Origin of the sequence: Arsukibacterium sp. MJ3 (assembly GCF_000987765.1) — a bacterium.
Taxonomy (GTDB): domain Bacteria; phylum Pseudomonadota; class Gammaproteobacteria; order Enterobacterales; family Alteromonadaceae; genus Alishewanella.
Genome location: NZ_LAHP01000007.1, coordinates 115,343 through 171,976 on the forward strand (window position 1 = coordinate 115,343; position 56,634 = coordinate 171,976).

The window sequence follows — 56,634 nt, forward strand, 5'->3', positions numbered from 1 at the left end:
CTTATGTCTGGTTTAGTTTTAGCCAAGCGGCAGTTTAAAAACAATAAAGCCGAGTTGAGTGAAAATAAAGATTAATGAAAAACCTGACCCAAGCTACTTTGTTAGATACCTCAAGTTCTGAAAAACCAAATATACAGCCATTTTTTATTAGAAAAAGCTGGTTTGATTATTTTGCGCAGCATATCAGCAAAGAAAATTCGGCGGTGTGGCTTGATGTAACAAAGCAAGAAAATGAAAAAATATTGCCATTAATAAACCAATTTAAAACCGGTGTTTTTGGTGTAAAGGGTTTGCGTGGTATGAGCAATTATTATTCTCTGGCATTTGGCATGATAGACCACACTTTAACAGAGACCTTATTAGCTGATGACTTTAATAGTGCAGCAATAAAATTTTTACAAGGCTATGACTGTATTAATATGTCTCCACTTTATCAACCACAAGCTGATTTCTGGCTTAAAGCGTTCAAAAAAATTGGCTTTTCAGGCCAACGCTATCAGCACTCTGTGAATTGGTATCATGACAAGATAATCGATATAAACCAGTACTGGTCTCTGCGCCCTCCACGACTATTAAATACCATTAAACGTAAACGTGAACAAATGCACAAAAATGGTGAGTTCAGCACCAAAATATACAGTAATGGCACACTAGCTCAATTAATACAGGCATTAATTGACTATCATCAAGTGTATTACCATAGCTGGAAACAGACTGAAGCTTACCCGGCTTTTATTGACGCAATTGCCGAAGATGCATGGCAGCAGGATGAACTTAGGATTGGTGTTATTTACCATCAACAAAAACCTGTTGCAGCCCAAATTTGGTTTATTTCCCAAACGTCAGCCTATATTTTTAAATTAGCGCATGTAGAAAGCTACACTAAGTTCAGCCCGGGAACAGTACTAATGGCAGCAATGCTGGAGCACGTTGTCATTCAGGATAAAGTTAACCGCATTGATTTTCTAACTGGCAACGACAGTTACAAGCAAGACTGGATGTCAGATAAACAGCCACTATATGGAATATATATGTGTAATAAACACTCGCTTAAAGGCTTATGTTTAGCAACAGTAAATACTTTAGGGCAACTGTGGAAGAAACTATTTTTCTAACGTTGCGTTTTTTATTACTCACAAAAGTCTACTATTACGTTAATACTTCAGCAATCTTATCAAGTTCTGCTGTGCTTAAACCTTGATGACAAGGTAACTGGATCAGTAGCTGCCTTAAACTCTCACCAGACGGTATTTCTGTTTCAGCTAATTCTTCCCAGCGCAGTACCTGAACTGCTTGCTCTCGCAGTTTGGCGAACCACTTAATATCATACAGTAAAAAAGGTACTACATAAGGCACATCGTCTTTACCCAACGAAGGGTAGACTAACTTTCCAGCACAACTATGCTGTAGTTTATTTGCAAGATAGTTATAGTTTTCTCGACGCTTAGCATTTACTGCCTCGTAGTTACTGTGCAACATTAACCAGCGGCTAACGCGCAAACAGTCTGCTGTTTGCATATGCCCTCGAAAATACCGCAGGTCGTCCATAGCCAAAGCCGAACACTTAATTGACCTGCTGCCAGATATAAAGGCTTTTAGTTCGGTAGCAATGTCAGGCAACTGGTTAACAGCTTTAAAACCAGGCAGATATAATAATCCACCATCAACAGAGCCTAATGTTTTGGCAATACTACTAACACTGGCACTAACTGCTATTGGTTTATTAACACAGGTTTGCCAAAACTGTGTCAGGCTGTGTGCGTTGTCTTCTATAACGGCTTTTCCAGCTAAAGAAGCAACTTGCAGAAGCGCATCTGCATTTTGTGAAAAGCCAAAATAACGCACTACCACTACATGACTAACTTGCGGTGTGAGTAAATTGCTAAAAAGAGTTATATCTGAACTGAGATCAGCGGATTGCGGATAAAACACCAAATTATAACCGGCATAAATAAATGGCTCTACCAAAGCTGGACAATGGTAAGCAGGCAATAACACGGTATTTTGTTGATTTGTATTTTTTAAGTATAGCGCTGCTGCTGCCAAGGCATAACGAGCTCGACTAAAACTACTTATATTGTTTAAGGGTAATGCATTCTGCCTAAAACTAGTTCCGCTTAACGTAAATACAGGCTGTACTTTTATCTGTGCAGATGGAAAGTTTTTTGCATCCATTAACGGTTTAGAAAATTTTACCGACATTCACTCAATCCCTGAATTTAAAGCTACTTAATGCTAACGCAGTACAACATAACAAACAACAACACAAAAAATTGTGCATATATTAGGATCCAACCTTGGTCGTAATCTTTGTAGCAGTTATGATGTAGCTCATTAAGGTTTAACCCATGGAAGGTACAGTGCAACAACACTTTTTAAGCACCGGCTTTATTCAGCTACAAAAGCGACACTTGTTTTTGCGCGCTGAACACTGTAACAACCCCAAGCGCCAAGCCATCATAGTACTACCGCCGTTTGCTGAAGAGATGAACAAAAGCCGCCACCTAATCAGTGCACTGATGCGCCAACTGTCTGATGCCGGTTCTAGTAGCTTTATGCTGGATAACTATGGTACCGGCGACAGTGAAGGTGATTTAGACCAGGCCACAATTAGCCTGTGGCGCGATGATTTATACCATCTTATACAGCTTTTAAAGCAGCAGGGTTACCGAAGTATTAGCTTTATTGCTGTGCGTTTTGGCACCCTGCAGTTATTTGATCTGTTAAATACTCATTTACTACCCTTACCGTTGCAACACATAATATTATGGCAACCGGTATTTGATGTTGCTAAATTTTGGCAACAATTTTTACGAATTAAAGTGGCCGAAGCAATGGCTAGTGGCAGCAAGATAAGCCAAAAAGAACTTGAGCAGCAACTACAGCAGGGTGACACTATTGAAATTGCTGGTTACCCGATAAGCCCAGCCTTTTATCAAAGCCTGCTTGGTATAAATAGTGTTTTACCGGCGCAATTACAACATAGCAACCTAAGTTGGTTTGAGACCTCGCAACTGGACACTATTGCCTTACCGGTGCAAAAAATGCTAAGCCAGCTACAACAGCACCAATTACTGGAAAACAGTAAAGTAAACTTTGTGCAGCTAAAAGCAGAACCCTACTGGCAAACGGCTGAATTGGCAACGGCAGACCAGCTTATTGCGTTAACCGTGCAGCAATTAACCCAAGGCCACATGCATGACTGAACACTATATTAGCCTGCAAGCCGCTGATGCGCAGCTAAGCGCTATATTACATCAGGCGTCGGCCAAAACCGGCGTGCTGCTAATTGTTGGCGGGCCACAATATCGGGTGGGTAGCCATCGGCAATTTGTTAAGGTAAGCCGTGCTTTGGCAGCTAGCGACATACCCACTATGCGCTTAGATAGTACCGGCATGGGCGACAGCAGCGGTAATAAAGCAGAATTTTATCTACAAAATAATGATATCTCGCTGGCAATTGATGGCTTTTTTCAGCACTGCCCGCAGTTAACCCAAGTAGTATTATGGGGGCTATGTGATGCCGCCAGTGCGGCGCTACTGTATTGTTATAAGCAAGACGACAACCGGGTGGCAGGATTAGTATTATTAAACCCGTGGGTTCGGCAACAGCAAAGCCATGCGCAGGTAATGTTGAAGCATTATTATTGGCAACGCCTTGGCACTAAAGCGTTCTGGCAAAAGCTGTTAGGTGGTGGCCTTAACCCCTGGCAGAGCCTGAAAGAACTGGTTAACACCTACCAGCAAAGTAGACAAAATAAACCGCAGCCAAACAACACTGAAGCCGCTGAGCAACGACCGCAGACAACCGCTGATAACTATGTACAACATATGTTGGAAGGTTGGCAAAATTTCAGCGGCAAAAGCTTGGTGATTACTAGTGGTAATGATCACACTGCCCAGGAGTTTTTAACCCTATGCCAGAACGCAGACTGGCAGCAGCAACTTAGCGCCAGTAAGCATGTCAATTTGGCAGCAGCAAATCATACCTTTTCTAGCGCAAACTGGCGACAGCAAGTAGAAAACGCCAGCCTGCAGTTCATAAAAGCACTGATCAATGTTAACACCCGCTAAAACCACAGCAAACTCTGTTTACAATAAAATCTCGGCCACATTGGGGTGCCCCAGAAAGTCTTGCGGGCTGGCTGTGGGGCCGTAAGCGCCTGACTGATATACCACCACCCAGTCGCCAACATCTGCTGTTGGTAGTGTCATGCGATCGGCTAAAATATCTAGCGGAGTGCATAACGGGCCAACGATGGTAACCAGTTCTGTTGCTTCCTGACTAATGCGGTTAGCAATAGTTACCGGGTAGTTTTTGCGAATAACCTGGCCAAAATTACCTGAATTGGCCAGATGGTGGTGTAAGCCACCATTGCATACTAAGTAGGTTGTGCCGCGCGATTGCTTTTTATCGACCACCTGGCAAGCGTATAAGCCCGCTTCAGCCACCAGATAACGACCCAGTTCAATAACCAGCTCAATATTGGCCAGCTCGTTGTGGTATTGGGCTAATAACCCCTGCAAAGACTCGCCTACCGGCGCTAAGTTAAGCCGCCGCTCACCGGCAAAATACGGAATACCAAAGCCGCCGCCTAAATTGATCATTTCAGGCCGGTACGGGCAAGCTGCTACCAGCTTAGCCGCTAAGGCAAACGTATGCTGGTGCGCTTCAATTAACGACTCTGGCTTTAAGTTTTGTGAGCCACAATAAATATGAAAGCCGCGTAATTTAACCGGCATATCAGCAATGTTAGCCAGCGTTTGCAATACCAGCTCTTCGTCAATACCAAAGGGCTTGGCGCCGCCGGCCATTTTCATACCAGAAGATTTAAGCTCAAACCCCGGGTTTACCCGCAGCGCTACTTGTGGTGTCTTGCTGGTTTGGCTACCAAGCTGACAAACACGCTGTAATTCGCCCAATGATTCAACATTTAAGGTAACGCCGGTAATAATGGCCGACAGTAACTCAGCGTCGCCCTTGCCCGGGCCGGCAAAGCTAATGTCGGCAACTGGCATACCGCTTTGCAGCGCCAGTAACATTTCTTTTTGTGAGGCGACATCGAAGCCGTCAACCAATGGCTTTAAATGTTGCACTACCGGCCAGTAAGGATTTGCCTTTACTGCGTAGTGTAGTTTTATTCGCGCCGGAATATGCTGCCTAAAATTAGCTACCTGCCGATCAATAATAGCGCGCTCGTAAACATAAAACGCGGGCCGGGCTAACAGCTGGCTAATTTCGGTCATGTTAAGCCCGGCTGCCACCAGTTGGCCCTGCGCCGTTTTAAACTGGCTCATTTGTTCATGCTGCGGCGCACTGTTACTGCTCATGTTGACGCTCCTGTCAAAAAGTAATCTTCATATTGGCTGGCCAGGGTTTTACGGTCAATTTTGCCGTTAGCGTTTTTAGGTAAACTGTCTAACACTAAAATAGTTCGTGGCTGCATAAAATTAGGTAAGCTGCGTTTTAGCTGGGTTTGCCAGCTGGCGATATCTGGATCTGACCCCGTAGTAGCCACCACTACAAGTATGGCCTGATCGACGCCATCGTATATGCCCATGGCGGCCACATCAACTAAGGCTGGATCTAACCGGTATATGGCTTCTTCTACTTCGGTAGGGCTTACCCGATAGCCTGAAGTTTTTATCATTTCATCGCGCCGGCCAATAAAATATAAATAACCTTCGGCATCAGCTTTTACGGTATCACCCGACCATACGGCCGGGCTGGTTAGTTGAATACCCGCTGGGGTCATCGGGTCAAACTTAAAACGCTCGGCGGTTTTTTCCGGGGCATTCCAGTAACCTAAACTAACCAATGGCCCGCGATGCACTAACTCGCCTGGCTCATTCGGGCCACATAAACTGCCGTCTTCGCGCACTACCAAAATTTCGGCATTGAGAATGGCTTTACCCATTGAGCCAGGTTTACGAGCTAAATCGGCCGGTGGCAGATAAGTAGAACGAAAGGCTTCGGTTAAGCCGTACATTAAATAAGGCTCGGCCTGGCTAAAAATAGCCTGTAACTGGCTAAGCAGTGTTTGTGGCATGGCGCCACCAGAGTTGGTTAAATAGCGCACGCTAGCGGCACTGCCTGCTGGCCATTTAGCTTTTGCCAGCTGGGCCCAAAGTGGCGGCACTGCGGCAATGCCGGTTACCTGGTGTTTGGTAACCGCGCGCACCACGTCTTGCACTAAAAAAAAGTCTAGTAGCACCACACTGGCGCCACTTAAAAAAGCGGTGGTAAGCTGGCTTAGGCCGTAATCGAAACTAAGTGGTAACAGCGCCAAAATAACGTCGTCGCTACTATTATTAAGATAACTGGCAACACTGCTGGCGCCTACCAACATATTGCGCTGGGATAAAACCACGCCCTTTGGCTTGCCAGTACTGCCCGACGTATACAAAATGGCGGCCATGTCGCTGTCGGTTACCGCGCCGGTTAGCCCACAGACAAAATCATGCTCAGGTTGGTTGGCAGCGGGCAATAACGGTTTAACAGCCAGATGAGCAGCTACCTGCTCTGAATTTTCGTCATCAGTTAATAAAACGGTGTGTAAATCTGGGCACTGTGCTAATACCTCGGTTAGGGTAGCCAGCCGGTCTTTACTGGTAACTAACACCCGCACATTACAATCTTGCAAAATATGCTGCACTTGCACTGGCTTAAGCGCCGGATTAACGGGCACAAACACGCCACCACAGGCACTGGTGCCCCAAATGGTGTAGATGGTTTCAAATTGTTTCGGCAAGTACACTGCCACTCGGTCAAAGCGTTGTACACCCTGCTGGCATAAGGTAGCGGCGACATTGTTAACCTGCTGCAACAACTCAGTGTAGCTTAAGCTGTCGGCTTTAAAGTGCAGTGCCGTATGCTGTGGATAGGCTTGCTGGGCTTGTATAAGCAGTTGATATAAATTTTTGGCCATCGTGTCCTTTAGACCTTTCACTTTTAATCCCTTTATGTGCAATAATAAAACAGTTTTAACAAAAAACCGATAGTAAATTGAGGTTGCGCTTAAAATTTAGTTTGTAAACAGCAAACTAGGCTTAACCTTAATTAGGATAAAGGTATAAAAAGGACGCATTACATGCCCAATCATCAATTGCTCGCCGATATTTTACGCACTGTACTACAAATAGATAAAGAATTCAGCGCCGACACCCCATTATTGGGTGCCATTGCGGAATTTGATTCTATGGCAATTATTGCCGTCATTACCGAACTGGAAGACCAGCTGGGCATCGAGTTTGATGACGATGAAATTTCAGCAGAAATATTCGAAACCTTTGGCGGTTTAGCCAACTTTGTAGCACAAAAACAAGCGGCGTAAGGCCTTTGCTATTTCATTTATTACAGGATTTTTTATGTCGCCATTTCGCCGGGTATCTGTTATTGGGTTAGGGTACATTGGGTTACCTACTGCTGCTGTTATTGCTTCGCGTGGTGTTGATGTATTGGGTGTTGATGTATCTGAGCACGCCGTTAACACTATTAACCAAGGCAAAGTGCATATTGTAGAACCCGACTTAGACATGTTGGTGCAAGCGGCGGTAACAACCGGCAAACTTAAAGCATCGCTTAGCCCGGAAGCAGCTGATGCTTTTATGATAGCGGTGCCTACGCCGTTTAAAGAAAATAAAAGCCCGGATTTAAGCTATATAAAAGCGGCATTAACTACCATAGCGCCGGTGCTGGTAAAAGGCAATTTGGTGGTGTTAGAGTCTACGTCGCCGGTGGGCACCACCGAGCAAATTTCAGAATGGTTGGCTGAACTGCGGCCTGATTTAAAAATGCCGCACACTGACGGCGAACACGCTGACATTTATATTGCGCATTGCCCAGAGCGGGTATTACCGGGCCGGGTGCTGCAAGAATTGGTAAGTAATGACCGGATTATTGGTGGCATAACCCCACGCTGCGCTGAGCGGGCTATAGAATTGTATCAGCTGTTTGTCCGCGGTGAATGTTTACGCACTTCGGCCCGCACTGCTGAAATGGCTAAACTTACCGAAAATGCCTTTCGGGATGTCAACATTGCTTTTGCCAACGAGTTATCCATTATTTGTGATACGCTGAAAATTAACGTGTGGGAATTAATTAAGCTGGCCAATCGCCACCCGCGGGTAAATATTTTAAGCCCCGGCCCTGGTGTTGGCGGCCATTGTATTGCTGTTGACCCTTGGTTTATTGTTGACTCTGCACCCGAGCAAGCGCAAATTATCCGTAAAGCACGGGAAATTAATGATAATAAACCGTTGTATGTGATTGAAAAAATTCGCCAGGCGGCAGATCAATTTAAAAAGCCGGTTATTGCCTGTTTAGGGTTAGCCTTTAAAGCAGACATTGACGATTTACGTGAAAGCCCGGCGCTGGATATTGCCAAAAAACTGTTAACCGAGAATATTGGTAAAGTGCTATTAGTAGAGCCCAATATTAAAAAGTTACCCGCTAAATTAGAACATTTAAATGCCGAACTGACCACGTTAAACCACGCGCTGGAGCAGGCAAATATTATAGTAGTGTTGGTTGACCATAAACAATTTAAAAGCATACAACCAACTGAAATAGCAACCAAAGTTGTAATAGATACCAGAGGGATTTTCGGGTAAACCGGTCCTGCATTATCATCACAAAGGAGTGTAGTTAGATGAAAAAAATATCATTAACCGCCGTATTGCTGCTGGCAGCCCTTAGTGGATGTAGCGGCAAAGATGCTGCCGAACACTACCAAGACGCCTTAAAATTTAGCCAAAACAACCAATATAATGCGGCTGTTATTGAGTTGAAATCGGCTATTTCTCAGGCACCGGAAAATATTGATTACCGTTTGTTACTGGCCAGAGTTTACTTAAACGTAGGCGATGTTGTTTCGGCAGAAAAAGAATACGAACGGGCGCTAAGCAATGGTGCGGATGCTGAAAGTATTGCCATTGAAACTATTCAAGCCAGTTACCTGGCAGAAAACTATCAAAAAGTTTTAAGTTTATTTACTGAAACTGCCGGCTTAAGCACTGCCACAGAGCATTATTTGCAGTTTTACCGGGCGTTAGCAGAAGTAGAGTTAGGGGCAGCTGACAACGCGGTAGATATTTTTGATAAATTAGTTAATAGTGAATATACCGATTTAGCCCGTTATTCAGAAGCGGCATTACTGCTAAATGCCCGTAATATTGATGAAGCACTAACTGCGGTTAACCAAATAGCTAAAGATAGCGTTATTGCTAAAGAAGCGCTGCTATTAACCGCCCAGTTACAGTTGCTGGCAACGCAAACAGACGATGCCATTGTTAATTTGCAAAATTACATTGCTAAGGTACCACGAGCCTTAAAAGTACGTTTACTGCTGGCGCAAACCTATGTGCAGCAGCAGCAGTTTCCTGCAGCCGATGAACAGTTGGTGTATATTTTACAACTGGCGCCAGAACATGGCCTAAGTAACTACTTAAAAGCGGTTATAGAATATCAAAAGCAAAACTACCCTGTTGCAAAAGAGCACATTGACAAAGCAATAAGTGCCCGCTTTAGCAATGCCCCCAGCCGGATTTTAGCCGGCATTACCAGCCATCAGCTTGGCCTGGAAGTGCAGGCGCTTAGCCATTTAAGTGCTGTTAAAGACAGCTTACATACTTACCCACCAGCGCAGCGACTGTACTCGTTATTACAATTGCGCGCCGGCGAAACGTCTGACGCAGCAGAAAACCTAAGTAAAGCAGATTTTAGTGAGCAAGATTTATCGCTAGTGGCCAGTACAGCGTTTCAGCTTATTAGCCAGGGCGACGATAGCATGGCGGCGAACATTATTAGCCGCTACGAGAATATGGTGGTGTCGCAGGATGGCCGCTCGCTTAGCACCTTGGGCAGCCTAAAGTTGGGCTTACCTGATCGCAACGCAGAGGGTATTCAAAACCTGGAGCAGGCACTGATGCTTGACCCGGCCATGCATGATACCCGCTTGGTATTGGCTGGCAGTTATATTCGACAAAAGCAGTTTGATAAAGCAGCGGCGCTGGCCGATGAATGGTTAAAAACCGCTGAAACCCGCAATGCTGGCTATAACCTGAAAGCCCTAACGTACTTGCTGCAAAAAGATTTAGACAACGGCAAGTTAATGTTGGCCGAAGCGCAAAAAGCTGACAGTGAAAATGTGTTTACCCTTTATATGTTGGCTGCTGTTGCCCGCGACGAAAATAACATTGAGCAAAGCGATAACTTGTTAAAGCAAGCCATAGCGCTGCGTTCAGATTATGTGCCGGCGTTAATTGCTATTTTTAGCTCGATGCAACAACAAGGTACGCCAGAAGTTGGCCTGGAAATAGTAGAGCGTGCACATAAAACCCATGTTGATAATAATCAGATAAGAATGTTGCTGGCTAATATATACCGTAGCCAAAACAACTTTGCTGAAGTAATTAGTATTATGCAGCCGGTAACCGATACCCAACAACAATTTACGCCGGCGTTTTACACGTTAATGGTAAATGCTTATGTTAGAACCGACCAGGCTGATAAGGCATTAGCCTTAGCCGAACGCTGGTTTAACAGCGACGATAAAAACATTCAAGCGGGTTTAGCCTATAGCAACTTACTGGCTAATGCGCGTCGCTTTAAAGATGCGATTGTAGTGCTAGATAAGCAACTTAAACTATTTCCAAAAGAGCCGGTTTTACTGCGAACTAAAATTGCCGCTCAATCTGAAAACGGTGACCATAAAGGTGCCCTAACCACTTATCAGCTGTTACCTGCTGCAGTGGCCAACAGTGCCGAAATGTTGTATCACAAAGGCCGCATTCAAATACTGAACAAGCAAGTTAGCCCGGGTTTGGAAACGCTGAATACCTCTTATAACATGACACCGCATCCGGTAACGGCCATTGCTATTGCCGGCGCTTATGCCAAAGATGTGTCGTATCGCCGGGCGGTTGGTTTTATTGAAGAGCATTTTGCAAAACACGGTAAAAACAATGCTGGTTTACGGGCTTTTTATGCCAATTTACTGATTGAGGATGATGTAAATAAAGCGGTTGTTGAGTACCGCGAATTGGTAAGTGAAACACCTGATAATTTAATTGCGCTAAACAACTATGCCTGGGTGTTATTGGAAGTTGGCCGGATTGATGATGCCAAAAGCTACGTTGAACAAGCCTTAAAAATTAATAACAGCCACCCAGATGTATTAGACACCTATGGCAGAGTATTACTTGAGCAAGGTGAACTCGCCAAAGCCAAAGCGCAGTTTGAACAATCGCTGGCGTTGCGCCCTGGCAATGCCGAAGTGCAGCTTAACTTAGCTCATGCTCTTATCCTTAACGGTGAGCAAGCACAAGCAACTAAAGTACTGGCGGCAGTGAATACTGACAATTCAAAATTTATTAGTCGTGCTAAAGCTTTGCAGCAGCAGTTAGAACAATAAACGATAGTAATATCCATACTGTAAAGCCGGGGTCTCCCGGCTTTTTTATTGCCGTTTAATTACACAATCTGTTATGGCTGATAACGGCCGGGGCTGATGATATTATGTGGGTCTAATGCTTGCTTAATTTTGGCACTAATCTGCCAAAATGGCAGGGTAGGATCTAATAAGCTGGCTTGTTGCGCCAGATTAAGCCGGTACGGCACCCAGCCCTGCTTTAAGCCCTCGCTGACTAACTCTTCCAGACAGGCTTTTGCCTGAGCAACGGCAGCTGCATCAGCCAGATTAAATACGATAGGAATGGTGCTATCGACGGTATCGTGTTTTAAGCTGGTAAAGGTGATCATGGGCTCTATGCCGTACTTTGGGCAAACGGCTCTTATATGGCCAATAAAACGGCGCATGTCGGCGCTATTCATGGTTATTAGCGGCGCATACCATAACAAACCACAGCCATCGGCCGCCGGATGCAGCGTTTGATCTTTAGTAACCGCTAGCCTTGGGTTACGCCAGTAAGCTAGTGGCAAGGCCACCTGATTAGGATGGCCACTCATAATGTTGATGCCGGCATCTAACGAATTTAACATTTTCCGTTGTGCACTTAGCATGGTTTTAGGTAACCACTGCAACACGGTGCGGGCGGTGTTGATTAACCAACTGTCTGAAAACACCATTTTGCTGCATTGTTTACCAGCAAAGCGTTTAACTTCATGTTTGGCTGCTTTTACCACCGCTTTTTGGCCATATAAGGTACCGGCGATGGTCCAGGCCGGAATGTCGTAAGTTTTAGCGATACTTGCCACTTGTTGTTCGGTCATTACCTGGTGTGCCGCAGCGCCGTTAGGGTTAGTGGCCAGCATGGCGGCGACCCGGCGCTGGTCCATAATATTAACGGAGCCGACCACCCCTTCCAGTTTTTGTAAAATATCAAACACAATTTGTTGCGCTTGTTCGAACTGATATTCAGTGGCAAATTGCAGATAAAAGGCACTAAAGGCTTCAGGTTCTGCTTTTAATCTTAGGCTTATTTCAGTAACAATTGCCAAATTACTCTGGGTCCATAAACCATCTAAGTAAGGACCCACGCCATATTTGTAGGTTTTGTCCAGCAGATCGTGCTGGCTTTGATCTAACTCTGCTACTGCCGAACGAAACAACGTGCCATCAGCTAAATAGCCTCTGATACTATTTACTGCAGCGAAATGGTCGGTGTAAGGGGTAATACCATAGCCCCGCTCCAGCGCATTACCCAAAATACTGCACCCGGGCCCGGCACCGGTAACCGGTACCATAAACTTTAGTTGGTGTTGGTTAAGATAGCAGCGTAAATCTTGTTGAGTTACCCCAGGCTGCACGGTAAAAATACCAAGCTTAGCGTCTTCGCATTGAATGTTATTTAATTTAGCAAGATCAAGAATTACTGCCGTAGCGCTATTGGCTTTAGCCGAGGAGTAGCCCCAATTGCGGCCAGTACTAATGGGATGTACGGCAAAAGCATTTTTGCTGTTAGCATGGCTAGAGGCTAACGCTAACACTGCTTTGATGTCGGCTATTGCGCCAATACTCACCACCAGTTGGCTTGGCTGGTTATTTGCTTCACAGTTAAACTGATAGCGGGCTAGCTCTGGCACTGAGCTTAACACCTGACTGGCTGTACTCAGCACATTTTGCAGCAAAGCAGCTAGCGTTGTAACATCAGGCGGGTATGGCACTGCAGTCAACAACTTATCCCCAGTTTACCGTTAAAGTTAATACCGAACTTATTGTCACTATCATCACCTTTATCCTGGGCAAATAAGTCATGCTCAATCGAGCTTAATAACTTGGTATACCCTGAGGAAATACTGGTACGGAACATATCAGAGTTAATATAATATGCCGCCCTTTTACCGTGATATTCAATGGGCTCGCCCAACTGTTTAAAGTTTACACCTATAAAACGTAAGCTGCGGGCTAAGCGGGGCTCCATCATGACATAACCGTGAAAACGGTTAGAATGAAACCCCATTGCCGCAGCCGACATATACAAACAAATTGAAATATAGGGAAAACAGCGTAATTCACTGGCTGAATAATCTTGCTCATTAAAAGCGCCGGTTGCAGCACCTTTGAACTGGTCTACCGAGCGTTTACGAAAGTTCTCTGGCACGGCTAGGCGGGAAATTTCACAAATACTGTCGCGTGGAAAACACCAGGGTGCAAACTCTTTGTCTTCAATGGCATGCGCACAATGTTTTTCAATCGGTAACAGCTGATCATTCCCGGCAGAGGTAATTAACCTTACCGTTCCGGCCAGTGCATTCGAATTAAGATGGCGGATAAAACAATGAATAGAGCGAGAGTCAAACTCGTCACATTCTTCATAGTCTGCTTTTACGTCTTCAAAGTGCAGTTCTTCACAATATACCTGATGGCGTAAACGGTACACTTCGTGCCGGAGCGGGTCGGTATTAGCAATTTGCGGCCGTAAGTATTTAGAAAAATGCGCCGAAATGGTTTTGGCGTCATTGCTGGCCAATCCGGCCATCGCTTTTTTCACCATTCCACCAATTATGGGTTTATCTGCCAGAGATTTAAGCCGTCTCATAGACCCCTCTTAACCAATTTTTAATCGCCATAGGTTGTATGTTATGTCCGTTTGGAGTTGGTTTAGCGTTGCTAAAACAACTTAAGTAGTGCACTTTTAGATTAACACTTTTTTATACTGATGGTGTTTTATTAATAGCTTATATAAACAATTCAGCCAGTTTTAGCAGAACAATTTCTTTCAGTAGCGGCTACGATATTGCATTACTATAGGTTCTCTTTCAGTATGGGTGATTATCAGTAAGTTTCCAGCACGGCATAGCGCATTTTGTAGACAAATACGCTAGTATGTTTACGTATATTAAGGAAAGGGAAAGCATTTTTGCTATGGTTAAGCATATTAGTTTATTGATTGGCTTATTAATATTGAGTAGTCTGGCCCAGGCTGCTGAACTGGTTGAAACCCTCAAAAAAATAAAACCGGCTGTGGTGGCAATTGGTATTCAGAACCCTACCGGCTCACCACGGATAAGATTAATCGGCAGTGGCTTTGCGGTAAGCCCGGGCAACCGAATAGTGACTAATTATCATGTTGTTGCTAAAGAGCTTGATGAAAGCAAACTTGAGCAATACGTGGTTTTGTCTGGCCAGGGTGCCACGTTCAGGGTACACCCCATAAAAAGTAAGCAATTGTCTCCGGCTTATGACTTAGCGTTATTAACCATTCCCGAACAGTTACCAAGCTTAGTGGTTAGCCGGGGGCCATTACTGGCTGAGGGTAGCCGTATTGCTTTTACTGGTTTTCCTATTACTCAGGTTTTAGGGCTATACCCCGCTACTCATGCCGGCATTATTGCTGCGCACACCCCAATTGCCATTCCGGTTGATAACATTCGCGATTTACAAACCAGCATGTTAAGACAACTTGATAAGCCTTATTTGGTATATCAACTAGATGCGGTGGCTTACCCTGGCAATAGCGGCAGCCCGCTGTACCGGCCCGACAACGGTGAAGTTATTGGCATTATTAATCAGGTTTATATTAAAACCAGCCGCGAAGCGGTGCTAAGCGACCCCAGTGGCATTAGCTATGCTATTCCAAGTACCCACCTGCTTGATCTAATGAACAAGCCAGATTAAGCGGCCGGCCCGTTATGGATACACTATTTAGCCTAGCTTTAGATAAAGTCGGTTTTATTCTGGCCGCTGTAGCTTACTTATTTTTTGTCGGCTTATTACTGGCTACCCGGGTTAGTAACTTGCCTAAGCATTTGCTAATTGCATTGTCGGTAGTCAGTATTTGTTGGGCCGTTTATTACAGTTGGTTTGCCACCCTACCCTACACCAGCACTAGCTCGCATATTATTGAAAATAGCAAAAGCACTATATTGTTACTTTTCCTGTTAGCGGCGCTTAGTAAGGCAAACAACACAGTTGGTCAGTTTTTACGCCAGCCTTACGTTTTCGGCTTACTTATTGCTATGCTTAGCTGGGTTATTATTTCTGCTAGCAACCTGCTTAGTGCCAGCAATATTTTTACCGGCAACCTGGCAATATGCGTGTTGCAGCTAGCCTTATTAGAGGCGTTATACCGCCGCTCAGGCGAGGCAAAATGGCAATATAAACCACTAGTACTGGCGCTGACAGTAACCACCTTATTTGACTTTGCGTTGTTGGCTGAATCAGCTTTATTCGGGCGGATTGACGATCAAATCTGGTTTGCCCGTGGCTTTGTTTATTGCGCCATGCTGCCATTAATGATTATTGCCGTACGCAGAATTAAAGCCTGGGGCATTAATGTCTATATTTCGCGTGACATTGTATTACAAAGCTCGTTAGTACTGGGAGCGGGTATCTACTTATGTATATTAGCTTTTGCCGGCTTTTATATTCGTTTTTTCGGTGGCAGCTGGTCAAATTTAATTCAGGCAACGTTTCTTATTCTTGGTATGGCCATTTTGGTATTTTTGATGCTGTCAGGCACCTTACGCCGCCAGCTTAAAGTTTTTATAGAAAAACACTTTTTTGCCAATAAATTTGATTACCGTGAGAAATGGCTACTACTGACCAGAGCACTACAAAAAATTGATATTAGCAAACCCGACCCTTATCAAAGCTTGCTACAAGCCTGGATAAATAGCATTGGTTATAGCCGGGGCGCCATTGTAAAATTTAAAAACACCAACTGCACTACCCTGGCACTGTATCAGCGCCCGGCATTAAATAAGCAAGAATTGCAGTTAATAACCGATTACCAACGCCATTTTGCCAAAGGCAACTGGATAGTTGATTTATCGGACAAAACTGATCTATTTGTACAAAGTATTGTTGCGTTAAAATTAGTGAATATTCAACTTATTATCCCAATTCACCACAAAGGAAAATTGTGGGGGTTATGTGTAATGAATGCGCCCGAAGTTAGCAAACTTAAGCTAAACTGGGAGCTTAAAGATTATTTAACCTTGGTGTCGGAACAAATATCCAATCAGTTACTATTAATGCAAGCCAGCCAGACATTAAGTGAGAATGCTCAATTTGTGGCGTTTAGCAGAATGTCGGCCTTTGTGGTACATGATTTAAAAAACGTAAAAGCACAAATTGATTTAATGCTAGCCAATGCGGTTAAACACCGGGCTAATCCGGAATTTATCGACGACAGCTTTATTACACTGGGCGCAATGCAACAACGACTAGACAATATGTTAAGCCAGCTAACCAATAAACGGTTAGACCAGCAAAGCGATAGTCAAATATCAGTTGGGCAATTGTTAAACGAGGTAATTACCTCACGTTGTGCCGTTAAACTGCCAATGCCGGAACTAAACATTGAACACGATTGCACTATTGTGATTGATAAAGATAGATTTAGCAGTATTCTGTTTCATCTTATTGATAATGCACAACATGCCACTGCCGCTACCGGAAAGGTGCAGGTTACCGTGACCCGACAGCAGCAGCAACTGAAACTTACTATTGCCGACACTGGCAGCGGCATGACCGAAGACTTTATTAAGTACCGGCTTTTTACCGCCTTTGATTCAACCAAAGGCAACGCCGGAATGGGGATTGGCGCTCATGACGCGCTGCACTTTGTCGAGCAACATGCCGGCCAGCTAACCGTGGTTAGTGAGCCTGACAAAGGGTCTGTTTTCACCTTATTTCTTCCGTTAGAATCAGCTTTAAGCGCAACTAACGGCTCTGAAACTGTACTACAAGGACTGTAATATGAAAACTGTATTAGTCGTTGAAGACGACATTGGTATCCAAAAGCAACTAAAGTGGAGCCTGAGCAATTATGAACTGGTGTTTGCTGATGACAGAGCCAGTGCCATGACTCAGCTTCGGCGCTACGAGCCGGCAGTTGTTACCCTAGATTTAGGCCTGCCACCGGATCCGGCTAATGCCTCTGAAGGTTTAGCCTGTCTGGCAGAAATATTAGCGGCTCAACCACACTGCAAAGTAATAGTACTTACCGGCAACACAGATAACGTACATGCCCTGAAAGCCGTGGCATTAGGGGCTTATGATTATTATCAGAAACCGATAGATGCTGATGTATTAAATATTATTATAAGCCGTGCGTTTAAACTAACCGAGCTAGAGCAAGAAAACCTGGCGTTAAAAGCCAGCAGTAGCATTCAGCTGGATATTATTGGCAACAGTGATGCCATGGTTAAAGCATGCCGTACCGTTGAAAAAATAGCCCCTACTGAAATCACTACGTTGTTGTTGGGTGAAAGCGGTACCGGTAAAGAAGTGTTTGCCAGAGCCATTCATAAACAAAGCTTGCGGGCGAATAAACCCTTTGTGGCCATTAACTGTGCGTCTATTCCAGAAAACCTGCTGGAAAGTGAGCTGTTTGGTTATGAAAAAGGCGCTTTTACCGGTGCCAATAAAACTACCTTAGGTAAAATTGAATGTGCTAATGGCGGTACCCTATTACTGGATGAAATAGGTGATATGCCACTAAGCCTGCAGGCAAAAATGCTGCGCTTTTTACAAGAGCGGGTTATTGAAAGAATTGGCGGCCGCCAAGAAATTGAAGCCGATGTCAGGGTTATTTGTGCCACACATCGTAATTTGGCCGAAATGGTGGCCAACCAGACTTTTCGGGAAGATTTATACTACCGTATTAGTGAAATTTCGTTAACTATTCCACCGCTACGCCATCGTGGTCAGGACATTATTATTATTGCCAAGTCGTTGCTGCAAAAGTTTAATCAGGAGTATCACTCGCAGGTACATGGTTTTACCGAAAAAGCCATTCAGGCAATGTTACACCATAGCTGGCCAGGTAATATCCGCGAGCTGCAAAATAAGCTAAAGTCGGCGGTTATTTTAACCGACAGTAAACTGATTGATGCCAGCGATTTAGGCTTAATCGGTAACCAGCATAACAAGCTTGATACTTTGCGAAAAGTACGTGAACAAGCTGAAACGCAAGCTATTCGTCATGCCTATGCGCTTGCTAATACCAATATATCTAAAACAGCTGATTTACTCGGCGTAACCCGGCCCACGCTGTATGCACTTATTGATAAGTATCGCTTACACGATTTACGCCATAGCGATGCTGAACATTAAACAGTAAAACCACGCATAAAAAAGCCCGCATTTCGCGGGCTTTTTTTATCGGTGAGCAATTAAAGCGTAATACCCTTCATTTTCGCCCTATCCCGGATATAAGATTCCCAACTGCGCACCTGACGCGATGTTGAAGGATCTTTCTTAGCGTTTTGCAGCGCTGCGTAGGCTTCTTTATATTTACCCTGATAGAAGTAAGCTTCTAAAATGTTGATATAAATACCACCTTGACGGTCAGCATCTCTGCTTAATGCCGCATCAAAGGCCGCAATAGCCGCTGGATAACGCTGAATGGACATTAATGCATTTCCCTGACGTCGAAACGCATCGGCTTCGTTGGTTAACTTAGCCAACTCACCGTAGTACTCTGCTGCTTTGGCAAAATCGCGGGCAGCCTGGTAATTAGAGGCGATTGCAGCAAGCATAGTACGATCTTTTTTGATCGCGCCGCTTTTTACATACTTCTCGTAAATACTTGCCGCTTTGTATGGAATATTGTTATTCGCATACATTTGCCCTAATGCTTTAAGCTCAGATTCTTTTTCCAGGTAACCTTGTGCATGCGCAATTTGAAACGCACTTAACGATTTATCGTAGTCTTCAACTAAGGTGTAAAAATTACCCAGATAAACCCAATAGGTTTTTTCTTGCGGGAATAACTGCACCATGATTTCAACCGTGGAAATCGTTTCCGGATAGCGTTTTAGCTCGTAAAAAGAACCCATTTTCATCAAATAATGATTTTTGTTAGGCTCTTTTGAAAAGCGAATAGCGTTATCAGCATTAGGTATAGCTTTAGCATAATCATTTAACTGATAGTACGCCTGAGCTATTCGAAAATAGACATCTGCATCGTTTTCGCCAGTAAAGCGCATCCAACGTTGGTAGCTGTCTATCGCCACCTTGAATTTGCTTTCCTGAATTTGTAAATCAGCCAACAACTTTAATGCTGCAGATTGATCATTAAAGCCTAACACGTCAGGCTTCACTGCCAAATCCAAATACTTTATAGCCTGCGGGATGTCTTTAAAAGCATAGATATTACCGAGGAAACGGTATAAAAATGCTCTATCAAAATCACCGCTTGGAATGGCATCAAGTAATACTGCAATGGCTTCATCAAGCTTTTCTTCGTTGTATAGGTCAAGCGCTTTAGTAATTGTCCGGCCAACCCGCTCGCCAGGCAACTGGGTTTTAGCACTTTTACGTGCTTCAATCCTCTCCCGTTCAGCGGCCGTTAAATCTTGCGCTGCTACCGGAAGAGAAAAAATACTAAAGCTTGCTGCTAACACTAAACTGGAAGTTAATAACGTTAATTTATTCATAGTTAACCTCCGGCCATGTCAAGGGTAAAGTCTAGCTGTACCATCTGACCTGGCTGTTGCATCGGTTTACCCTCTACAACTTTCGGGCTGTATTTCCAACGGCGTAGTGCCCGAATCGCTTCACGGTCAAACACCCGTCGCGGCTCAGCTTCGACAACTTCAACATTATCAACACTGCCATCTTCCATAATAGTAAATCTTAAGCGAACCCAGCCTTGCAAGCCGTCGCGAGCCGCTTCTACCGGGTAGCGCGGTTCAATACGAACGATAGGCGTTGCATCACCGTCGCGTAACAACGAGCCAGGATTATTCAGGCCAATATTAGCAGCTAAATCCATGCCTGGCATGTTAAAACCAACGGCACCAGCAGTGTTCGTCATTTCTGGCTCAGGCTGCGGCGTTTTTGGCGGCTCAGCCGGCGGTGGTGGTGGTGGTGGCGGTGGTGGCCGCCGCACCTGTGTATCTGAATCAGGCGGCGTAGTGTTGATTTCAACAACAATACGCTCTTGCTCAGGCGCCCGACGTTCGCCGCTGCCCTTAATAAGCAACGCCATAATCAGAAACAACAGAAACGTTACCACTGCACCGATAATTAACGATGTTAGGAAACGCAACATGGCTATTTTTTCTCCCCGGCAATGGTAATAACAAGCGATTGGTCAGCAGCTTTAACCTGATCCATTACTTCCATTACTACACCGTGTTTAGCGTTAACGTCAGCCTGCAGAATAATAGTATCTGTTGGTGACTCCGCTCTTAAACGCTCAATGTTGGCAGAAACCCGTTCAATGTCTACCATCCGCTTATCCATCCATACTTCGCCATTCTCACGAATAGCAATAAAAATGGTAGCTGATGGCTTTTGTTGCACCTGGGTTGCTTCCGGCTTGTTTACATCGATACCGGCCTCTTTGACAAAAGAGGTAGTTACAATGAAGAATATCAACATAATGAAAACGATATCCATCATCGGCGTGATGTCGATTGCCGCTTCATCGTCTTCGCGAATACGTTTACGTGCCATAAAATTCTCTCTTAATGATGCGGTAAGCTGTCAACGAGATCTGCTTTTTCCCGTTTCACTTTCACTTCCAGCCGCGAACTGAAAAACAATCCTGATAACGCTGCAACCATACCGGCCATTGTCGGAATTGTTGCCATCGAGATACCGGCGGCCATAGTACGTGGGTTACCCGTACCTTGCGTTGCCATTATATCGAACACCGCTATCATGCCGGTTACTGTGCCTAATAAACCTATCAATGGGCACATTGCAACCAGCGATTTAATCAGTAACATCCGCTGATCAAGGTTAATTGTCGCCTCAGAAATCCAGGTATCACGGATTTTATGAGCATACCAGGAAGTGGTATCCGCTCTGGCATCCCATCTGGCAATAATTTCCCGTTTATTTTTAGGAAAAATTGCCGTCACGTACCAGTAGCGCTCTAACATCAAAAACCACATGATGAAGAGGACCAAAGCGACAACGTATAACACGTTGCCACCGGTATGTATAAAATCCTGTACCGATTCCCACAGCCCTACTAGCTGGGTCATCATTAGGCGTTCTCCTTCTCCGCGTGAGCAGCAACAATACCTGCGCTTTGCTCATCTAGCACGTGTAAAATTTCTTTTGACTTAGCTTGCACAATACTGTGTACGAACAGTAATGGTAAAGCCGCAATCAGGCCCAGCGCAGTGGTTACCAACGCCAGAGAGATTGAACCCGCCATTAATTTTGGATCGCCTGTGCCGTATAAGGTAATTTGCTGGAAGGTTAAGATCATACCGATAACCGTACCTAACAGACCCATTAACGGGGCTACTGCTGCAAACAGCTTGATATAACCAATACCGCGGTCAATACTTGGCGTTTCGCGCAAAATGGCTTCGTCTAGTTTTAACTCAAGGTTTTCAACATCTGAAGAACGGTTCTGATGATACACATTCAGAATACGCCCCAGTGGGTTGCTGTCTGAAGGGTTCGCCAGGTTTTTCAGCTGTGAACGCATTTTGCTGCCAACGATGGTTAATACCGTGAAGCGCTCAAGTGCAATCAGTAAACCGAAAAACAGTAATACCGTGATTAAGTAACCCACGGTACCACCCTGATGGTAGTATTCCATTAGCGTGCTGCGTTGCTGGTTTAAGCGCAGTAAGCTGTTGCCTTTAGTAGGGTCAACGTACAAACCGGCTAATTCACCTTTTGCAGCATTTTGGAATTCAGCAACAGAGTTATGAATTTTTGACTGCGGCTGACGGCCTAATGGCTGAATTTGGTCAGTATCAACGTTACGAATTAAGTACTGCTCATCTGTAGTCAGATGGAAGGCACCGAAACGCGTAACACGCTCAGTAGAACTACCACCGTCTAACTTAACGACTTCAGCATCAAACTTGGAAATTTTAGCTGATTCGGTCATTTCAGTCAGCATGGCAACCCATAGGTCTTCCATCTGGCTCAGAGTTGGCAACTCAGTAGCGGCAGCAATAGCACGTAATGGCTTTTCACGGCCTGGGTACTGGGCACTAATCAGTGAACTGGTAATAACACCAATGGCCTGGTTAGCAGACTGACGAACCACACCGAACACTTCACCCATAGTACCCTGAGCACTTTCGAGCTCCTGGATTTTCTGAGCAATAAGGATGTCGTTATCAGAATATTGCTTCGCTAAGCGAGTACCGCGAGTTTCTTGATCAGCAAACTCTTTTTTAGCGGTATTAAGTAGTGATTGCTTGTCAGAGCGTTCAGCCAGGAAAGCACGTTCACGCTCCTGGTTCATCCGGCCTTCTACAGCCCGCTCTTTCTTAATTTGTTCTAGTAACTGGTCAAGCTGCGCCGTGTTTGCGGCAGCGTTAAATGCTACTGATGCCGATAACGTAATCGCAGCAGCAACAACCAATGTTTTAATAGCCTTTCTCATTTATTCTTACTCCGCTGCGAAAAGTGGTACACGGTCCATATCAGGGGTCGCTTCACGACGCGACATCTTGATAAGGTTAGTGATTGAATTCATGTATGAATCAGGTAGCTTTTCCCAGCCTTTTGTTTCTTTGTTGTAAGCCCAGCCAGTTTTACCATCTAAAGACTGTGCTACCAGTGCTAAACGACCAACACTTAAATAGTCAACAGTAATGTCCTGACCTTCGTAAGCTAAGATACCCTGGAATGCTGCCATTTCAGTGCCGTAGCCCATTTCAATGCTATACGCTTCCAGAATTTGACGATACTGCTCTGAACGTTGCACGTCAGAACGTTCCATCAGCTCACGTAAACGATTAACCCGTTCTAGGCGACGCTCGGTGCGCAAGGGTAAGTCGGCATTAACAAACTGCTCTAACGCATCGATCATACGGAACATCAACGGAACAGTACCTTTATTGGTATCTTCCAAATCGTCCATCTGCCGCTGTAAAGAGCTTACCTGGCGCTGTTGATCGTTAACCAGTGTTTGTAAAAAATCATTGTAGACTTTTAAGTTTTCTGTTTGTACCACAACAACCCGGTACTCACCCAGCAACTCTTGAGTCTGCTCATATATGGTATTGATTTTTTCTTGAGACTGCACGGCAGCACGTTGGATTTGGCTATTAGCCTGGTGAAGATCTTTTAAGTCTGTTGCTACGGCAGAACCGGCAAAAGCTAAGCTGCCAGCCAGCGCTGAGGCAACAAGACTCTTTTGAATTTTTTTGTTAAACATAGTTCCCAACCAATTATTGCTGATTAACGTAACCTGATTAGTGTAAGGGCTCATGCTGAAATTCAGAGACAATAAGCCCTCGGTTAGAGGGTAAACCGTCCGCATCATTGCAGTTAAAACACAGGTTGTCAACAGCCTGAGGCTGCCTGAATATGCGCTTTATCGCGATGTTTGCCGCGGTTTATCACCAATTTTAATCGTCATTAAACCAATTGTTTTAAAAATTTAATGACGCATTAAATTTATTGATTATTTTATATGCGGCGTCAGTTTCCCTGCCGTGTATAAATCAACCATAGCGTCTAATGACAATGCCTTTATTTTGCTGCCATTACCCGCACAGCCAAAGGCTTCATAACGGGCAATACAAATATCTGACATAGCCGTTACTGACGCTTGTAAATACTTGCGTGGGTCAAATTCTGCCGGATGCATCGCCATATAACGACGAATTGCACCGGTAGAGGCTAAGCGTAAATCGGTATCAATATTGATTTTACGCACCCCGTATTTAATACCCTGTTGTATTTGAGCTACCGGTACGCCATACGTTTCCGGAATTTTACCACCGTACTCGTTGATCACTTCTAACCAGTCTTGCGGTACGGATGACGAACCGTGCATTACCAGGTGGGTATCTGGAATACGCTGGTGAATCGCTTTAATGCGGTCAATTGCCAGAATATCGTCAGTAGGTGGCCGGCTAAACTTATAGGCACCATGCGAGGTACCGCAAGCAATTGCCAGGGCATCTACCTGGGTTTCGCGCACAAACTGCGCGGCTTCTTCCGGATCGGTAAGCATTTGATCATGCGTTAATACGCAATCTGCACCAATGCCATCTTCTTCGCCGGCTTCACCTGTTTCCAACGACCCTAAACACCCTAACTCACCTTCAACCGACACACCACAGGCATGCGCTATTTCTACAACCTTGCGGGTGATATTCACATTATAAGCATAATCCATGGGTGTTTTGCCATCTTCTCCCAATGAGCCATCCATCATTACTGATGAAAAACCCAGTTGAATAGAGCGCTGACAAACCCCCAACGAGGTGCCGTGGTCCTGATGCATTACCACCGGAATATGCGGAAACTCTTCTACCGCAGCCAATATAAGGTGGCGTAAAAACGGCGCGCCAGCATATTTACGCGCGCCCGCAGAGGCCTGAACGATTACCGGGCTGTCGGTTTTGTCGGCGGCCAGCATAATGGCTCGCATTTGTTCCAAATTATTGACATTAAATGCCGGAACGCCGTAACTAAACTCGGCGGCGTGGTCGAGCATTTGCCGTAATGATATCAGTGCCATGAATGCCTCTCCTTTATACTAAGGTACAGTTGTAGGTAAATTTATAGTGTGTAGGTGAAAATTTTTATAGGTAAAATACTGCCTTTATTTAATTATTAATTTTTTATTACATTGCTGTTTTAGCCTGGTTTTTATTTATTTGCAGCGCGTTGTTCCAGTATAGCCACTGCCGGCAAGGTTTTACCTTCTAAAAACTCTAAAAAGGCACCACCACCAGTCGATATGTACGAAATATCGGCAGCCACACCGTATTTGTCAATGGCCGCTAAGGTATCGCCGCCACCAGCAATCGAAAATGCCTTACTGTTGGCAATAGCGTCGGCTACGGCTTTAGTACCAGCAGCAAACTGGTCAAATTCGAACACCCCAACCGGGCCGTTCCAGACAATAGTACCGGCATTTTTTATAATATCGGTAAGTTGCGCTATGCTGGCCGGACCAATATCAAAAATCATTTCGGTGCTGGCAACATCGGCTACCCGCTTCAGGCTGGCAGTGGCTTGCTCGCTAAACTCTGTTGCTACTACAACGTCACTGGGTACCGGAATAATGGCGCCGCGGGCTTTGGCCTGCGCAATTAAACGTGTTGCTTCAGGAATTAAATCTGGCTCGTATAACGATTTGCCAACATTATTACCCTCTGCCGCAATAAAGGTATTGGCAATACCACCACCGACAATCAGTTGGTCAACCATACCCGATAACGCCTCAAGTACCGTTAATTTAGTAGACACTTTCGAGCCACCCACTATGGCCACTAATGGCCGCTTTGGGTTTTTCAGCGCGGCGCTTAGTGCATCTAGCTCTGCCAGTAATAACGGGCCAGCGCAAGCAACAGGCGCAAATTTAGCCACACCATGGGTAGACGCCTGAGCGCGGTGGGCGGTGCCAAAGGCATCCATTACAAATATATCGCATAATGCAGCCAACTGCCTGGCCAGTGCATCGTCGTTGTCTGCTTCGCCAACATTAAAGCGGACATTTTCAAATACCACTACTTCGCCAGGGTTAACTTCAACACCCTGTAAGTAGTCGCTGGCCAGTCGGACCGGCACCTTTAAGGCGTCGGCTAAATAATCTACCACCGGTTGTAATGACGCTTCTGCGGCAAATACGCCCTCGTCCGGGCGGCCTAAGTGCGACATCACCATAACCCGGGCGCCTTTACTTAACGCCAGTTGTAAGGTGGGAATAGCCGCTTTTATTCGTGCATCTGAGCTGACAATGCCCGCTTTTACCGGCACGTTTAAATCTTCCCGAATTAGTACCCGCTTACCTGATAAATCCAGGTCGTCCATCCGAATTACGCTCATATTAAACTCCTTGTCAAAAATTCTGTTGCAGCATTGCCCGTGCGGTATCCAGCATGCGATTAGCAAAACCCCATTCGTTATCGCACCATACCAGGCATTTAACCAGCCGTTTATGGCTAACCCGGGTTTGTGAGCCATCGACAATACAAGAATGCGGGTTATGGTTAAAATCAACCGAGACTAATGGCTCTTCAGTATAATCCAAAATACCGGCAAGGTTACCCTGCCTAGCGTGCTGCAACACCCGGTTGACCTTTTCGATGCTGACATCCTGATGTAGCGTAACACTTAAATCCATTGCGGTGACGTTAACCGTGGGCACGCGCACTGCAATAGCCTCAAAACGGCCGGCAAACTTAGGTAAAATGCGCTCTATGCCCAGTGCCAGTTTGGTATCAACCGGTATTATCGACTGACTGGCGGCACGGGTGCGGCGTAAATCAGGATGATACGCATCGATAACCTGCTGATCGTGCATAGAAGCATGAATGGTGGTAATGGTACCGCTTTCTACCCCAAATTGCTGATCCAGCACCTGAATAACCGGCACAATGCAGTTGGTAGTGCAAGAACCTGCCGATACTACCGTCATGGCGGCCGTTAACAGTTGCTGGTTAATACCATAAATAATAGTAGCATCGATATCTGCATCAGCCGGGTGAGAAAACAAGACTTTTTTCGCGCCAGCGCTAATATGCCAGTTGGCATGCTCGCGGCTATGAAATACCCCGGTGCATTCCAGTACAATATCTACCGCCAGTTCGGCCCAGGGCAATTCCAGCGGATCGGCCTGGCTGAACAAGGCGATATCATTACCATCAACCCTGATGCCACCCTGATAAGACTCTACCGAAAAACCAAAACGGCCATGCGAGGTATCGTATTTTAATAAATGCGCCACGCCTTTGGCATCTGCCAGTTCATTAATAGCAACCACCTGTAATTGGTGTTGCCAACCGTTTTCATAAATGGCCCGCACAATATTGCGGCCAATGCGGCCGAAGCCATTAATTGCCAGTCTAATTACCATAACACCACATAAAAGTGGGACCGCTTAGCGGCCCCTGATTGGCTGATGACGAACTGCTTATCTGCTTAGTTGCTTGGTGGCAGCGTTAACTATGGCATCGGCTGTAATGCCAAAATGCTCAAATAATTGCTCGGCAGGCGCCGACTCACCAAAGCTGGTCATACCAATAATATCGCCAGCTAAGCCAACATATTTATACCAGCAATCAGTAATACCCGCCTCTACCGCAATACGCTTGCTAATGTTAGCGGGTAACACGGTTTCACGGTAAGCGGCATCCTGAGCATCAAATACATCGGTTGATGGCATTGACACAACTCTGACCTGCTTACCTTTGCTGGTTAGCATTTTTGCAGCTTGTACCGCTAACTCTACTTCAGAGCCGGTAGCAATAATAATTAGCTCTGCAGGCTGCTCACTATCGAGCAGCACATAGCCACCGCGTTTAATCGTCTGCACGGTGGCGTTATCGCGGGCTTGTTGCTGCAAATTTTGCCGGCTAAAAATTAAGGTAGTAGGCCCGGTCGTGCGCTCAATAGCTGCCTGCCAGGCTACAGCTGACTCAACTTGATCGCATGGCCGCCAGTTCATTAAATTTGGGGTAGCGCGCAAGCTGGCTAATTGCTCTACCGGCTGATGCGTTGGGCCATCTTCACCCAGGCCAATAGAGTCGTGGGTATACACAAAAATTACCCGTTGTTTCATCAGCGCTGCCATGCGCACCGCATTACGGGCGTATTCAACAAACATTAAAAAGGTGGCACCGTATGGCACAAAGCCGCCGTGCAGCGCGATACCGTTCATCATGGCCGACATACCAAACTCACGCACGCCATAATAAATGTAGTTACCGCTGGCATCTTTGGCAGTAAGCGGTTTTGAACCCGACCAGATAGTTAGGTTAGAGCCAGCCAAATCGGCCGAGCCGCCCATAAATTCCGGCAATAACGGCCCAAAGGCATTTAAGGCATTTTGCGACGCTTTACGGCTGGCAATAGTGGCCGGGTTAGCTTGCAATTTTTCAATATAAGCTTGCGATTGTTCGGCCCAATTAGCGGGTAAATCACCGGCGGTGCGGCGGCTAAATTCAGCCGCTAATTGCGGATAAGCAGTGCGGTATGCGGCAAACAGCGTGTTCCACTGCGTTTCAGCACTGGCACCTTTACTATTGGCGTCCCAATCGGCATAAATATCAGCAGGAATGTCAAACGGCGCATGGGGCCATTGCAGGTAAGCACGGGCCGCAACAATTTCAGCTTCGCCCAGCGGTGCGCCATGGCAATCATGACTGCCACCTTTATTCGGTGCGCCATAGCCTATTACCGTTTTACAGCAAATAAGCGTGGGCCGGTCGGTTTGAGTTTTCGCCTGGTCAATAGCGGCTTTTACCGCATCACTGCTATGGCCATCAACATTTGCAATAACGTGCCAGCCATATGCTTTAAAGCGGGCTGGTGTATCATCGGTAAACCAGCCTTCAACATTACCGTCAATCGAGATACCGTTATCGTCCCAAAAGGCTATAAGCTTATTTAAGCCTAAAGTGCCGGCTAAAGAACAGGCCTCGTGCGAGATACCTTCCATTAAACAACCGTCGCCTAAAAACACATAGGTGTGGTGATCAACAATCTCAAAATCTGACTTGTTAAATTGTGCTGCCAGCGCTTTTTCGGCCAGCGCCATACCCACGGCATTGGTAACACCCTGGCCCAGCGGACCCGTAGTGGTCTCGACACCCGGTGCATAACCATACTCCGGGTGGCCAGGTGTTTTGGAATGCAATTGACGAAATTGTTTTAAATCGTCAATGGTTAACGCATAACCGGTTAAATGCAGCAGCGAATACAACAGCATTGAACCATGGCCATTAGACAGAATAAAACGATCGCGGTCTGGCCAGTCTGGATTAGCCGGATTATGCTTCAGGAAATCTCGCCAAAGCACTTCAGCAATGTCTGCCATACCCATTGGCGCACCCGGATGACCAGATTTTGCTTTTTGAACGGCATCCATACTTAAGGCACGAATAGCATTGGCGAGTTGTTTACGAGATGGCATGGTAGCTCCTGCTAATAACTTGAAAGGGGGCGGCACGTAACTTGGCCGGTATTTTCACTTACTGCCGCCCAGATGGCAAATGATTATCTTAAGTGGCAAAGAATTTATCTTTGAAGTGATCTGGCGGTTAACTTTCGCGTAAACTTTGGCATTAAAGACGTCTGGGCGTCAAATATTACTAGCCAAGGCCGGCCTCTTTCTCTAAAATAGGCGGCTATTTTTCTGGCGGCAAGCGGGTAGCAAGTTGGTAGCTAGTTGGTAGCAAGCTGCTATGCGCTTTTTTTGGCCCCAACCTGATAAATTAACCAACATTGGTGGAATACAACAGATGGCACAACATATTTTTACTTCTGAGTCAGTATCTGAAGGGCATCCGGACAAAATTGCTGACCAAATTTCAGACGCCGTATTAGATGCAATTTTAGAACAAGACCCAAAAGCCCGTGTTGCCTGCGAAACGTTTGTCAAAACCGGTATGGTGTTAGTAGGTGGTGAAATTACCACTAGCGCTTGGGTAGATATTGAAGAACTTACCCGCAAAACCGTACGTGAAATTGGTTATACCCATTCTGATATGGGTTTTGACGCTGATTCGTGCGCGGTATTAAATGCCATTGGTAAGCAGTCTCCTGATATTAATCAGGGCGTGGATAAAAACGATCCGCGGGAACAAGGCGCTGGTGACCAGGGCTTAATGTTTGGCTATGCCAGTAACGAAACTGACGTATTAATGCCGGCACCTATTACTTACGCGCACCGCTTAATGCAGCGCCAAGCGCAGGTGCGTAAAGACGGTACCCTGCCATGGTTGCGCCCAGATGCTAAATCTCAGCTTAGCTTTATTTATGAAGACGGCAAACCGGTAGGTATTGATGCCGTGGTATTGTCGACCCAGCACTGTGACTCTATTAGCACGGCTAACTTACGTGAAGCGGTAATGGAAACCATTATTAAGCCCGTATTACCTGCTGAATGGTTAACCAGCAAAACCAAATATTTTATTAACCCAACCGGTCGTTTTGTTATTGGCGGCCCCATGGGTGATTGTGGCTTAACCGGCCGTAAAATTATTGTTGATACCTACGGTGGCATGGCCCGACATGGTGGCGGTGCATTTTCGGGTAAAGACCCCTCAAAAGTTGACCGCTCAGCAGCGTATGCTGCGCGTTATGTGGCAAAAAATATTGTTGCGGCCGGCCTGGCTGACCGCTGCGAACTGCAAATATCCTACGCCATTGGTATAGCCGAGCCCACCTCGATTAGTTTAGAAACCTTTGGTACCAGCAAACTGAGTGAAGACCAGTTGATTAAACTGGTGCGCGAACACTTTGACTTGCGCCCTTATGGCTTAATTCAAATGCTTGATTTAGAGCGGCCTATTTATGGCGCTACGGCAGCATATGGCCACTTTGGCCGCAGTAGGTTCCCCTGGGAGCAAACTGACAAGGCTGAATTATTGCGTCAATACGCTAAATAAGCTTTATGTTGCAACAGCACGGGTAAAAAAGGAGGGCGAAAGTTCTCCTTTTCTATTTTATTGGTTTTTAGCTTATTTTCCGCTTACCAATACAGTCTATTTGTGTATGATAAAGGCGTTTTACTTTCCAGGGTTCAGCTGTCAATAGCAGCGGCTAACAATATAAATATAAGAAAGATGTCAACAGTAAGGAATAACTATGTCTGAACAAACCGCCGTGAAAACCGGCTGGCTAAACCGTGCGCTTAACGTTATTGAAGTTGTCGGGAATAAATTGCCTGACCCAGCGGTATTATTTGCCCTGCTTATGGTTATTGTCTGGCTGACCTCATGGTTATTGTCAGGTGTTAGCTTTAATGAAGTTGACCCACGCACCGGCCAAGCCATTTTAGTAAATAACCTACTGGCCGCCGATGCCATGACCACCTTTATGTCAAAAATGGTCAATACTTTTGTTACCTTTGCGCCGCTTGGGGTGGTATTAGTGGCCATGTTGGGGCTAGGTGTCGCCGAACATACCGGTTTTATTAATGCCGGCCTGCGTTCTATTTTAAATGTAACCCCCAAAATGCTGTTAACGCCGGTACTGGTATTTGTTGGCGTGGTAAGCCATATGGCGGTAGATGCCGGTTATGTGCTGGTTATTCCACTGGGTGCGGTTATTTTTTATGCTGCGGGCCGCCATCCACTGGCCGGTATCGCCGCTGCCTTCGCTGGTGTATCCGGTGGTTTCTCCGCTACCGTATTACCGTCAAGCCTAGACCCATTGCTCTCTGGTCTTACTCAGGCATCTGCCCGCTTATCGTCTGATCCTGCTGCTGCCGAGTTGTTTGTTAGCCCGATGAACAATTATTATTTCACCACGGCGTCTACCGTTTTAGTGGTACTTATTGGCTGGGTAATTACCGATAAATTTATTGAACCGCGGCTTAAAGCAACCCAGGTTGATGGTGATCCGGCTGATATGCCAAAAATGGATGACCTGCAGCCACACGAGCGTAAAGGTTTACGCTGGGCCAGCTTTTCTATGCTGTTAAGCATTGTGTTGTTAATCGTCTCGGCCTTACCAGAAAGCTCTGCCTGGCGTGCGCCAGCCGGCACGGTGCTGGCAGAAGGCCAAAGCAATTTATTGGTGTTTGCCGCCCCGTTAATGCAGTCTATTGTTAGTATTATCTTTGTGTTTTTCTTAATACCGGGCGTGGTATATGGCTATGTTTCAGGCAATGCCAAAAATCATCGCGATATTATAAAAGGCATGACCAAAGCAATGAGTGGTATGGGCTATTACATCGTTATGGCCTTTTTCTGTGCTCAGTTTATTTATGCCTTTGGCCAGTCAAACCTCGGTGCGCTTTTGGCGATTAAAGGTGCCAACTGGCTGCAGGAAATGGCATTTCCGATGGGCTTTACCTTAATTGGTATTGTTTTTTTATCGGGCTTTGTTAATTTACTGGTAGGTTCTGCCTCTGCTAAATGGGCGCTGATTGGCGCGGTAATGGTGCCCATGCTAATGGAACTTGGGGTATCACCTGATTTAACCCAGGCGGCCTATCGGGTAGGCGATTCGTCGACTAACATTATTACGCCATTACTGCCCTACTTCCCACTTATAGTGGTGTTTTGTCAGAAATACGTTAAATCGACCGGTATAGGTACATTAATAGCCTTAATGTTGCCTTACTCCATTACCATGTTGGTATTATGGACGGCCTTTTTGCTTGGTTTCTGGGCTTTAGATATTCCGCTGGGTATTGGCGCAAGTTATACCTACCCTGCCGCTGGCTAAGCAACGTTAGCCAGACGTAAATGCTAAAACCGCTGCCTGTCAGCGGTTTTTTATTTTGGAACCGCGCTTTCCCTGCTAACATTAACACCTTTTACATTGGAGCTTATGGCATGCGTATGCCCCGTATTTATACCCCTCATGCCTTGGCAACAGGCCAGCAACTGCCATTAGATAGCGAAGCCGCTAACCATGTTGGCCGGGTGCTGCGGATGCAAGCAGGCCAGTTGCTACAGTTATTTAATGGCGATGGCCATAATTACCCGGCAATAATTACTGAAGTTGGTAAAAAGCAGGTTATGGTTAGCGTAACCCACACCGAGGAAAACCCGGTAGAATCACCATTACATATTCATCTGGGCCAGGCAATATCACGCGGTGATCGAATGGATTTTGCCATTCAAAAAGCGGTTGAGCTTGGGGTAAGCGCCATAACTCCGCTGTTTACCGAACGCTGCGGCGTAAAACTGGATGGTGAGCGGCTGTTAAAACGTAATGAACAATGGCAGAAAATTGCCATTAGCGCCTGCGAGCAAAGCGGCCGCAGCGTTATTCCACCGGTGTATCCGGCAATGTCATTAGAGCAATGGTTGGCACAACCAACAAATTCCTTACAGTTAACCTTGGATCCGCGCGCCAGCGCCACCATTAAAACCCTTAATGCCAACCAACATATCCGGCTGGTAATTGGCCCTGAGGGCGGCTTTACCGACCATGAGGTGGCTGCGACCAACCGCGCTGGTTTTACCGGTATTCAGCTTGGACCACGAGTACTTCGCACTGAAACCGCAGCATTAACTGCGATAAGTGCCTTACAATTGCAATTTGGCGATCTCGCCTGAGGCTACTATGACAGCAATTAAATTAGGGGTAGTAATGGACCCCATCAGCCAGATTAATATTAAGAAAGATTCCAGCTTTGCCATGTTACTTGAAGCGCAGCATCGTGGTTACGAAATACATTATATGGAAATGGCTGACTTATATTTGCTGGAAGGTGAAGCCCGCGCTACCACCAAAACGCTGACACTGCGTGAGGATAATCAAAGCTGGTATCAATTTAATAAACAGCAGGATATTGCGCTGGCCGAGCTTAACGTTATTTTAATGCGTAAAGATCCGCCGTTCGATACCGAGTATATTTATGCTACCTATATTCTGGAACGGGCAGAAGATGCCGGCAGCTTAATCGTTAATAAACCGCAAAGCCTGCGCGATGCCAACGAGAAACTCTACACTGCCTGGTTTAGCCAATTTACCCCCAAAACACTGGTAAGCCGAAGCGCTGCCCGCCTAAAAGCTTTTTATAAGGCCGAGCAAGATGTCATTTTAAAGCCGTTGGATGGCATGGGGGGGGCGTCTATATTTCGTTTAAAACCGGGCGACCCAAATGTCAGTGTTATTATTGAAACCTTAACAGAACATGGCAGCCGCTATGCCATGGCACAGCGCTACATTGAACAAATTACTGATGGCGACAAACGCATATTAGTGGTAGATGGCGAACCAGTACCCTATTGTTTAGCCCGCATTCCGGCTAGTGGTGAAACCCGCGGTAATTTGGCTGCCGGTGGGCGCGGTGAAGCCAGGCCATTGTCTGACTCTGACTGGGCCATTGCCCGGGCTATTGGCCCAATATTAAAAGAAAAAGGACTTATTTTTGTTGGCTTAGACGTAATTGGTGATAAGCTAACCGAAATCAATGTTACTAGTCCCACTTGTATTCGTGAAATCGAGGCCGCCTTTCCGGTGAGTATTACCGGAATGTTATTCGATGCCATCGAGCAACGCTTGGCGGCTACCTAAGTTCTATTACCTGAGTGCTGTAATCGTAATGCTACAATCACCATACTGTAACTAAAATAGTGAGGTTATTATGCAAGATTTCCAGGATCACTTTTTAATTGCCATGCCCGCGCTTAACGACCCGATGTTTAAGCGCAGTGTTACCTATATCTGTGAGCATACTGCCGAAGGCGCAATGGGTATTGTTATTAACCATCCGCTAGACGTAACCGTGGCAGATTTACTGAACCAGCTACAAATTGAATTTGACAAAAAAAGCCCGGTAGCCCGCAGCGCGGTGTGCGCCGGTGGCCCGGTGCAAAGCGATCGTGGTTTTGTGTTACATAGCCCAAAAGCGGGCTACAGCAGTAGTTTAGAGCTAAATGATGGCCTGATGGTTACCACCTCTAAAGACATATTAATGGATTTAACCACCTCAGCGGCACCAGAAAAATTTATGCTGGCACTGGGTTATGCCGGCTGGACAGCTGGGCAACTGGAGCAAGAAATGGCCGATAACAGCTGGCTGGTGATCCCGGCTGATAACAGTATTATTTTTGATTTTAGCCATGCTGAAAAATGGCAAACGGCTACCGGCAAGATGGGTATAAAACCCTGGCAGCTTACTACGGAGGCAGGTCACGCGTAATGAGTAACACCAGAACCGTGCTAAGTTTTGACTACGGCACTAAAAGTATTGGCGTGGCGGTAGGCTCTGAACTTACCGGCAGCGCCACGTTATTACCGGCACTAAAAGCACAGGACGGCACACCCAACTGGGATCATATAACCACACTTATTACCGACTGGCAGCCGCAACTGCTGCTGGTGGGGTTGCCGCTTAATATGGATGGCAGTGAACAAGACTTTACTGTCCGCACCCGCAAATTTGCTAACCGGCTACATGGCCGCTATGGTTTACCGGTAGCGCTGCATGATGAACGGTTATCTACCGCCGATGCCCGCAGCCGCTTATTTGCTGAAGGTGGTTATCGCAATCTTAGTAAAGATAAAGTAGACAGCTTATCCGCACAGATTATTTTTGAAGGTTGGCATGAGCAACAACCTTAAGCCCACTAACAGCCCTGAACCCGCCATCGCCATTGGCTACTACCAACACTATAAAGGCGCTTACTATCAGGTTATTGATCTCGCTCGCCACAGCGAGACCGAAGAATGGCTGGTTATTTACCGCGCATTGTATGGCGAACACGGCTTATGGGCCCGCCCCGCCAGCATGTTTGCTGAAAATGTTACCATTGCCGGCGAAGAGCTGGCCCGCTTTCAGTTTATTGGTAGCCAACCGCCGGGCAAGCTCTAAGCATTATTAAAGACTGTGTTGCTGTTGCCTATACCACTCACCTACAATTAAACTGGCGGCTACGCTTACATTTAATGACTCTACCTTGCCAGTGCCGGGTATTTGCAGCGCAATATCAGCGCTGTTCGCTACCACTTTTGATACCCCAAACATTTCCTCACCAAATACAATAACCACTTTTTGCGGCAATGCCGTTTTGTACAGTGACTGGCCGCCATGGCTAGAGGTGGTAACCAGGCTATAGCCGGCGTCTTTACAAAGTTTTAGTGCCAGTGGCATATCATCACAGCTAAGCGGGCTAATATACTCGCCACCGCCCTCAGCAGTGCGCAGTGCCGCGCCCGATTGCAGCAACTGTGGCTCGCGCATAATAATGCCGGTTACGCCAAAATGGGCGCAAGTACGGGCAATAGCCCCTAAATTGTGTGGGTTACCCACGCCATCGAGTGCCAGTAAACAATCTTGTTTTGCATTATGCGTAGTTAAATAATTGGCAATACTGGCAATAGGTTGGCGTTTAACCAGCAGTACAATACCGCCATGGTGCTGGCTGGCCGCTACTTTTTCCAGTTCAGCATCATCGACAATATGGTAGGCTTTTTTCTCGCTGGCTAAGTACTTCATCACATCTGCGAATTTTGGCGCCAAAGTGCTACTGATATATAAACGAATAACCGACTCTGGCCGTTGGTTAAACAACACCCGGCAGGCATTCTCACCATATACTTTGCTTTCATTATTTAAGACCGCTTTGACAGGCTTAGCTACCTGCCGTTTAGTACCTGCAGCGTTACGATTAGGTTTACTTGCAGCAGATTTATCAGTTTTAACCCAAGGTTTGTGTAAGGGGTTGGCTGCTTTACCGCCTTTTGGCCTTTGCTGTGACATAACTTATCCTGCTTGCGCTTTTGCGCCTGTAATCGTAAATTTAGCTAATTTTACCAGCTAAAAAACCACAATACCTATATTTTTCTATTTGCGAAACACCGCAATAATGTTGTGCTATTGCTCTTGATATGGCCGATCAGTATTTAATTGACAGTATAATGACAATAAGTGTTTTATGAATTAGGTTATATTGACGAATACGTCATCATCACCCATAATAATTACAACACAACCGCCACGCTTAGTACCCTTTGGGTGTCGCGCAACCTTGGCGGTTTTTTTTCCTGTTTCTTTTCCAGCTATGATTTCCGGCTGTGGGATTGCCGTGGAATTAAGGTGGATAAATGTTTCTAGTCCAATATACCAAACCAGCACTGACCTTTGCTAACCAAATAATTCGTCTTGAACAAAAAGGTATGTTTTTTAACGATAAAGCAAAAGCTGAAATCCAACTTGCTAGTATTAGCTATTATCGTTTAAGTGGATACTGGTATCCCTTTCGTGTTCGCGACTCGCAGAACAATATAAAAAATCATTTTTTGCCAGGCACGTGTTTCAACAATGTGCTTTTTCTATACGAAATTGACCGGAGGCTACGCTCGCTGGTTTTAGATGCCATAGAGCGAGTTGAAATTGCGATTAGAACACAATTCACCTACCACATTGGTCACGCATATGGTCCTTTTGGGCATACAGATGCCAATAACTTTCACCGCAACTTTAATCACGAAAAATGGTTAAGCAAACTTGAACAAGAAGTTTGTCGCTCAAATGATGATTTTATAATGCACTATCAATCTAAGTATAAAGGATTCCCTACTATTCCAATTTGGATGCTAACAGAGGTAATGTCATTAGGAGCGTTGTCGATTGGTTATCAAGGGCTTTACAATGATCAAAAACAAGGTATTGAAGATAAGAAAGCGATTGCCCAGCATTTTAATATTCACCATAAAAAATTGGGGGATTGGTTACATAGTTTAACTTATGTCAGAAATATTTGTGCCCACCATAACAGGTTATGGAACCGCGCTTTGGCTATTAGGCCTGATAAAACAAAAGATACAAATTTCCTTCCTCCTATAACACCAAGAAACGATAGGATTTTTTATATTCTATTAATGCTCAGACATTTATTAAGAACTACAGGAAGTGGTGATAACTGGACACAGCAGGTAAATCAAGTATTAGAACAACTATCCAAAAGCGGTAAGTGGCGCTCAGCAATTGGGCTTCCGGAAAATTGGCAGGAACATCCTATTTGGAAATAACATCTTGCCAGCACGTTTAGGTTTATCAACCATTAAAAAGTCCTGCCTGCTGCTAAATAGCGGTAATTTTAACACTGCTACCCTGCTATTACTTGTATTTTTCGGTTAGCGCAGTATCCTTGGCGGCATTATTCGCTGCAGTTTCTATCAGCGTTATCTTACCAGGGCCAGTACAGCATGCTTAGTTATCGCCACAGTTATCATGCCGGTAACCATGCCGATGTTTTAAAACATCTGGTGCAGGTTGCTATTCTCGATTATTTACTACAAAAAGATAAACCGCTGTGTTACCACGACAGCCATGCCGGTGCCGGCTTGTATAGCCTTGGCAGTGAGCAATCACAAAAAACCGCAGAGTATCAGCAAGGTATTGCACTATTATGGCAGCATAAGCCACGCTCAGCATCGCTGGCCCGTTATTTAAACCTGATAAAAAGCCTTAACCCAGATAGCACTCTGGCGTTTTACCCTGGCTCACCAAAAATTGCTGCGCTAATGTTGCGCGCACAAGACAGTATTCAGGCAACCGAGCTACACCCGAGTGACTTTCCTATTTTACAGAGCCAGTTTGCTAAACGCCGCCATAGCCGCATTGAAAATATTGATGCCTACGCTGGCTTTAAAGCTATGCTACCACCGCTAACCAAACGGGGGCTGGTACTAATAGACCCACCTTATGAGCTAAAAACTGAATATACCGACTTAATTGCCGGCCTTACTGAAGCGTACAAACGTTTTCCGCAAGCTACCTATGCCATCTGGTACCCAGTAATTGAACGCACAGCAACCGAAGCCTTTATTAGTGCTATTGTTGGCACCGGTATTAAAAACCAGCTACGCATTGAATGTTGCCCGCAAAGCGATAAAGCCGGCTTTGGCATGAGTGGCAGCGGCATGCTGGTGATTAACCCACCTTACACCTTAGCGGCAACTATGCAGGACGCGTTAACCGAGTTGGCCCCGTTGCTAACCGCCAGCAGCGATGATAATACAATGAATAGCAGTAACCTGTGGCAGGTAAGCCAACTGGTTGGAGAGTAATATGGTGGTGTTTATATTGTCGTTTATATTGCTCCTAAGCAAAGTGGTCCGGGTTAGCATGTATTCACTGCTAGCTGTAGTGCTATTGCTGCTGTCCGCTAAAAGCCAGGCTTTTGGCCGTACCGGCCATATTATGATCTGCCAGATGAGCTATCAATTAGTGCAACCAGCCACACGCCAGCAGCTAGACCAATTGCTAAAAGCAACACCCTACCCCAGCTTTGGCCCGGCCTGTGTCTGGCCTGACGAAGTACGTTCTGAAGAGCAGTTTGCCTGGACTAAACCCCATCACTATATCAATTTGCAGCGCGGTGAAACAGAAGTTACCCGGGATCATTGCCCCGAGGTGGGCTGTGTGGTGTCGGCCATAGAAGATATGCAACTGCGGCTTAAGCAAAACAAACAAGACTGGCAGGCACTGCTATTTTTAAGCCACTACATTAGTGATTTACATCAACCCTTACATGTTAGTTTTGCCGATGATTTAGGCGGTAACCGCACCGCAGTGTACTTTTTTGGTGAGCCCTCTAATTTACATGGCCTCTGGGACAGCAATTTGCTTACGAAACTGGGTTACGATGAACCTGCTAGGCAACAACAACTGTTTGCCAGCTTAAGCCTGGCGCAGCAGCAACAATGGCAAGCCAGCGGTTTAATGGATTGGACGAATGAGTCAGCCCGCATTACTGTGGGTTTGTATCAGGAATACCGGCCAGGCATGTTAATTAACGACAACTATGTGGCGAAACATCAAGCGGTACTAGAGCAGCGCCTATTACAAGCCGCAGTGCGACTGGCCGCTACCCTGGACAAACTTTTTGCAGAATAACTTACGCAACATAACAGCAGGGTCAGTTAACGGATCCAGCCTTTACTGATCTGGCGAAAGCTGTCGGTACCCGCGCGTTCCAGCCATTCAAATGCCAGCATTTCTTTGCTGATTATCTGACTACCGGCTTGTTGCATACGGCTTAACGCTAGCTGTTTGTTCTCGATGGTGCGCGACCCTACTGCCTCGTCAACTACAAACACCTGGTAACCAGCGGCTAGCAAATCAAACACCGTTTGCAACACACAAACATGGCTTTCGGTGCCAATCACTACAATTTGCTGGCGGCCCAAGCTAGCCAGGCGCTGTTGTACTGCAGGCTCACGCCAGGCACTAAAGTGAATTTTCTCAAGCACGGCGCCATCTGGCAGCAACTCACGTAAGCTAGGTACCGTATGGCCCAGCCCCTGCGGATACTGCTCAGTAGCCAGTAGCGGAATATCCAGCTGTAATGCTACCTGCAATACCCAGGCCGCCGCTTGCTCAACTGCCTTGCTGTCATAAATGGCCGGTGCCAGTTTCTGCTGAATATCAATCAGTAACACCATACTGTCGCTGGCTTTTAATAGCATATCTGTTTGCCTTAGTGCTTGTTTAAACGCATTTAATTACTAGCCTCAGCAGAGTAAATAGTAGTGGCCTCGCCAGCTATTATTAACCCCGCCAGCTATTATTGACCCCGCCACTGGGCATGGCAAAGTGAGTCGTGTTTTTCGCGGCTGAGTAAAATACGGGCCAGCACCATATCGGCTGCACCATTGCTGCCGGTTAAGCCAATTTGCGCTTCAAAGTGTAGCTCGGGCTCTAAATCCTGCATGGTAAGCTCTACCCACTCGGCACCAGGTATTACCATGTCTACATAACCACTTTGTTCATATTGCTGCTGATACAAATTGTAATCGGCGGCATTAAGATTATCGGCTGCTAATTCTTCAAAAATATCAAACGCGTGATCGCACAGCTCGTCCATCGACCATAATTCTAAATCTTGCATACTGCCTGCCTTGAAAACCGGATATTTACTTACTGAAATTTGCGTTCAGTATAGCAAGGCTTTGCGCACAAAGCTGCCATGCTGTTACACTGCGACCGTTAATAGTCGCGGGGTTTAGCATGTACATTTGTCCACTTTGTCGTCAGCCATTAATGTTATTAGGGCTATCAGGGTTGTCAGAGTTATCAGGCCGGCAATACCACTGTACCAATAAACATAGTTTTGATCTTGCAAAAGAAGGCTATGTTAATTTACTGCCGGTACAGCAGAAAAACTCGAAAGATCCCGGCGATAACAAACTAATGATCCAGGCACGGCGGGCCTTTTTAGAAAGTGCTGCATACCAGCCATTGTCAGATGCCGTAAATGGCCTACTCGCCGACACCGCTGCAAAAACGCTGCTAGATTTAGGCTGTGGCGAAGGATATTACAGCGGCCGGCTGCAACAAGCCCTTAGCAAGGCAGCACCAGCGCATAAAGATTTACAGTTGTATGGCATCGATATTTCTAAAATCGCTATTAAATATGCTGCCAAACACTACCCTACTATGCAATTTGCGGTAGCCAGTGCCTATCAGCTGCCCTTTGCGAGCAATTATTTTGACGGTGCTATTCGTATTTATGCCCCGTCTGATAACGCCGAGCTGCAACGGGTTATTAAGCCACAAGGGCGATTAGTGAGTGTTAGCCCAGGGCCAAACCATTTAATAGAAATGAAGCAGGCGGTATACCGCGAGGTAAAACCACATAGCGCTGTCATTAAAGACGAGCCGGGTTTTAACCATATTACGCGGCAGCAATTACGCTACACCTTAGCGATAAATGAGCCGCAGCAACTGGATAATTTATTACAAATGGTGCCACTGGCCTGGAAATTTAATGCTGAAAATCGCCAGCATTTTGTTAGCACAACCCAGCAAATTAGTATCGATTTTTTACTAGATGTGTATCAGCGACAGTAAACAATGCCACTGAATCATTGCCACTAACCATTACTACTGAACTATTGCTACTTAACCAGCGGCTTACAATCAGCAGCCTGGCGGGTGCTACCCTTTTCGTCAGTAGCCACATTTGGCATACACAGTGCCAGTTTCTGTTTTTCCTGCTGCTGCAGCGCACTAAACATCTTATTCCAGAAGGTGGTGCTAAGTTTGTTTACTACGTTAGACTCGGCATTAAGTAAAATAACCAGCCCCAGCTCGCGCTGACGTGAATACGCCAGTTCAGCCCGAAACCCCTGCACCCAGCCACCATGGTAAATCAGTTCTTCACTACCAAACTGATACACCCGCCAGCCCAGCGCATAGTGGGCATCTTTAATATAGTTGCGCCATTCTGAGCGTCGCAGGTCACGCGGGGTTCTCACCCGTTTTTCAATTATTTTATCCAGCACGGCCAGCGGCATCACTTGTGGGTAATAGCCCAATTGGGCAATTAACCAGTGGCTTAAATCAATAACGCTGGCATTTACCCCGGCGGCCGGGGCAAAGCGGTAATAACTTTGGTTTACATTGCGCGAAAGCCAGCCCCCTTTCGCCCGAATATGTGGGCTGGCACGGTTTTCATTCAGCAAATAGGCCTCTAACCCCAACGAGGCCGTGGGTAATTGCAACGGCTCAAAAATATTCTGCCGTAATAAACTGGCATAATCACTAGTGGTGGTCTGGCTGATAATTGGCTCGATCAGACTAAATAACACATTCTGATAGCCATAACATTGGCCAGGGTTACACAGTGGGTCTATTTTTTGAAATTGCGGCAAAATTTTCGCTGGCAGCACATTGGCTTCAATCAGATTATCGTAAGCATTGGGCATTACCCCGCTACTTTGTGATAACAAGTGCTCAATTTTTAATTGCGGATTATAAGTAGCATTTTTAAAGGAAAACTCCGGAATATACTGCACCACCGGTTCGTCCCAACGAAAATGCCCGCGGGCCTCTAAAATACTGGCTAAACCTGCTGCAAATGTTTTTGATACCGAGGCAATTCTAAATACCGTGTAAGGGTCAACCGCCGCTTTTGCACCTACTTCTCTTATTCCGTAGCCTTTGGCACTAATAATTTTGTTTTGGTAAACCACCGCATAAGCAGCACCAGGAATAGCATGCTCAACCATTTGTTGATTAAAGTAACGATCAAACTCGGCTAACTCTGCAGCCAGTGGTTCTACACTAACTTGTGGCTCAACGGCCAATGCCTTAAACGACACAGCCGAGGTTAATCCCAATAGTACTACAACTAAAAATACTCGAATCAAAATAACCTCATATTAGCTAACGCTGACACGTTAAAAAATGCTGCAGCAAGGTATCACTAAAACCGTTATCAGCCAACCACAATAGGCATTTGCTGCTAGCGGCAAACTAGCAGTTTACAGCAGGGCTAACACCAAAATTCGGATCCAAATTAACCACAATACCAAGCAGCCCAACAAAAACACCCTAAAACGAAGCCGCACATTATTGCTGCCAATATGTATAACAGTATGCCAGTACCGCAATGCTACAAAGACCACACCCATCACTAAAAACGTTACATCGGCCAGGCCCAGCTGTAAACTGAACAACACGCTAAAGAGATACAGCATCGGCATTTGAAACTGATTATCAAAATTGCGACTGGTGGCAATAACCTGCTCGTTAGCACCGGTTAAGTCCATGGTACGAAAGGCACTTAGGTTAATTTCTCTATTTTTAGCGGCGTTAATGCGTCGCCGGCCCATAAAAATCATTACCACACTGGTTAGCAACACCTGCGCAAACACTGGTAATAATAGCAACTTCTCCATTGGGTCATCCTGTTAGGTTAGTAATAGTAATTTTTTACCGCTACAAAGCGCATAAAGTATGCCTGTTGCCGACCCTATTGCCAACTGATGATTATAGCTGGCGTTTACAGCCATAGCGGCATTGGGTATCCTTAGCCGTCAAATTTCAGGATGCTGGCCATGGCTCAACTTTATTTTTACTACTCGGCAATGAACGCCGGCAAGTCTACCTCGTTATTGCAAAGCGCCTACAATTATCAGGAACGAGGTATGAGCGTAGCAATATATACCGCAGCGCTAGATAACCGCTTTGGTCTTGGCAAAGTAAGCTCACGTATTGGTCTGGCGATGGACGCCCATATTTTTACACCGCAGTTTCATTTTACAGAGCATGTGCAGCAGCTTAAAACCGACGGCAGGCTAGACTGTGTACTTATTGATGAAGCGCAATTTTTGAGTAAAGTGCAGGTGCGTCAGTTAACCGATATTGTAGATGAGCTGAATATTCCGGTACTGGCGTTTGGCCTTCGCACCGACTTTTTAGGTGAAACCTTTGCCGGTAGCCAGGCATTGCTAGCCTGGGCTGATAAATTAATTGAGCTAAAAACCATTTGTCACTGTGGCCGCAAAGCGAACTTTGTGGTGCGACTCGACGCCGATGGCAATGCCGCTACCGCCGGTAGCCAGGTGCAAATTGGTGGCAATGAAAGCTATGTATCAATGTGTCGTCAGCATTTTAAACAGCTGGTCTGGCAACAACGTTAAACCACGGCAATAAGCCGGATAAGTTGCCATAACAGTGTGATCCGTTATAGTAGTAAAAAACGGATCATTACTTTTATGCTTGCACACGCTAATTCTCGCCCACATTTTTGGAACATCCTGGATAAACTGCCGGTTGCGCTGTTTTATAAGGAAAGTGCCAAAGCTGAAATATGGGCAAATAGCGTCGCACAGCAGTTGTTTGGCTTTACTGCAGCGCAACAGCCACTTAGTTTACCGCAACTGTCCGAAATCAGGCTCTTAGATCAGCAGCAAAACAAAATTAGTTTACTCAGTAATCCATTATTATTAGCACTCAGTGGTACCACCCTAAACCAAGCGGTAACGCTTGATTTTAAAGACAGACAAAAGTCGTTAATACTTAATAGTCAATTGGTTAAGCTGGAATTTAGTTTAGGCACTACCATTATTGTTACCTTGTGCCCGCAGCAAGACGCGCCAGCAAGTAGCGATGGTTTAGCCCACTGTGCACCAAGCGCTGCGCCGGTAATGAGTAACAACCACTATAGCCACACCGATATTGCCGAGTTAGAAGAAGCGTTAGCTTTTGACAAGCTTATGTCACTTATTTCAACCGAACTTATTAACGTTAGCAGCGAGGCGCTGGACCAGCATGTTGACGATGCCTTAGCGGCATTAGGCGAATTTTGCCATGCAGATCGAAGCTATTTATTTCAGTTTAATCAGCAGGTAACTGAAATGAATAACTCGCATGAATGGGTACGCGAGGGCATTAGCCCGCAAAAAGCTAACCTGCAACAAGTTCCAGACACGGCTCTACCCTACTTTTATCAAAAAATGAAGCAAGACCATATTTTTGCCGTTGCCGATATTACCCAGTTACCCGCAGAAGCCAGTAACGAACAGCAGGAATTTAATAACGAAGATATTCGTTCTGTACTGTGTATCGGCATGCTGGCAGAGAATAAATTACTTGGCTTTGTCGGTTGTGACATGGTGGCGCGTCAACGCCACTGGAGTAGTAACGATGTGCGGCGCATTAAGCTGGTGGGTGAGATGATCGCCAACAGTATTCAAAATGTAAATTACCGTAACTCACTGCAACAAATCCAACAGGAATTGCTGGCAGCTAATCGCGAGTTACAAAAGCAAGCCAACCAGGATGGCTTAACCGGCCTGGCCAACCGCCGTCAATTTGATGAAAAACTGCTCGAAGAGATCCAGCGCAGCGCCCGCAGTGCATTGCCACTAAGCCTGTTAATGTTAGACATCGATTTATTTAAGCCGTTTAACGACCACTATGGCCATCAGGCCGGTGATGAAGCCTTGCAACGGGTAGCTACGGTATTAAGCAACGAGGCCAAACGCCAGGGTGAAATAGCGGCCCGCTATGGCGGTGAAGAATTTGCACTTATATTACCTAGCAGCGATAGCGTGGCCTGCCAGGACGTGGCCGAGCGAGTACAACAACAAATTAAAGCGCTGAATATTTCGCACTGTAAATCAGATGTTGCCCCCTACCTTACCGCCAGTATGGGGTGTTTCAGTATTATTGCCTGCAAAAATACCACCGCCAAACAAATGTTACGAAAATCCGATGAAGCCCTGTATCAGGCTAAAGCGGCCGGGCGCAATAAGGTTATTGCTGCTGACTAGTGGCTGCATTAAGCAAAGCAACATTAAACTAAGCTACTTAAACCTTAGCCACTCGCCTAACGGGCAGTGCCGCTATAAATAACCAGCGGCTGTCATTTATAGCCGCTGAACTTACCGCTTAAGAATACTTGTCAGTATTTACTAATTAAAAAAACCAGAACGCGATTCAGTCATATCAATCAGTTTAACTGGTCGGTTTAAAGGTTGGCCACCATCGCGAGCAATTGGTACCCAAGGTAAACGCCCCCGACCTTTTGCTGGCCTCACCGAGAACAAATCGAATGGTAACGATAAATAAAACCCTTTGGTAAAGCTGCCTTCGCCATATTCCTCAGACGATACATTGGTTATCGCCGCATAAGCGCCAATAATAATGCCGCTATCAAAGCGCTTGGCAAAGTCGACATTTACCCCTTTATCTTTTGCCAGAAACTGACCAATATTAAACGTCAAGCGCGTATCAGGCAAAAATGATGGCTGCCAATACACATTAACGTGACCGGTTAAGGTTTTATAATCGAAAAAATCTATGTTATTTTCAAAAGAGCGTTGCCTTACGTAGTTAAGGTCAAAGCCAAATGCAAACTCACTGTCTACCGGCCGATACAACACTTCAGTACCCACACCACCAAACATGGTTTCCAGATAACCACCATAAGCCTGAACAAACCAGTTAGTATCAAGCTGCCGTTGCCAGTGGGCATAGGTGTTTTCCATGCTAAACTTACTGCCAGTAACATATTCACGTACCAGAGTCCGTACCCGCGGCAAAGGCGTATTAAACGCATCTACCTTAAAATTAAAGGTATCAAAGTTTTCCAGCAACGTTAATTTTGCCGTGGTATTAATACTGAAGTTTTCGCTAAATCGATAACCAGCACCCAAAAATACCCCACCCTGATACATATAAAAATTTTCTGGGTTACCAAAAGACTGGATCCAGAAAATTTCCATACCAGTGTATAAACCGGTGGTATAAGGCACATCAGCCAGTGCCATAATATCCGGATCTGGTGCCTGACGAATATAAGTAGACCTAATGTCCGGCTGTAATTGATCATAGGCAGCGGCACGGGCAAAGGCGTCAACGTCAATCACTTTTTCGACCAACGTTAAATTACCACTAAGCTCAATAACTCTTATGCGTTTAATCTGCGACGGTAGCTGTGTTAGCACTACCCTGGCTAAACGTTCAGTGGCTTCAACATCATCCCGGTAATACAACTGATGGCCGTATAAAATAAATTCATCATCGGTCATGCGTGAGGTTTTTAAATAAAAACCGGCATTAAATAACAATTGGCGCAATATAATATTAAGGTCACTAAATTCAGCAATTTGTGGCCTTGGTGAGGCTACTGGCAACATGGCCGGTTTTATCTTTGGCTGGTCATTAGTGTTTAAATCCAGTTGATAATGCACACCAAAACCCAAGGTATTGCCGCGTTGGTAATTTAAACTAAAATCAACATCACGCCACTGATATACCGCCCCCATATTCCAGCGACTGTCTTGTATTAAGTCGCCTGCCTTATCGCGAGAATAGTCGTTACCTTCATATTCAAGTTTTAATTTTAATGGCTGCCAGGGTGTCTGATACTCAACACCGCCAAACAGTGAAGCGGCACCTTTAAAAAACTTGCTGTAACTAATTTTACCACCTTGTCCCAGCGTTTCACTAGGACGGTTACAAAAGCTTTCACGTACACTGCAAAACGGGTTTGCCGTATTTGCTGCTGTTCCCAAATACCCCCATCCCATGCCAAGGTGAACATCGAGCGGCCCTAACTGCTTACTTACAGCAATAAATTCACTTTCAAATAAGCCGGTACCACCAAAATCATTAAAACCCATGGCTACTTGCGGTAAATAACGGCTTTCCGCTAACAAACGCAATTTTACATCAATACCCTTATCTTTTAGGGTTTGATCACCACTAAAACCAGGATCATCGCTATATAATCGGGTACGAATGTCAGTATAGCGTGCGGTAGTCTCCATCCAAGGAAACAGCTGAATGCTCACCGACCAGAAGCGATACTCTTCGTTATCAGTATAATTTGCCGTTAAACTGCCCGCCGGTAACATACGCGCTGTAGGGGTTTGCAGTAAACCAACACCGCCGCGCACCATCTGCGTCAAGCCACTGCCAGACTGCTGCCAGTTGCTGCTAGCACTATTTTTCGAAGCTATTTCAGTACTGTTTTGAGTGCTTGCGGCAGTAATAACTTGCCGGGCAAATGCTGCAGTACTTAGCAACGTTAATGCCACTACCCCCATAGCTAAAGTACAACTTGTGTAATTCATTGTTCTACCCGATGTAAAGCCAGTGCCAGCAAGTTTTTATTAAGCGTGTCCATATCTGCAGTAAACCACATTGCTGTAAAGTTAGCAGTTGCAAAGGGTATAAACACCTGCGCACCAGGCATAGCTTCAATGTGCTGTCGGTTCCAGAGGGCAATGCCGGTTTCAATTATTTGGCCATTTGGCTGAATAATAAACACGGTACTGCTGTCTGCAAAACTCGAGCGCTGTAATGCCGGTAAATACTCCGCTACGGCAGTTGCACCACTGTGGCTTAGCGTTAAGGTTTTTTGTACCGCGCCCCAAAACACTACTGTCGACGGCCTTGCAAATAACTGCAGCTTATACACGCCAGGCTCAAAACGCGGGTTAAAAGGTGCCTGCGCCCGGGCTAAATCATAATCAATAGTTATGACAATGCGCGTTGCTAACTGCCAACTTTTAAGCTGTAATTGCAAGGCAGTAAGCTCTGTTTGCAATGCCGGGCCAACGTGTAGTTTTAGCTCGTCTATCTGCTGCAATAACGCTATGCGTTGCTGTTCTATATCGCTGTTGTTTACCCGGTATAATTTAGTAGCCGGCCAATACCAGTTTTGCTGCAAAGCAATTGGTGCCAACACTTCATCTAGCCTTGGTTCGTTTTCAAATTGGTAAACGGTATTATTAAGCGTTATTTCAACAGTAGCAAAGCTACTAGTAGAACACAGCGCAACAGCGCTTAAAAGTAGAAGAATTCTGTTCATATTGCGTCTGCCGCCACCGCTATACCGTTACGTTGCAGCTGCCTGACCACTTCACTAATAAAAGTAAGCTCAAACGGCTCTGCCCCTGGCGCCAACATCTGCCGGCTCTTTAATACCACACCACTTTTTGCCTCTAACCAAAACTGGTTTTGCCATTTGTCATCAAACCTGACAAAGTTGGCAGTATTATCATATTGAACATTTTCTATTAGTGGTATCACTGCAACGTGCTGGCCAAAAAATAGCATAGTTTCAGCAGGGCCATATTGAAACGTCGAGCGCAACTGATAACCATATTCATGCTGCTGCCAATCGGCAAGTCGTAACCAGGGGCTGTTGTTACGTAAGCCGAATTGCTGTTTTAAAGGGTCTTGTGCCGTGTTGCTAAGGTGTAACAAGTCGTTGTCTAAGCCAATAGTGCGCACAATACGGCCCTGCTCAGTAATTAGTACAACCCGATCAGCCGACACCCACTTTAATTGCCCTTGCTCAATAAACATTAATGCCATTGCCACCTGGGCTTGCTTACCATACTTTATATACAAGTAATCGTGTTTTGCCGAGGTAAAAGCGGCATAAGGCAATTGCACATCTAAAGTAGGTGTAAATGCTAACGTCAGCATATCGGTGTAGGCGCGATAGGTACCAGAACAAGACATTAACGCAGAAAAACAAACGAGCAGTAAGAGCTTTTTAACAAGCATCATCTTACAAACCTTGAAAAAATTGCTATAAACAAAAAAGCCGCCGTAAGGCGGCTTCTGAAAACACTATATTTAGTTTACCGGCTGCACTATAGCAGGGTAAGTTGCAGTTACTGGAACCACAGTAATAGTATTAGTAACTGTTCCTGAAACACTAGCAGTAGCGGTAGCGGTGCCAGTTGTAGTACTAGTACACACACCGGCTACAGGTGCAGCATCACCACTGTTACATACCAGAGCAAATTCTTGCTCAGGTGGTAAGGTAACACCAGAGCTATTTGAAACAATAGATGCAGCAACTGCTAAAGAAACACCAAGAGCCGTTAAGCTGGCAATAGTTACCGCACCAGTTCCGGCTACACCAGAACCACCAGCTACAGCAGTATTATTTTGCTGAGCAGTTACATTATTGCTCATCGCCAACGCCATACCGGCAATAATTAATAATTTTTTCATACATTGTCCCTCGTTTAACAAATTAAAATTCCAGATGCACGCAGCTTAAACCAAAATAGTAACAAGCTCAACCAGAATTATCAAAAAATTTACGCTATTTGTTTAGCCGTTAAGCTTGAATAAACAGACGCTTTATCAGCATTACTTTTAAATGGTATTGCCGCAATTTGTGACGCCGTCTCAATATCGCAAGCGGCCCGCACAACCAAGTCGCTGGTAGCACAACTGTAGTTAAATTCGGTTGGTGCACTGCGAATAAGCTCAATAATATTTTCAACCGCAAACTCATCACAAGCCTGGTCAAGTCTTGTCAGTAAATGTGCCATTTCCGGCCAGCTTAAGCGTGCTTCATCGGCAGCCATAATCCGGCTATGCTCAGTTTGCCGCACATTTTCGCCTATTAGCAGTTCTTCATACAACTTTTCGCCGGGTCTAAGGCCGCTGTACTGAATTTCAATATCACCGTTCGGGTGAATACTATCTTTTACTTCCAGGCCCATTAAATGAATCATTCGTCTGGCTAAATCGGCTATTTTTACCGGCTCACCCATATCCAGCACGAAAACTTCGCCACCTTTACCCATAGCGCCCGCCTGAATAACCAGCTGTGCCGCTTCAGGAATAGTCATAAAATAGCGAATAATATCTTTATGGGTTACCGTTAATGGCCCACCTTTACGAATTTGTTCCCGAAACAACGGCACCACCGAACCACTGGAGCCCAGCACATTACCAAAGCGCACCATACAAAACCGAGTGGTATTTTGGTGTTCTGCCAGTGCTTGCAGCACCAGCTCTGCTAAGCGTTTCGACGCACCCATTACATTAGTTGGCCGCACTGCTTTATCGGTAGAAATTAATACAAAAGTATCTACCTTGGCTCTAATGGCGGCTTCTGCCGTATACCAGGTGCCAAATACGTTATTACGCACCCCTTCTACCACGTTATATTCAACTAACGGTACATGCTTATAAGCTGCTGCGTGATACACAGTGTTTACCGCAAAAGTTCGCATTACGGTTTCCAGCCGGCTTTGCCGCTGCACTGTGCCCATTACCGGAATAAGCGCTATATCAAGATTATCACGGCTAATTATTGCCGCGAGTTCTTGCTCAATACTGTATAAACCAAATTCAGATAATTCAAACAATACCAACATTGTCGGCTCATACCGAATTATTTGCCGGCATAACTCTGAGCCGATAGAACCACCGGCGCCGGTAACCATTACCACCTTGCCTTTAATATCGGCATTCATTAATTTACTTTTAGGGGCTACAGCATCACGGCCAAGCAAATCTTCTATTTTTACATCTTGTAATTCATCAATGCGCATGGTGCCATCAACTAGGTCACTCATACCGGGGATAGACTGCACCGGTATTGGCAGTTCATCCAACGCGTCTAATACTTCACGGCGCCTGGCACGGCTAGCTGATGGCAACGCCAGTAATACCCGGCTAATATTTTTACTTTTAATCAAGGCGCTAATTTGCGATGGCACACCCACTGCAATACCCAAAATAGTCGAGCGCTGCAAAGTGGTGTCATCGTCAATAAACATTACCGGATGATATTGCTCACCATTTAACAAGGCTTGGGCTAATTGCCGACCAGAAGAGCCCGCCCCGTAAATTAGTACCCGCTCTTTGTAGCCATTGTTGCGCTGCACTAAAAACATCCTGGCCAACAGACGAATACCGCCCGACGTTACCAACGCTAATATGGCATACACAAATATCAGGTTGCCGCGTTGTGTTACGCCCAGAAAGGCAAACAATAACGCCAGAATAACCGCACTACTAACAATACCTGCTAATACCGCGCCTAATGCATGCTGGCCGATATAACGTATTACCGCCCGGTATAGCCCCAGCTTGGTAAAAATAAATAACGTTATCGGTAATGTTATTGCAAAAGCCAGCGCTATTTGCGGTATGGCACTATCAGCAGCATCTTGGGTCAGTAAATAAGCTGCCACCAATGAAATAATTAAAAAATTAATATCAATTATCACCGATATCAGCCGCTTTACCGAACGCGGTAACCCCAGTAACCATCCAAGCATTAAACTCTCCAAAACATGCGCTACAGTAAAATAATGCAGCAAAAAATTGTTATGATTATAGCATTTGTACAGCGCCGCAGACAGCTCAAGAACGCTACCCGCTATCTTATTGCTGTTTCAGGTAATTTAGCAATGTAATTCAACGCTATTAACTATCAATGAGGTTATTCTTAACAGATCCGAATGAATGTCCGCTTAATTGTTAGCAACAATACCTTGCCCGCGCAAATACGCTAATACCTGCCTGGCGGCCTGTTCAATACTTAGCTCGACGGTGTTTACATGTATATCCGGCTTTTGCGGCGCCTCATAGGGGGAACTAATGCCGGTAAAGTGGGCTATTTCACCGGCACGGACTTTTTTATACAGGCCTTTCGGGTCACGTTGCTCGCAAATGGCCAGTGGCGTATCAACAAATACTTCAATAAAAGCGTTACCCGCCAGTGCTTTTGCCTTTGCTCGATCAGCAATAAACGGCGAGATAAAAGCAGTGCCAACAATTAAACCGGCATCTAACATCAGCCGGCTTACTTCAGTAATGCGGCGGATATTTTCTACCCGCGAGGTATCGTCAAAACCTAAATCATTATTTAGGCCGTGGCGCACATTATCGCCATCCAGTAAGTAGGTACTGCAGCCGAGGTTAAACAATAGCCTATCTACCGCATTAGCAATAGTAGATTTGCCCGAGCCCGAAAGCCCGGTATACCACAACAAACACGGCTGATGGCCATTACGCAATTGGCGCTCACGATGATTTACCGCGGCATTATGCCAGACAATATTGTCTGTCATGTTAAACGACCTTTTTTCGCTAATTCCGGCAGATGCTTACGCAGCAATTGAATAAGCTCTAACTCGAAGGTGCTTAAGCCACTAATTGGCTGCTCTGGCTGTGGTTCAAGCTCTGGACCGGCCTGTGCCACCAATGCAGCATCGACCATACCAGCAGCTACCGTTAAATTGGTTAAGCGGTCAATAATAATAAATGCACCCGTTTGCTTGTTTTTTAAATAGGCATCGAAGGCCACGGCTTCAGTTAAGGTAATATCTACCAAGCCTATTTCATTTAACCCAAGGCTTTGTGTATAGCACTCTTCCAACGTATTAACATCAATTCGGTGGTGTAACTTCGCTACTTCACCACTAACCAATTTGCAAGCAAACTTAAAGTAGTAATCACGTTCAGTTTTTAGTGGCTGCTCATGCATCCAGATTAATCTGGCCCGTAACCGTGATGACACATGCGCTAATACATCCTTTTTCACCAGCATATTGCCACGGCTAATGTCTATTTCATCGTTCAACGTTAGCGTTACGGCTTGCGGGGCATGCGCCTGTGTTAGCTCGCCATTAAAAGTAACAATCGACTTTATAGTAGAAATAGTACCCGCCGGCAATACCCTAATGGTGTCACCCACCGCCACACTGCCAGCAGCAATAGTTCCGGCAAAGCCCCGAAACTCTGAATTTGGCCGGCTAACCAGCTGCACCGGAAAACGAAACTCCGGGCTGCCAGCAGAGGCGCTTATTTCCATGGTTTCCAGGTACTGCATTAAGGTTGAGCCACGAAACCAGTTTAATTTTTCGCTGGGGTTAACCACGTTGTCTCCCTCCAAGGCCGAAATAGGCACAAAGCGAATATCCGGAATATCTAGCGCACCGGCCAGCGTTAAATACTGGTCCTGAATATCTTTATAACGCGCCTGCGAATAATCTACCAAATCCATTTTATTAATGGCGACAATCACATGCTTAATACCCAGCAAACTGCAAATAAAACTATGGCGGCGGGTTTGCGTTTGCACGCCCTTACGCGCGTCTACCAAAATAATTGCCACGTCACAGGTTGAAGCACCGGTAGCCATATTGCGAGTGTATTGCTCGTGCCCTGGGGTATCGGCAATAATAAATTTACGCTTGTCAGTCGAAAAATAGCGGTAGGCCACATCAATCGTAATGCCCTGCTCACGCTCAGACTGCAGGCCGTCAACCAGCAGCGCTAAATCAACTTTATTACCCTGCGTACCCGACTTTTTACTGTCTTCGGTAATCGCAGCAAGCTGGTCTTCAAAAATCATTTTGCTGTCATGCAATAAACGGCCTATTAGGGTGCTTTTGCCGTCATCGACACTGCCACAAGTAATAAAGCGCAGCAGCTGTTTGTTTTCATGTTGCTTTAAATAGGCCAGAATATCATGTTCAATTAATGCTGAGGCATGGCTCATTACTTACTCCTTATTACCTAAAAGTAGCCTTCCATCTTCTTCTTTTCCATCGAGCCACTACTATCGTGGTCAATCATCCGGCCCTGGCGCTCTGAAGTTTTGGTTAGCAGCATTTCCTGAATAATCTCTGGTAAAGTTGCAGCCGTAGATTCCACCGCGCCGGTTAGGGGGTAACAACCAAGGGTGCGAAAGCGAACTTGCCTTAACAATGGCGTTTCGCCGTCTTTTAGCGGCATACGGGCATCATCTACCATAATAAGCGTGCCGTCGCGCTCGACCACCGGCCGGGCTTTGGCAAAGTACAAATCAGGAATATCAATATTTTCCAGATATATGTATTGCCATATATCCAGCTCTGTCCAGTTAGACAGTGGAAACACCCGAATGCTTTCGCCTTTATCTACCCGGCCGTTAAAGATATTCCACAGCTCAGGCCGTTGGTTTTTTGGGTCCCAGCGATGGTTTTTATCCCGAAACGAGTACACCCGCTCTTTCGCCCGCGACTTTTCTTCATCGCGGCGCGCGCCGCCAAAAGCCGCATCAAACTTATATTTGTCCAATGCCTGTTTCAGGCTTTGGGTTTTCATAATATCAGTATGTTTGCCACTGCCATGGCTGAACGGGCCAACATTCATTGCCAGCCCTTCCTGGTTTATGTGCACCAGCAGCTCAACGCCCAGCTTTTTCGGGATCTGATCACGAAAAGCGATCATTTCCTTAAACTTCCAGGTGGTATCAACATGTAGCAGCGGAAACGGAATGTTACCCGGATAAAACGCTTTTCGCGCCAAATGCAGTAACACCGAAGAGTCTTTGCCCACTGAATACAGCATTACCGGCTTTTCAAACTCAGCAACCACTTCACGAAATATATGAATCGATTCGTTTTCCAGAGCCTGCAAGTGGGTCATTCCTTTAGCCAACATAAGTTACTCCTGCTAATGGCTTACTAGTAGCGGTTAATTAAACAGCAGTATAGACGGCTGCAATATCGGCAAATATACCGTTCTAGCAGCTGCAGGTTCAAGTAATGGTTTGGTATATGATATAGCAGAGCTGAATAGTCAATAAAAAGAGTCAATAAAAAGAATAAAAAGGGTCAGAGTGAATAATTTATTCACTCTGACCCTTTTTTAAAGTAGTAAAAAGTAGAAGTAAATCTATTTATCAGGGCGCAATTAGGGCAGCGCTTGCTTAAAGGTTGTCTAACATTTTTTGAGCTTGAGGTAAAATGCTGTCAGAGTAATAATCAGCCGTTACCGACATATTGGCAGCAGCCTCGGAATATTCCAGCGGATTAGCCAACAATAACGTTAGTGCCTGATGTAACTTTTTATCGACTACCTGTTGTCCGTAATGACTGTAAGATTCAAACAAAGCAGTAGAGGGAATATCGCCCCAATTGCTATACATAACTATCAAGTCAAATATGTCTTTATATGGCTTAATACCCACCCGATCAGCATTAGCTAATAGCTTCGTAGCAAAACAAGAGCTGCGGTCCAAGTAAGGCACCGGGAAAAATGCCCCCGCAGCGGCTGCTAGCGCGTAATTATCAAAAGCTACGAACTCAAGCTTAATTGCCACATTGTCTAACTTAATAAAAGTACGCACACCATAACGGTCAAATATAATCTCACGGCCATAATTAAACTCTTTATAAACCAACTCGCCAAGAGAACTATTATTTACCTGCTGACGCACAGCGCGAAAAGCAGCTTTGTCTTTACACAAGAAATCAATATCTACTGACTCTCGATACTCATCCAGTTCAAGGGCAATACGAGTGCCACCGCCAAAAAAAATGGCATGCTCAGATAAAAATTCGCTATTAAAGTTTGCCAAACAGTTAGCAATTAATTGATGTTTTTCCCGGCGATAGTGTATTTTCATAACCGTGGATTACCTGGTGCAGGTAAAAAACCGCCGGCGTTTTGGGCAAGGTTGCTGATCAGCTTAAGTTCGCTTGCCGTAAGTTTGCGCTGATCAACAAAAAGCCAACGCCGTTCATAAATATCAAGCACTTCTTTTTCTTCAAAAAAACGTTCTTTTGTATCCCACAGCAAACGGTCTAACTCGGGAAATTGTTGCCGATCAATTTTAGCCATTTATTACCCAAAGCTATCATCTTCTTAACTATTAAAAAAATACACTACAGCTGGATATATGTCCAGTTTCCAGTAATAACGAATATAAAAAGGGTCAGAGTCTGACAAATCCCCACAAAATGTATATAAAAAACAATAGTATAATAAAGAAATAATTGAACATTCATGGCGTTTGGTGATCAGATCTAT

The 56,634-nt window shown here is 45.5% G+C and carries 53 protein-coding genes (1 of these 53 running past the window's edge); 23 read left to right on the plus strand and 30 right to left on the minus strand.

What is annotated here, in order from left to right:
• Nucleotides 1-75: the 3' portion of a GNAT family N-acetyltransferase gene (locus VT06_RS07345; RefSeq protein ID WP_046553634.1), read on the plus strand. It extends 999 nt beyond the left edge of the window; the window shows 75 of its 1,074 coding nt (coding positions 1,000-1,074); its start codon lies beyond the left edge, outside the window; the stop codon is at nucleotides 73-75.
• Entirely contained in the window at nucleotides 75-1,115 is a 1,041-nt protein-coding gene (locus VT06_RS17520) for a GNAT family N-acetyltransferase (RefSeq protein ID WP_052750193.1), read from the plus strand. Before VT06_RS07345 ends, VT06_RS17520 begins: the two co-directional genes overlap by 1 nt.
• Nucleotides 1,116-1,149: 34 nt before the next feature.
• On the opposite strand, the gene VT06_RS07355 is transcribed toward VT06_RS17520, so the two are convergent.
• A complete protein-coding gene (locus VT06_RS07355) occupies nucleotides 1,150-2,202 on the minus strand; it encodes a DegT/DnrJ/EryC1/StrS family aminotransferase (RefSeq protein ID WP_046553635.1) in 1,053 nt (350 codons plus the stop codon).
• Between the two features lie 146 nt (nucleotides 2,203-2,348).
• Here VT06_RS07355 and VT06_RS07360 point away from each other — a divergent pair, with 146 nt between their 5' ends.
• A complete protein-coding gene (locus VT06_RS07360; protein ID WP_046553636.1) occupies nucleotides 2,349-3,206 on the plus strand; it encodes a glycosyl transferase in 858 nt (285 codons plus the stop codon).
• Nucleotides 3,199-4,074 carry a hydrolase 1, exosortase A system-associated gene (locus VT06_RS07365; protein WP_046553637.1) on the plus strand — a complete coding sequence of 292 codons (876 nt, stop codon included), beginning with the start codon at nucleotides 3,199-3,201 and terminating at the stop codon, nucleotides 4,072-4,074. Before VT06_RS07360 ends, VT06_RS07365 begins: the two co-directional genes overlap by 8 nt.
• A gap of 18 nt (nucleotides 4,075-4,092) precedes the next feature.
• Here the strand turns inward: VT06_RS07365 and VT06_RS07370 are convergent, their stop codons facing one another.
• On the minus strand, nucleotides 4,093-5,331 hold the full coding sequence (locus VT06_RS07370; RefSeq protein ID WP_046553638.1) for a pyridoxal-dependent decarboxylase, exosortase A system-associated: 1,239 nt from the start codon (nucleotides 5,329-5,331) through the stop codon (nucleotides 4,093-4,095).
• Complete coding sequence (locus VT06_RS07375) at nucleotides 5,328-6,929, minus strand: acyl-CoA ligase (AMP-forming), exosortase A system-associated (RefSeq protein WP_052750194.1); 1,602 nt, start codon at nucleotides 6,927-6,929, stop codon at nucleotides 5,328-5,330. Before VT06_RS07375 ends, VT06_RS07370 begins: the two co-directional genes overlap by 4 nt.
• A 162-nt stretch (nucleotides 6,930-7,091) precedes the next feature.
• Here VT06_RS07375 and VT06_RS07380 point away from each other — a divergent pair, with 162 nt between their 5' ends.
• From VT06_RS07380 to prsT, 3 genes are read left to right on the plus strand one after another with little or no spacing between them, the layout of a single operon-like run.
• Complete coding sequence (locus VT06_RS07380; protein WP_046553639.1) at nucleotides 7,092-7,334, plus strand: acyl carrier protein; 243 nt, start codon at nucleotides 7,092-7,094, stop codon at nucleotides 7,332-7,334.
• A gap of 34 nt (nucleotides 7,335-7,368) precedes the next feature.
• Complete coding sequence (gene wecC / locus VT06_RS07385; RefSeq protein ID WP_046553640.1) at nucleotides 7,369-8,613, plus strand: UDP-N-acetyl-D-mannosamine dehydrogenase; 1,245 nt, start codon at nucleotides 7,369-7,371, stop codon at nucleotides 8,611-8,613.
• A 38-nt stretch (nucleotides 8,614-8,651) separates the two neighbouring features.
• The gene (gene prsT / locus VT06_RS07390) at nucleotides 8,652-11,414 is read left to right on the plus strand and encodes an XrtA/PEP-CTERM system TPR-repeat protein PrsT (RefSeq protein ID WP_046553641.1); all 2,763 of its coding nucleotides are present in this window, start codon (nucleotides 8,652-8,654) and stop codon (nucleotides 11,412-11,414) included.
• Between the two features lie 71 nt (nucleotides 11,415-11,485).
• On the opposite strand, the gene VT06_RS07395 is transcribed toward prsT, so the two are convergent.
• Both VT06_RS07395 and VT06_RS07400 read right to left on the minus strand, forming a co-directional pair.
• Nucleotides 11,486-13,126 (minus strand): FAD-binding oxidoreductase, encoded by a 1,641-nt coding sequence (locus VT06_RS07395; RefSeq protein WP_235357383.1) that lies wholly within the window; start codon nucleotides 13,124-13,126, stop codon nucleotides 11,486-11,488.
• A 5-nt stretch (nucleotides 13,127-13,131) separates the two neighbouring features.
• Complete coding sequence (locus VT06_RS07400) at nucleotides 13,132-14,001, minus strand: PEP-CTERM/exosortase system-associated acyltransferase (protein ID WP_046553642.1); 870 nt, start codon at nucleotides 13,999-14,001, stop codon at nucleotides 13,132-13,134.
• Between the two features lie 326 nt (nucleotides 14,002-14,327).
• Here VT06_RS07400 and VT06_RS07405 point away from each other — a divergent pair, with 326 nt between their 5' ends.
• From VT06_RS07405 to prsR, 3 genes are read left to right on the plus strand one after another with little or no spacing between them, the layout of a single operon-like run.
• Nucleotides 14,328-15,080, plus strand: coding sequence for a serine protease (locus VT06_RS07405; protein ID WP_046553643.1), 753 nt, complete (start codon nucleotides 14,328-14,330; stop codon nucleotides 15,078-15,080).
• Nucleotides 15,081-15,094: 14 nt separating this feature from the next.
• Nucleotides 15,095-17,164, plus strand: coding sequence for an XrtA/PEP-CTERM system histidine kinase PrsK (prsK, locus tag VT06_RS07410; protein WP_046553644.1), 2,070 nt, complete (start codon nucleotides 15,095-15,097; stop codon nucleotides 17,162-17,164).
• Between the two features lies 1 nt (nucleotide 17,165).
• On the plus strand, nucleotides 17,166-18,524 hold the full coding sequence (prsR, locus tag VT06_RS07415; protein WP_046553645.1) for a PEP-CTERM-box response regulator transcription factor: 1,359 nt from the start codon (nucleotides 17,166-17,168) through the stop codon (nucleotides 18,522-18,524).
• A gap of 59 nt (nucleotides 18,525-18,583) precedes the next feature.
• Here the strand turns inward: prsR and VT06_RS07420 are convergent, their stop codons facing one another.
• From VT06_RS07420 to tkt, 10 genes are all read right to left on the minus strand, one after another.
• Nucleotides 18,584-19,849, minus strand: a complete 1,266-nt coding sequence (locus VT06_RS07420) for a lipopolysaccharide assembly protein LapB (protein WP_046553646.1) — start codon at nucleotides 19,847-19,849, stop codon at nucleotides 18,584-18,586.
• Between the two features lie 2 nt (nucleotides 19,850-19,851).
• Complete coding sequence (locus tag VT06_RS07425; protein ID WP_046553647.1) at nucleotides 19,852-20,466, minus strand: energy transducer TonB; 615 nt, start codon at nucleotides 20,464-20,466, stop codon at nucleotides 19,852-19,854.
• A 2-nt stretch (nucleotides 20,467-20,468) separates the two neighbouring features.
• Nucleotides 20,469-20,873 carry a biopolymer transporter ExbD gene (locus VT06_RS07430; protein WP_046553648.1) on the minus strand — a complete coding sequence of 135 codons (405 nt, stop codon included), beginning with the start codon at nucleotides 20,871-20,873 and terminating at the stop codon, nucleotides 20,469-20,471.
• 11 nt (nucleotides 20,874-20,884) lie between these two features.
• Nucleotides 20,885-21,412 carry a MotA/TolQ/ExbB proton channel family protein gene (locus VT06_RS07435; protein WP_235357379.1) on the minus strand — a complete coding sequence of 176 codons (528 nt, stop codon included), beginning with the start codon at nucleotides 21,410-21,412 and terminating at the stop codon, nucleotides 20,885-20,887.
• A complete protein-coding gene (locus VT06_RS07440; RefSeq protein ID WP_046553649.1) occupies nucleotides 21,412-22,779 on the minus strand; it encodes a MotA/TolQ/ExbB proton channel family protein in 1,368 nt (455 codons plus the stop codon). Before VT06_RS07440 ends, VT06_RS07435 begins: the two co-directional genes overlap by 1 nt.
• 6 nt (nucleotides 22,780-22,785) lie before the next feature.
• Nucleotides 22,786-23,556, minus strand: a complete 771-nt coding sequence (locus tag VT06_RS07445; protein WP_046553650.1) for a DUF3450 domain-containing protein — start codon at nucleotides 23,554-23,556, stop codon at nucleotides 22,786-22,788.
• 249 nt (nucleotides 23,557-23,805) lie between these two features.
• Nucleotides 23,806-24,870: a class II fructose-bisphosphate aldolase gene (gene fba, locus VT06_RS07450; protein WP_046553651.1), complete on the minus strand. Its 1,065-nt coding sequence runs from the start codon at nucleotides 24,868-24,870 to the stop codon at nucleotides 23,806-23,808.
• A 131-nt stretch (nucleotides 24,871-25,001) separates the two neighbouring features.
• Nucleotides 25,002-26,183 (minus strand): phosphoglycerate kinase, encoded by a 1,182-nt coding sequence (locus VT06_RS07455; protein WP_046553652.1) that lies wholly within the window; start codon nucleotides 26,181-26,183, stop codon nucleotides 25,002-25,004.
• 13 nt (nucleotides 26,184-26,196) lie between these two features.
• Nucleotides 26,197-27,213, minus strand: a complete 1,017-nt coding sequence (epd, locus tag VT06_RS07460; RefSeq protein ID WP_046553653.1) for an erythrose-4-phosphate dehydrogenase — start codon at nucleotides 27,211-27,213, stop codon at nucleotides 26,197-26,199.
• Nucleotides 27,214-27,270: 57 nt separating this feature from the next.
• Nucleotides 27,271-29,271 carry a transketolase gene (tkt, locus tag VT06_RS07465; protein WP_046553654.1) on the minus strand — a complete coding sequence of 667 codons (2,001 nt, stop codon included), beginning with the start codon at nucleotides 29,269-29,271 and terminating at the stop codon, nucleotides 27,271-27,273.
• Between the two features lie 328 nt (nucleotides 29,272-29,599).
• Here tkt and metK point away from each other — a divergent pair, with 328 nt between their 5' ends.
• From metK to VT06_RS07500, 7 genes are all read left to right on the plus strand, one after another.
• Complete coding sequence (gene metK, locus VT06_RS07470) at nucleotides 29,600-30,748, plus strand: methionine adenosyltransferase (protein ID WP_046553696.1); 1,149 nt, start codon at nucleotides 29,600-29,602, stop codon at nucleotides 30,746-30,748.
• Nucleotides 30,749-30,947: 199 nt separating this feature from the next.
• Nucleotides 30,948-32,534 carry an AbgT family transporter gene (locus VT06_RS07475; protein ID WP_046553655.1) on the plus strand — a complete coding sequence of 529 codons (1,587 nt, stop codon included), beginning with the start codon at nucleotides 30,948-30,950 and terminating at the stop codon, nucleotides 32,532-32,534.
• 110 nt (nucleotides 32,535-32,644) lie between these two features.
• Nucleotides 32,645-33,373, plus strand: a complete 729-nt coding sequence (rsmE, locus tag VT06_RS07480; RefSeq protein WP_046553697.1) for a 16S rRNA (uracil(1498)-N(3))-methyltransferase — start codon at nucleotides 32,645-32,647, stop codon at nucleotides 33,371-33,373.
• A gap of 7 nt (nucleotides 33,374-33,380) precedes the next feature.
• Entirely contained in the window at nucleotides 33,381-34,337 is a 957-nt protein-coding gene (gshB, locus tag VT06_RS07485; protein ID WP_046553656.1) for a glutathione synthase, read from the plus strand.
• Between the two features lie 70 nt (nucleotides 34,338-34,407).
• Entirely contained in the window at nucleotides 34,408-34,965 is a 558-nt protein-coding gene (locus VT06_RS07490; RefSeq protein ID WP_046553657.1) for a YqgE/AlgH family protein, read from the plus strand.
• Nucleotides 34,965-35,387: a Holliday junction resolvase RuvX gene (gene ruvX, locus VT06_RS07495; protein WP_046553658.1), complete on the plus strand. Its 423-nt coding sequence runs from the start codon at nucleotides 34,965-34,967 to the stop codon at nucleotides 35,385-35,387. The genes VT06_RS07490 and ruvX overlap by 1 nt, the downstream gene beginning before the upstream one ends.
• Nucleotides 35,371-35,637 carry a DUF1653 domain-containing protein gene (locus VT06_RS07500; protein ID WP_046553659.1) on the plus strand — a complete coding sequence of 89 codons (267 nt, stop codon included), beginning with the start codon at nucleotides 35,371-35,373 and terminating at the stop codon, nucleotides 35,635-35,637. The genes ruvX and VT06_RS07500 overlap by 17 nt, the downstream gene beginning before the upstream one ends.
• 6 nt (nucleotides 35,638-35,643) lie before the next feature.
• Here VT06_RS07500 and VT06_RS07505 read toward each other — a convergent pair whose 3' ends face one another.
• Nucleotides 35,644-36,525, minus strand: coding sequence for a tRNA/rRNA methyltransferase (locus tag VT06_RS07505; protein ID WP_046553660.1), 882 nt, complete (start codon nucleotides 36,523-36,525; stop codon nucleotides 35,644-35,646).
• A gap of 344 nt (nucleotides 36,526-36,869) precedes the next feature.
• On the opposite strand from VT06_RS07505, the gene VT06_RS07510 reads away from it, so the two are divergent.
• The 3 genes from VT06_RS07510 to VT06_RS07520 all read left to right on the plus strand — a co-directional run bounded on the left by VT06_RS07510 (nucleotide 36,870) and on the right by VT06_RS07520 (nucleotide 39,666).
• Nucleotides 36,870-37,796 (plus strand): Abi family protein, encoded by a 927-nt coding sequence (locus VT06_RS07510; RefSeq protein WP_046553661.1) that lies wholly within the window; start codon nucleotides 36,870-36,872, stop codon nucleotides 37,794-37,796.
• 177 nt (nucleotides 37,797-37,973) lie between these two features.
• Entirely contained in the window at nucleotides 37,974-38,837 is an 864-nt protein-coding gene (locus tag VT06_RS07515) for a 23S rRNA (adenine(2030)-N(6))-methyltransferase RlmJ (RefSeq protein WP_046553662.1), read from the plus strand.
• Between the two features lies 1 nt (nucleotide 38,838).
• Nucleotides 38,839-39,666 (plus strand): S1/P1 nuclease, encoded by an 828-nt coding sequence (locus VT06_RS07520; protein WP_235357380.1) that lies wholly within the window; start codon nucleotides 38,839-38,841, stop codon nucleotides 39,664-39,666.
• Between the two features lie 26 nt (nucleotides 39,667-39,692).
• On the opposite strand, the gene VT06_RS07525 is transcribed toward VT06_RS07520, so the two are convergent.
• Together VT06_RS07525 and VT06_RS07530 are read right to left on the minus strand one after the other, a co-directional pair.
• Complete coding sequence (locus VT06_RS07525; RefSeq protein ID WP_046553663.1) at nucleotides 39,693-40,238, minus strand: hydrolase; 546 nt, start codon at nucleotides 40,236-40,238, stop codon at nucleotides 39,693-39,695.
• Nucleotides 40,239-40,336: 98 nt separating this feature from the next.
• Nucleotides 40,337-40,660, minus strand: a complete 324-nt coding sequence (locus VT06_RS07530) for a DUF440 family protein (protein WP_046553664.1) — start codon at nucleotides 40,658-40,660, stop codon at nucleotides 40,337-40,339.
• 119 nt (nucleotides 40,661-40,779) lie between these two features.
• Here VT06_RS07530 and rlmA point away from each other — a divergent pair, with 119 nt between their 5' ends.
• Nucleotides 40,780-41,622, plus strand: a complete 843-nt coding sequence (gene rlmA / locus VT06_RS07535; RefSeq protein WP_046553665.1) for a 23S rRNA (guanine(745)-N(1))-methyltransferase — start codon at nucleotides 40,780-40,782, stop codon at nucleotides 41,620-41,622.
• 47 nt (nucleotides 41,623-41,669) lie between these two features.
• Here the strand turns inward: rlmA and VT06_RS07540 are convergent, their stop codons facing one another.
• Together VT06_RS07540 and VT06_RS07545 are read right to left on the minus strand one after the other, a co-directional pair.
• Complete coding sequence (locus VT06_RS07540) at nucleotides 41,670-42,923, minus strand: serine hydrolase (protein WP_235357381.1); 1,254 nt, start codon at nucleotides 42,921-42,923, stop codon at nucleotides 41,670-41,672.
• 114 nt (nucleotides 42,924-43,037) lie between these two features.
• Entirely contained in the window at nucleotides 43,038-43,454 is a 417-nt protein-coding gene (locus tag VT06_RS07545) for an MAPEG family protein (RefSeq protein WP_046553667.1), read from the minus strand.
• 159 nt (nucleotides 43,455-43,613) lie between these two features.
• Between VT06_RS07545 and VT06_RS07550 the strand changes: the two genes are divergently transcribed.
• Both VT06_RS07550 and VT06_RS07555 read left to right on the plus strand, forming a co-directional pair.
• Nucleotides 43,614-44,198, plus strand: coding sequence for a thymidine kinase (locus VT06_RS07550; protein ID WP_046553668.1), 585 nt, complete (start codon nucleotides 43,614-43,616; stop codon nucleotides 44,196-44,198).
• Nucleotides 44,199-44,273: 75 nt separating this feature from the next.
• Complete coding sequence (locus tag VT06_RS07555; RefSeq protein ID WP_046553699.1) at nucleotides 44,274-45,833, plus strand: sensor domain-containing diguanylate cyclase; 1,560 nt, start codon at nucleotides 44,274-44,276, stop codon at nucleotides 45,831-45,833.
• Between the two features lie 141 nt (nucleotides 45,834-45,974).
• On the opposite strand, the gene VT06_RS07560 is transcribed toward VT06_RS07555, so the two are convergent.
• The 10 genes from VT06_RS07560 to VT06_RS07605 all read right to left on the minus strand — a co-directional run bounded on the left by VT06_RS07560 (nucleotide 45,975) and on the right by VT06_RS07605 (nucleotide 56,445).
• Nucleotides 45,975-48,140, minus strand: coding sequence for a YjbH domain-containing protein (locus tag VT06_RS07560; protein ID WP_046553669.1), 2,166 nt, complete (start codon nucleotides 48,138-48,140; stop codon nucleotides 45,975-45,977).
• Entirely contained in the window at nucleotides 48,137-48,880 is a 744-nt protein-coding gene (locus VT06_RS07565) for a capsule biosynthesis GfcC family protein (protein WP_046553670.1), read from the minus strand. Before VT06_RS07565 ends, VT06_RS07560 begins: the two co-directional genes overlap by 4 nt.
• Nucleotides 48,877-49,587 carry a YjbF family lipoprotein gene (locus tag VT06_RS07570; RefSeq protein WP_235357382.1) on the minus strand — a complete coding sequence of 237 codons (711 nt, stop codon included), beginning with the start codon at nucleotides 49,585-49,587 and terminating at the stop codon, nucleotides 48,877-48,879. Before VT06_RS07570 ends, VT06_RS07565 begins: the two co-directional genes overlap by 4 nt.
• A gap of 69 nt (nucleotides 49,588-49,656) precedes the next feature.
• Nucleotides 49,657-50,040, minus strand: coding sequence for a hypothetical protein (locus VT06_RS07575; RefSeq protein WP_046553671.1), 384 nt, complete (start codon nucleotides 50,038-50,040; stop codon nucleotides 49,657-49,659).
• Nucleotides 50,041-50,129: 89 nt separating this feature from the next.
• On the minus strand, nucleotides 50,130-52,109 hold the full coding sequence (locus tag VT06_RS07580; RefSeq protein WP_052750195.1) for a nucleoside-diphosphate sugar epimerase/dehydratase: 1,980 nt from the start codon (nucleotides 52,107-52,109) through the stop codon (nucleotides 50,130-50,132).
• Between the two features lie 195 nt (nucleotides 52,110-52,304).
• On the minus strand, nucleotides 52,305-52,904 hold the full coding sequence (gene cysC / locus VT06_RS07585) for an adenylyl-sulfate kinase (RefSeq protein WP_046553672.1): 600 nt from the start codon (nucleotides 52,902-52,904) through the stop codon (nucleotides 52,305-52,307).
• Nucleotides 52,901-54,337 carry a sulfate adenylyltransferase subunit CysN gene (gene cysN, locus VT06_RS07590; RefSeq protein WP_046553673.1) on the minus strand — a complete coding sequence of 479 codons (1,437 nt, stop codon included), beginning with the start codon at nucleotides 54,335-54,337 and terminating at the stop codon, nucleotides 52,901-52,903. The genes cysC and cysN overlap by 4 nt, the downstream gene beginning before the upstream one ends.
• 17 nt (nucleotides 54,338-54,354) lie before the next feature.
• The gene (gene cysD / locus VT06_RS07595) at nucleotides 54,355-55,263 is read right to left on the minus strand and encodes a sulfate adenylyltransferase subunit CysD (protein ID WP_046553674.1); all 909 of its coding nucleotides are present in this window, start codon (nucleotides 55,261-55,263) and stop codon (nucleotides 54,355-54,357) included.
• 268 nt (nucleotides 55,264-55,531) lie between these two features.
• A complete protein-coding gene (locus VT06_RS07600) occupies nucleotides 55,532-56,230 on the minus strand; it encodes a nucleotidyl transferase AbiEii/AbiGii toxin family protein (protein ID WP_046553675.1) in 699 nt (232 codons plus the stop codon).
• Entirely contained in the window at nucleotides 56,227-56,445 is a 219-nt protein-coding gene (locus VT06_RS07605) for a hypothetical protein (protein ID WP_046553676.1), read from the minus strand. Before VT06_RS07605 ends, VT06_RS07600 begins: the two co-directional genes overlap by 4 nt.
• Nucleotides 56,446-56,634: the final 189 nt, after the last annotated feature.

Excerpts from the sequence above, each read along its gene's own strand:
- VT06_RS17520 (WP_052750193.1), top strand. The coding sequence starts at position 75 with ATGAAAAACCTGACCCAAGCTACTTTGTTAGATACCTCAAGTTCTGAA.
- VT06_RS07355 (WP_046553635.1), bottom strand. The coding sequence starts at position 2,202 with ATGTCGGTAAAATTTTCTAAACCGTTAATGGATGCAAAAAACTTTCCA.
- VT06_RS07360 (WP_046553636.1), top strand. The coding sequence starts at position 2,349 with ATGGAAGGTACAGTGCAACAACACTTTTTAAGCACCGGCTTTATTCAG.
- VT06_RS07365 (WP_046553637.1), top strand. The coding sequence starts at position 3,199 with ATGACTGAACACTATATTAGCCTGCAAGCCGCTGATGCGCAGCTAAGC.
- VT06_RS07370 (WP_046553638.1), bottom strand. The coding sequence starts at position 5,331 with ATGAGCAGTAACAGTGCGCCGCAGCATGAACAAATGAGCCAGTTTAAA.
- VT06_RS07375 (WP_052750194.1), bottom strand. The coding sequence starts at position 6,929 with ATGGCCAAAAATTTATATCAACTGCTTATACAAGCCCAGCAAGCCTAT.
- VT06_RS07380 (WP_046553639.1), top strand. The coding sequence starts at position 7,092 with ATGCCCAATCATCAATTGCTCGCCGATATTTTACGCACTGTACTACAA.
- wecC (WP_046553640.1), top strand. The coding sequence starts at position 7,369 with ATGTCGCCATTTCGCCGGGTATCTGTTATTGGGTTAGGGTACATTGGG.
- prsT (WP_046553641.1), top strand. The coding sequence starts at position 8,652 with ATGAAAAAAATATCATTAACCGCCGTATTGCTGCTGGCAGCCCTTAGT.
- VT06_RS07400 (WP_046553642.1), bottom strand. The coding sequence starts at position 14,001 with ATGAGACGGCTTAAATCTCTGGCAGATAAACCCATAATTGGTGGAATG.
- VT06_RS07405 (WP_046553643.1), top strand. The coding sequence starts at position 14,328 with ATGGTTAAGCATATTAGTTTATTGATTGGCTTATTAATATTGAGTAGT.
- prsK (WP_046553644.1), top strand. The coding sequence starts at position 15,095 with ATGGATACACTATTTAGCCTAGCTTTAGATAAAGTCGGTTTTATTCTG.
- prsR (WP_046553645.1), top strand. The coding sequence starts at position 17,166 with ATGAAAACTGTATTAGTCGTTGAAGACGACATTGGTATCCAAAAGCAA.
- VT06_RS07420 (WP_046553646.1), bottom strand. The coding sequence starts at position 19,849 with ATGAATAAATTAACGTTATTAACTTCCAGTTTAGTGTTAGCAGCAAGC.
- VT06_RS07425 (WP_046553647.1), bottom strand. The coding sequence starts at position 20,466 with ATGTTGCGTTTCCTAACATCGTTAATTATCGGTGCAGTGGTAACGTTT.
- VT06_RS07430 (WP_046553648.1), bottom strand. The coding sequence starts at position 20,873 with ATGGCACGTAAACGTATTCGCGAAGACGATGAAGCGGCAATCGACATC.
- VT06_RS07435 (WP_235357379.1), bottom strand. The coding sequence starts at position 21,412 with ATGATGACCCAGCTAGTAGGGCTGTGGGAATCGGTACAGGATTTTATA.
- VT06_RS07440 (WP_046553649.1), bottom strand. The coding sequence starts at position 22,779 with ATGAGAAAGGCTATTAAAACATTGGTTGTTGCTGCTGCGATTACGTTA.
- VT06_RS07445 (WP_046553650.1), bottom strand. The coding sequence starts at position 23,556 with ATGTTTAACAAAAAAATTCAAAAGAGTCTTGTTGCCTCAGCGCTGGCT.
- fba (WP_046553651.1), bottom strand. The coding sequence starts at position 24,870 with ATGGCACTGATATCATTACGGCAAATGCTCGACCACGCCGCCGAGTTT.
- VT06_RS07455 (WP_046553652.1), bottom strand. The coding sequence starts at position 26,183 with ATGAGCGTAATTCGGATGGACGACCTGGATTTATCAGGTAAGCGGGTA.
- epd (WP_046553653.1), bottom strand. The coding sequence starts at position 27,213 with ATGGTAATTAGACTGGCAATTAATGGCTTCGGCCGCATTGGCCGCAAT.
- tkt (WP_046553654.1), bottom strand. The coding sequence starts at position 29,271 with ATGCCATCTCGTAAACAACTCGCCAATGCTATTCGTGCCTTAAGTATG.
- metK (WP_046553696.1), top strand. The coding sequence starts at position 29,600 with ATGGCACAACATATTTTTACTTCTGAGTCAGTATCTGAAGGGCATCCG.
- VT06_RS07475 (WP_046553655.1), top strand. The coding sequence starts at position 30,948 with ATGTCTGAACAAACCGCCGTGAAAACCGGCTGGCTAAACCGTGCGCTT.
- rsmE (WP_046553697.1), top strand. The coding sequence starts at position 32,645 with ATGCGTATGCCCCGTATTTATACCCCTCATGCCTTGGCAACAGGCCAG.
- gshB (WP_046553656.1), top strand. The coding sequence starts at position 33,381 with ATGACAGCAATTAAATTAGGGGTAGTAATGGACCCCATCAGCCAGATT.
- VT06_RS07490 (WP_046553657.1), top strand. The coding sequence starts at position 34,408 with ATGCAAGATTTCCAGGATCACTTTTTAATTGCCATGCCCGCGCTTAAC.
- ruvX (WP_046553658.1), top strand. The coding sequence starts at position 34,965 with ATGAGTAACACCAGAACCGTGCTAAGTTTTGACTACGGCACTAAAAGT.
- VT06_RS07500 (WP_046553659.1), top strand. The coding sequence starts at position 35,371 with ATGAGCAACAACCTTAAGCCCACTAACAGCCCTGAACCCGCCATCGCC.
- VT06_RS07505 (WP_046553660.1), bottom strand. The coding sequence starts at position 36,525 with ATGTCACAGCAAAGGCCAAAAGGCGGTAAAGCAGCCAACCCCTTACAC.
- VT06_RS07510 (WP_046553661.1), top strand. The coding sequence starts at position 36,870 with ATGTTTCTAGTCCAATATACCAAACCAGCACTGACCTTTGCTAACCAA.
- VT06_RS07515 (WP_046553662.1), top strand. The coding sequence starts at position 37,974 with ATGCTTAGTTATCGCCACAGTTATCATGCCGGTAACCATGCCGATGTT.
- VT06_RS07520 (WP_235357380.1), top strand. The coding sequence starts at position 38,839 with ATGGTGGTGTTTATATTGTCGTTTATATTGCTCCTAAGCAAAGTGGTC.
- VT06_RS07525 (WP_046553663.1), bottom strand. The coding sequence starts at position 40,238 with ATGCTATTAAAAGCCAGCGACAGTATGGTGTTACTGATTGATATTCAG.
- VT06_RS07530 (WP_046553664.1), bottom strand. The coding sequence starts at position 40,660 with ATGCAAGATTTAGAATTATGGTCGATGGACGAGCTGTGCGATCACGCG.
- rlmA (WP_046553665.1), top strand. The coding sequence starts at position 40,780 with ATGTACATTTGTCCACTTTGTCGTCAGCCATTAATGTTATTAGGGCTA.
- VT06_RS07545 (WP_046553667.1), bottom strand. The coding sequence starts at position 43,454 with ATGGAGAAGTTGCTATTATTACCAGTGTTTGCGCAGGTGTTGCTAACC.
- VT06_RS07550 (WP_046553668.1), top strand. The coding sequence starts at position 43,614 with ATGGCTCAACTTTATTTTTACTACTCGGCAATGAACGCCGGCAAGTCT.
- VT06_RS07555 (WP_046553699.1), top strand. The coding sequence starts at position 44,274 with ATGCTTGCACACGCTAATTCTCGCCCACATTTTTGGAACATCCTGGAT.
- VT06_RS07560 (WP_046553669.1), bottom strand. The coding sequence starts at position 48,140 with ATGAATTACACAAGTTGTACTTTAGCTATGGGGGTAGTGGCATTAACG.
- VT06_RS07565 (WP_046553670.1), bottom strand. The coding sequence starts at position 48,880 with ATGAACAGAATTCTTCTACTTTTAAGCGCTGTTGCGCTGTGTTCTACT.
- VT06_RS07570 (WP_235357382.1), bottom strand. The coding sequence starts at position 49,587 with ATGATGCTTGTTAAAAAGCTCTTACTGCTCGTTTGTTTTTCTGCGTTA.
- VT06_RS07575 (WP_046553671.1), bottom strand. The coding sequence starts at position 50,040 with ATGAAAAAATTATTAATTATTGCCGGTATGGCGTTGGCGATGAGCAAT.
- VT06_RS07580 (WP_052750195.1), bottom strand. The coding sequence starts at position 52,109 with ATGCTTGGATGGTTACTGGGGTTACCGCGTTCGGTAAAGCGGCTGATA.
- cysC (WP_046553672.1), bottom strand. The coding sequence starts at position 52,904 with ATGACAGACAATATTGTCTGGCATAATGCCGCGGTAAATCATCGTGAG.
- cysN (WP_046553673.1), bottom strand. The coding sequence starts at position 54,337 with ATGAGCCATGCCTCAGCATTAATTGAACATGATATTCTGGCCTATTTA.
- cysD (WP_046553674.1), bottom strand. The coding sequence starts at position 55,263 with ATGTTGGCTAAAGGAATGACCCACTTGCAGGCTCTGGAAAACGAATCG.
- VT06_RS07600 (WP_046553675.1), bottom strand. The coding sequence starts at position 56,230 with ATGAAAATACACTATCGCCGGGAAAAACATCAATTAATTGCTAACTGT.
- VT06_RS07605 (WP_046553676.1), bottom strand. The coding sequence starts at position 56,445 with ATGGCTAAAATTGATCGGCAACAATTTCCCGAGTTAGACCGTTTGCTG.